Source organism: Erwinia rhapontici (genome assembly GCF_012271765.1).
GTDB classification, from domain to species: Bacteria; Pseudomonadota; Gammaproteobacteria; order Enterobacterales; family Enterobacteriaceae; genus Erwinia; species Erwinia rhapontici.
On the sequence record NZ_VRKO01000013.1, the window covers coordinates 455279 to 511788 of the forward strand.

Genomic DNA, 56510 nt, shown 5'->3' on the forward strand with positions numbered 1-56510 from the left:
CATTGGTGCGGCCTCTGTCGCACTGCTGAAGCAGCTGGATGTCTGGCCTGCGGTACTCGGTATGCGCTGCGTCCCTTATCGTAAGCTGGAGACCTGGGAGTGGCAGACCGCGCATGTCGGATTCGATGCTGAATCGCTCGGCTTACCTGAGCTCGGTTATATGGTTGAAAACAGCGTATTGCAGCGTGCGCTGTGGCAGCGTTTGCAACAACAGGAGGTGGCGCTGTTATGCCCGGCCCGCCTGCGCGATTTACAGCAAGTTAACGGTGGCTGGCAATTGGCGTTGGAGAGCGGTGAGACAGTCACCGCCAGGCTGGTAGTGGGGGCCGATGGTGCTAATTCGCAGGTACGTCAGTTAGCGGGCATTGGTATTCACGGCTGGAACTATGCTCAGTCCTGTATGCTAATCAGCGTTCGCTGTGAGCAGGATGCCGGGGATACCACCTGGCAGCAGTTTACCCCGGAGGGGCCACGTGCTTTCCTGCCGCTGTTTGACCGCTGGGCTTCACTGGTGTGGTACGACAGCCCGGCGCGTATTCGCCAACTGCAAGCAATGACGATGCCACAGCTGCAAAAAGAGATTCAGGCGCATTTCCCGGCACGTCTCGGCCAGGTTACGCCGTTTGCGGCTGGATCATTCCCGTTGGTTCGTCGTCACGCCACGCGTTATGTCCTCCCTGGCCTGGCGCTGGTGGGTGATGCTGCGCACACCATTAATCCGCTGGCCGGACAGGGCGTAAATCTGGGCTATCGTGATGTTGATGCATTAATCAGTGTATTAAGCGAGTCGCGTCTGCGGGCAGAGGATTGGGCGTCGACGGCGGTATTACAGCGTTATCAGCGTAAACGACAGAAAGATAATCTGCTGATGCAAAGTGGTATGGACCTGTTCTATTTCGCCTTCAGTAATCAGTCTGCGCCGCTTAAAGTGGTGCGTAATCTGGGGCTGATAGTGGCGCAGCATTCTGGCGTGTTAAAACGGCAGGCGCTGAAGTACGCACTGGGATTGTGAGATTGCGGGTTGACCGAAACAGAAGGCCAACCCCTGCATGATCGTTAGTTTGGATTTACTACAGACGTAAAAAAGCCCGCTTGCGCAGGCTTTTATACTTTATGGCTGGGGTGCAGGGATTCGAACCCCGGAATGCTGGTATCAGAAACCAGTGCCTTACCGCTTGGCGACACCCCAATTTTTTATGCGACTGGCGAACCAGGCGTCTTCTTCTTTGCGACTCGTACTACCAGCCGTCTTTATATGGCTGGGGTGCAGGGATTCGAACCCCGGAATGCTGGTATCAGAAACCAGAGCCTTACCACTTGGCGACACCCCAATAAAATTGGTGGCTACTACGGGAATCGAACCTGTGACCCCAGCATTATGAGTGCTGTGCTCTAACCAGCTGAGCTAAGTAGCCTAATTTTACTGCTTTACAATACTAACATACTTCTAAAAAAATGGCTGGGGTACCTGGATTCGAACCAGGGAATGCCGGTATCAAAAACCGGTGCCTTACCGCTTGGCGATACCCCATCCGTGCAAAACCGCTTATGGAAATGGTGCGGGAGGCGAGACTTGAACTCGCACACCTTGCGGCGCCAGAACCTAAATCTGGTGCGTCTACCAATTTCGCCACTCCCGCGCAAAAAAGATGGTGGCTACTACGGGAATCGAACCTGTGACCCCAGCATTATGAGTGCTGTGCTCTAACCAGCTGAGCTAAGTAGCCTTCTTTTTTCGCGTAACCTTCTGCGGCGTTGCGGGGCGCATTATGCGGAGTTGGCCTAAAAGCGTCAACAAGTTTTTTCCCGTTTTTTGTCACAATCGTGTTGTTTGACTGCCTTGTGAGCAGGATGACGATAAAATCAACGAATTCTGATGCTAACAGACGTAACGGCTAAATAAAAACGGGCCACAAGGGCCCGTTAGCGGTGATTCATCAGAACATATTAGTAAGCAGACTGGTGCACACCTACGGCGCGACCTGATGGATCGTCCATGTTTTTGAACGCTTCATCCCATTCTATGGCCTTAGCGGACGAACAGGCCACTGACGGGCCGCCAGGGACGCATTCTGCTGCGCTTGGCAGCGGGAACAGCTCTTCAAAGATTTCACGGTACAAATACGCTTCTTTAGACGTTGGCGTGTTGTACGCGAAACGGAAGTGGGCGGTTTGCAACTGCTGGTCGCTGATCTGCTCTGCAGCCACTTCTTTCAGGGTATCAATCCAGCTGTAGCCCACACCATCAGAGAACTGCTCTTTCTGGCGCCATGCGACGCTGGCTGGCAGGTAAGATTCAAAACACTCACGCAGGATGTGTTTTTCCATTTTACCGTTGCTGCCACACATTTTATCCTGTGGGTTGATGCGCATTGCCACATCCAGGAATTTTTTATCCAGGAACGGTACACGCGCTTCCACGCCCCAGGCTGACATCGCCTTGTTAGCGCGAGCACAGTCAAACATATGCAGTGCATGCAATTTACGCACGTTCTCTTCGTGGAATTCACGGGCGTTCGGTGCTTTATGGAAGTAAAGGTAGCCGCCGAACACTTCGTCAGCACCTTCACCGGACAGTACCATCTTAATGCCCATTGCCTTGATTTTACGTGACATCAGGTACATCGGCGTAGACGCGCGGATGGTGGTCACATCATAGGTTTCGATGTGGTAAATCACATCGCGAATCGCATCGAGACCTTCCTGCACGGTGAAATGAATTTCGTGGTGCACGGTACCCAGATGTTCTGCCACGGCTTTCGCCGCGGTCAGGTCCGGCGATCCTTCCAGGCCAACGGCAAAGGAGTGCAGCTGTGGCCACCAGGCTTCGCTTTTATCCTGATCTTCTACGCGCTTCGCCGCAAAACGTTTGGTCACGGCAGAGATAATCGAAGAATCCAGACCACCGGACAGCAGGACACCGTAAGGCACATCTGACATCAGGTGGCTTTTAACGGACTCTTCCAGTGCGTTTTTCAACGCCGCTGCATCAGTGACGTTTTCTTCTACTGCGGCATAGTCAAACCAGTCACGCTGCCAGTAGCGGCGGATCTCGCCATCGGTGCTGGACAGATAGCTTCCCGGTGGGAATTCTTTAATGCTGCGGCATACAGGCACCAGCGCTTTCATTTCGGAAGCGACATACAGGTTACCGTGCTCGTCGTTGCCCATATACAGCGGGATAATCCCGATATGGTCACGGCCGATTAACCAGGTGTTTTTCACACTGTCATACAGAATGAAGGCAAACATGCCTTGCAGGTCATCGAGGAAATCGATGCCTTTTTCCTGATACAGAGCGAGAATCACTTCACAGTCAGACTCGGTCTGGAACTCATAGCGATCGCTCAGTTCAGCGCGCAGCGCCTGATGGTTGTAAATTTCACCGTTCACCGCAAGTACGTGGGTATGCGCTGCGTTGTACAGCGGCTGTGCGCCGTTGTTAACGTCAACGATCGACAGACGCTCATGGACGAGGATCGCTTTGTCATCGGCATACACGCCGGACCAGTCCGGGCCACGGTGACGCATCAGACGTGAAAGCTCCAGGGCTTTCTTGCGCAGTTCAACAGGATCGCTTTTCAGATCGAGTACACCAAAAATAGAACACATAAACAGCTCCCTAACGACTTACCTTGCGGTGATGATATTGGTTTAAAGCGACAGATATCGCGTGATGTATAAGAAAATGCGCTAACCAGTGAGGTGATGCAAGTAATTTAGTCATTAGGTGAAAAATAGCCTGTTGACCAAGGTGAATTCTTAGTGGATATGCAAATTAAATGGAGTTTTATTGACGAATCGATAATGAATGGTGAAAAGTGAACAAGAAGTGCACAGCGTGGGGGCGGTGCCCGGCGGACCGGGCAGAAAACTAGATAATGTCGATATCGGCAACGGAAGGGTAGATCCAGGTAGGACGGAACGGCATCGCGTCAACGTCACTCAGGCTGGAAACTCCCGACAGAACCAGAATGGTTTCCAACCCGGCCTGGAAGCCAGCAAGAATATCGGTGCGCAGGTTATCACCTACGATCACCGTTTCTTCGGAGTGCGCCTGAATCTTATTCAGTGCTGCACGCATAATCCACGGACTGGGTTTACCGACGTAAAAAGGCTGACGGCCGGATATTTTTTCGATACCTGCGCAAAGCGCGCCACAGGCTGGTGAGAAGCCATGTCCACGGCTGTCCGGGTTAGTTGCGATGAATCGTGCACCATTGGCCACGAAGAAAGCGGCTTTATGCATCATGTCCCAGTTAAAGGAACGGGTTTCTCCGACGATAACGAAATCAGGATTGATATCGGTAATCGTAAATCCGGCTTTGTACAGCTCATGGATCAACGCGCCTTCTCCAACCACATAGGCTTTTTTTCCTTCCTGACGCTTCAGGAAGTCCGCAGTGGCCATTGCAGAGGTATAGAACACGCTGTCCGGCAGTTCAATGCCGGCAGAGGCAAAGCGATTAGACAGGTCCATCGCGGTTTGGGAAGGGTAGTTTGTTAACACCACCAGCGGCATATTATTGCCGACGATGCGCTGTAAAAACTCACGCGCGCCGGGGACGGCAGTATTGTCGTGCATCAGCACGCCGTCGATATCACAGATTACGTTCTTTATCGTCATGCGTTCAGAGTCCATCATTCAATTAACCTTCCAGCAGGCGCTGAAGCAGAATTCCGTTGAGCATGGCGCGTTTCACCAGTGCAAAAGCACCAATGGCCGATCGGTGGTCGATCTCCGAGCGTACAACGGGTAAATTTTTACGGAAGGCTTTGAGTGCCTGAGTATTAATGCAGCCTTCAATTGCCGGCAGCAGCACTTTATCTGCTTCCGTAATTTCACCGGCAATGACAATTTTTTGTGGATTGAACAGATTAATGGCAATGGCGATTGCTTTGCCGAGGTGACGGCCAACATGTTCAATCACTTCACTTGATAGCGCATCTCCGCGATTGGCGGCACGGCAGATAAGTTGAATCTGACAATCATCAAGGGTGAGACTACTTGGATAACCCTGCGTGAGTAGATGGCGCACGCGATGTTCAATGGCGCTGTTGGCAGCGATAGTTTCAAGACAGCCAAAGTTGCCGCAGTGGCAACGCTCGCCTAACGGGTCCACCTGGATGTGCCCCAGCTCACCCACGTTGCCGTTGCTGCCGAGGAAAATCTGACCGTTAGCAATAATCCCGGCACCTGTTCCCCGATGAACACGCACCAAAATGGAGTCAGCACAATCGCGCGATGCGCCAAAATAGTGCTCTGCCAGGGCCAGACTACGGATGTCATGGCCGACAAAACTGGTGACATTGAATCGTTTTTCCAGGTTGGCGACCAGCGGCCAGTGGCTGACGCTGATGTGTGGCATATAACGAATAATACCGTTTTTCGGGTCGACCAGACCTGGCAGAATGACGGAGATCGCAATCAGTTCGCGCAGTTTGCGCTGATGCAGTTCGCTAAAGTCAGCAATGGCCTTAAACAGCGCGTTTTCGAGGGTTTCCTGCGTGCGTTCTGGCAGTGGGTAGTGCTCTTCCGCCAGCGATTTTCCGCTTAAATCAAACAGGGTGACGGTGGCATCGTTGCGACCAAGGCGCACGCCAATGGTATTAAATCCGCGGGTTTCCGTAATGATAGAAATCGCCCGGCGCCCCCCGGTAGAAGCCTGTTGGTCAACTTCTTTAATCAGACCACGCTCAATGAGCTGACGCGTGATCTTGGTGACACTGGCGGGGGCGAGCTGACTGTGCTCGGCGATCTGGATTCGTGAGATAGGGCCCTGCTGATCGATGAGCCGGTAGACGGCTGCACCATTAAGTTGTTTAACAAGATCAACATTTCCAATTTGAGCCTGGCCGCCAGTGGTCATTAAATATCTACTCGCTTAAGACCTCGTTACCATTAACGATAGTCCGGGTGATTTTGTAATCGCGGGTGAACACCGTCAGATTAGCCACTTTCCCGGCTTCAATTGACCCTAAATGCGTGTCTACCCCCATTGCGCGGGCCGGATAAAGTGTTGCCATACGCAGCGCCTCGTCAAGGGAAATGCCCACGTGTTCGACGCTGTTTGCTACAGCCTCAATCATAGTTAGCGCAGATCCGCTCAGAGTGCCGTTCTCATCAACACACAGCCCGTTGCGATAGTATATTGTTTTACCAGCAAAAATGAACCGATCAATAGAAGCACCCGCCGGTGCCGTGGCATCGGTAACGAGGATCAGTTTGTCGCCTTTGATTCGTTTAGCATTACGAATGTTAGCGTAATGGACATGTAAACCGTCGGCGATGATACCGCACCAGACATCCGGTGAATCAAACAACGCACCGATTAATCCAGGTTCACGACCGCTGGTGGTCGGCATAGCGTTATATAAATGCGTGGCAAAGGAGACCCCGGCATCAATCCCGGCAAGCGCTTCGTCATAAGTACCGTGGGAATGGCCCGCAGAGATGATAATCCCGGCATCACGCAGTTGACGAACAACCGCGGCGTCTACTTTTTCTGGCGCGAGGGTAATCTTACTGATGACATCGGCGTTGGCACACAGGAAATCGACCAGCGCGCTATCTGGAGCACGGATGAGGTCTGGATTGTGGGTGCCTTTTTTCAACGGATTGAGCCAGGGGCCTTCCAGATGCAGGCCGAGCGCCTGGTTGCTGTTCTGCGCCAGCCAGGCACGCATCACTTCAACGGCACGTTTCATCAGCTCATCGGTGCTGGTGATAAGCGTAGGCAGAAAGCTGGTACAGCCTGACTTCTCATTGGCTTTCTGCATGATTTGCAGGGTTTCTACGCTGATCGCTGAAATATCATCGTTAAACTGCACGCCGCCGCAGCCATTCAGCTGCAGGTCAATAAAGCCAGGGGCAATAATCGCACCGCCAACCTGACGAGTTTCAATGCCAGCGGGCAGATCCTCCAGCGGGCAGATACGATCGATCAGGCCATTGGCAACCACTACCGCATGCCGATCGAGGATTTTATGGCCTGTGTAGATACGGCCCTGGGTTAATGCGTACATAGTTGTTCTCCTGACTTTCCTGATATTTCTTGTCCTGCCGGCAGGGCGCTAACCCTCCGGCAGGCACCGGTCTGAAATGACGACAGCGACCAGGGATGATCACAGATCTTTAATATTTCCAGCTTCCATCTCGCGGAAATACTTCACGGTTTTCATCTTCAGCTCCATCGTGGACGGTTCATCACACACCACGACCGCTTTCGCGTGCAGCTGCAAACAGCTGATGGTCCACATATGATTCACGTTGCCTTCAACTGCGGCTTGCAGCGCCTGAGCTTTCAGATGGCCCGTGACCAGAATCATCACCTCTTCTGCATCCAGTAATGTACCCACACCCACCGTCAGGGCATATTTTGGCACCTGGTCGACGTCGCCACCAAAGAAGCGTGAGTTGGCGATGCGGGTATCGTGAGTCAGCGTTTTAATACGGGTACGAGACGCCAGAGAGGAAGCGGGTTCGTTAAAGGCAATGTGTCCGTCATTTCCTACGCCACCCATGAACAGGTGAATTTTGCCGTAAGAACGGATTTTTTCCTCATATTGGCGACATTCTGCGTCAATATCCGGTGCATTACCATTGAGAAGGTTGATGTTTTCACTTGAAATATCAACATGATCAAAAAAGTTACGGAACATAAAACTGTGGTAACTTTCCGGGTGCTCTTTCGGCAGGCCGACATATTCATCCATATTGAAGGTCACAACATGCTTGAAGCTGACCTGGCCCGCTTTGTGCATATCAATAAGATGTTTATAGGCTTCCAGCGGTGTGCCTCCAGTGGGTAAGCCCAGGACAAACGGACGATCGGCGGTAGGATTGAACGCATTGATGCGATTTACAATATGGCGTGCCGCCCATTTTCCGACCTGGGCTGGTGTTGCCAGAGGAATCAGTCTCATGTTGCACCTCGTATATAAGCAGAGTTAGGTATTAAGTTAAAACGGTGCTCTGTCGTTGTTCTGGTAAGCGTAACGCGATTACCATCATGCAACAGAGGGATTTGTCCGTTTTGATTTTTCGAATCATAAAATAAGTTTGTGCTGTTGACCAGCCATATGCTAAGAATAATGCGTTTTTAGGTGATTTTAATCACATATATGACGGTTTAATTTGCGAAGCGAATTAATTTTTTTTTACACTTCGTTTCGTGGTGTGTAGTGTCGGGCTGACAAAAAAAACCGTGAAAAAAAACAGACGGTTTTTGCCGCCTTAACGGGTCTCATAGGGGGAAATGGTGAATATTTTAGGATTCTTTCAAAGATTAGGGCGGTCGTTACAGCTGCCAATAGCCGTGCTGCCTGTTGCTGCACTGATGCTGCGCTTCGGCCAGCCTGATTTACTCAATATGCCGTTTATTGCACAGGGCGGCGGGGCGATTTTTGACAACCTCGCACTGATTTTTGCTATCGGTGTGGCGTCGACCTGGTCTAAAGACAACGCCGGTGCTGCCGCGCTGGCTGGTGCTGTGGGTTACTTTATTCTGACCAAAGCGATGGTGACCATCAACCCAACGGTCAATATGGGTGTGCTGGCGGGGATTATTACGGGCCTGATAGCCGGTATGACCTACAACCGCTGGGCTGACATCAAACTGCCTGACTTCCTGAGCTTCTTTGGCGGTAAACGCTTCGTACCTATCGCGACGGGCTTTTTCTGTCTGGTGCTGGCGGCGGTGTTTGGTTATGTCTGGCCTCCGGTTCAGGCGGCAATTCATTCCGGCGGTGAGTGGATTGTCTCTGAGGGGGCTTTCGGTGCGGGTATCTTCGGTTTCGTTAACCGTCTGCTGATCCCAACCGGTTTGCATCAGGTGCTGAACACTATTGCCTGGTTCCAGATTGGTGAGTTCACCAATGCGGCCGGTGCTGTGGTCCACGGTGATATCAACCGCTTCTATGCGGGTGACGGCACGGCGGGGATGTTCATGTCCGGGTTCTTCCCGATCATGATGTTTGGTCTGCCGGGTGCTGCACTGGCGATGTATCTGGCTGCGCCGAAAGCGCGCCGTCCAATGGTTGGCGGTATGCTGCTTTCTGTTGCGGTGACCGCATTCCTGACGGGTGTGACCGAGCCGCTGGAATTCCTGTTTATGTTCCTGGCGCCGATGCTGTATCTGATCCACGCCTTGCTGACGGGCATCAGTCTGTTTGTGGCGACAACGCTGGGCATTCATGCCGGGTTCTCTTTCTCTGCGGGCGCCATCGACTATGTATTGATGTATAAATTGCCTGCGGCCAGCCAGAATGTGTGGTTGCTGCTGGTGATGGGGCTGGTGGCCTTTGTAGTCTACTTCGTTCTGTTCAGCGCAGTGATCCGTATGCTCAATCTGAAAACGCCAGGCCGCGAAGATGAAGGCGACCTGCTGGTAAAAGATGAAGCGAACAGCAATACCGAAGAGGGCTTGGCAGACCTGTCCCGCCAGTATATTGGTGCGATTGGTGGCTCGGATAACCTTAATGTTATTGATGCCTGCATCACTCGCCTGCGTCTGTCCGTTAAAGATGCATCGCTGGTGAATGATGCACAGTGTAAACGCCTGGGGGCTTCCGGGGTGGTGAAACTGAACAAGCAGACCATTCAGGTGATTGTGGGTGCGAAAGCAGAATCCATCGCCGAAGAGATGAAAAAGCAGATTGCTAAAGGCCCGGTTGCTGCCGCAGCGGCGAGCTCGAAACCTGTTGCGCCAGTCGCCGCTCCGCAGGCAATACCCAATGCGGCTAAAGGGGTGATCGGTACACTGGTTGCACCGGTTAGCGGTAAGGTTGTTGCCATTGACCAGGTGCCTGATGAAGCCTTCGCCAGCAAAGCCGTGGGCGACGGCCTGGCCATCTTGCCAACCGGTAGCACCGTTGTTGCTCCGGCTTCCGGTACGCTGGTGAAAATCTTTAATACTAACCATGCATTCTGTCTTGAAACCGAAAACGGCGTCGAAATTGTAGTGCACATGGGGCTGGATACGGTTGCACTGGAAGGTAAAGGGTTTACGCGTCTGGCTGAAGAAGGCTCAACGGTAGTGGCGGGTCAGCCAGTACTGGAAATGGACCTTGTCTTCCTGAATGCGAATGCCCGTTCGATGATCAGTCCGGTGGTGATCAGCAACATTGATGATTTCGCGGGATTAACGCTGCTGGCCGGTGAAACCGTGGTAGCGGGTGAGACCCGAATCGTTGAAATTAATGGCTAACACCGTCGACTGATGCGACTGTGACAGGGCGGGAAGCGATTCCCGCCCTTTTTTTATGTGATTCCCGCAACAAACGGTTGTTTCCCCTCTCTGCTTTGTGGATCATACTCCGTTATTTCATAGCTAATTTAAGCCATGCACTATTGAGGAAATTGAGATGAGTGAGGCTGAAGCCCGCCCAACTAACTTTATTCGTCAGATCATCGACGAAGATCTGGCGAACGGCAAGCACAGCTCAGTGCATACCCGCTTCCCGCCTGAGCCGAATGGCTATCTGCATATTGGTCATGCGAAATCGATCTGCCTGAACTTTGGCATCGCACAAGATTATCAGGGGCAGTGCAACCTGCGCTTCGATGACACCAACCCGGTGAAAGAAGATCTGGAGTTTGTTGAGTCGATCAAGCGCGATGTGCAATGGCTGGGTTTCACGTGGAGCGGTGAAGTACGCTACTCATCTGATTATTTTGAACAGCTGCATAACTATGCTGTTGAACTGATCACCAAAGGGCTGGCTTATGTTGACGAACTGTCGCCTGAGCAGATCCGTGAATACCGTGGCAGCCTGACGTCAGCGGGTAAAAACAGTCCCTACCGCGATCGCAGTGTGGAAGAGAACCTGGCGCTGTTTGCCAAAATGCGTGCCGGTGGCTTTGCCGAAGGCACCGCCTGCCTGCGCGCTAAAATCGATATGGCTTCCAACTTTATCGTGCTGCGCGATCCGGTGATTTACCGTATTAAATTTGCTGAACATCATCAGACCGGTAACGCCTGGTGCATCTATCCGATGTACGACTTTACCCACTGCATCTCGGATGCGCTGGAAGGCATTACCCACTCCCTGTGTACGCTGGAGTTCCAGGACAACCGTCGTCTGTACGACTGGGTGCTGGATAACATCACTATTCCCGTTCACCCGCGTCAGTATGAGTTCTCCCGTCTGAATCTCGAATACGCCATTATGTCTAAGCGTAAATTGAGCCAGCTGGTGTCTGAGAATGTGGTGGAAGGCTGGGACGATCCTCGCATGCTGACTGTTTCTGGTCTGCGTCGCCGTGGTTACAGCGCTGAGTCTATCCGTGAGTTTTGCCGCCGTATCGGCGTGACAAAACAGGATAATATCGTTGAGATGGCTGCGCTGGAATCCTGTATTCGTGACGACCTGAACGAAAATGCACCGCGCGCGATGGCGGTGATGGATCCGGTTAAAGTGGTGATTGAAAACCTGCCTGCGCATCATGACGAGATGATTAGCATGCCGAATCATCCGAACAAGCCCGAAATGGGAACACGTGAAGTGCCGTTCAGCCGTGAGATCTATATCGATCGCGCTGATTTCCGAGAAGAAGCGAACAAGCAGTACAAACGTCTGGTGCTGGGCAAAGAAGTCCGCCTGCGTAACGCTTACGTGATCAAAGCCGAGCGTGTGGCGAAAGATGACGAAGGCAACATCACCTGCCTGTTCTGTACCTGCGATGTGGATACTCTGAGCAAAGATCCGGCTGACGGCCGTAAAGTGAAGGGCGTGATCCACTGGGTATCGGCTGTTCATGCGCTGCCAGCGGAGTTCCGTCTTTATGATCGCCTGTTCAGCGTGCCGAACCCGGCAGCGGCAGAAGACTTCCTCGCCAGCATCAACCCGGATTCTTTAGTGATCCGCCAGGGCTTTGTTGAGCCGGGTATGCAGCAGGCGGAAGCCTCTGCGCCGTATCAGTTTGAGCGCGAAGGTTATTTCTGTGCCGATAGCGTGTATTCCAGTGCCAGCAATCTGGTGTTTAACCGCACCGTTGGCCTGCGTGATACCTGGGCAAAAGTGGGCGAGTAAACCGCTATTTGCTGATAAAAGGCCGCCGATGCGGCCTTTTTTTCGTCTGCTACTTATAATTCGGCACACAGATAATCAATAAACATCCGCGTTTTACGCGGCAGAGCGGTGCGGGTGGCAAAGACAGCGCTGACGGGCTGTACCGGTAGCTGCCAGTCATTGAACAGAAGCTGTAATTCTCCGCTGGCCAGATCGTCTGTCACCAGCCATTCAGGCAGCACCGCCACGCCCATTCCGGCCAGTGCCATCTGGCGCATAATCTGCGCAGAATTGGCGCTGTAACGTGCTTCGCTTTTCACTTCACAACGATCCTGCCCGCGCTGGAAATGCCAGCGGCCGGGATGGGAGAGATTACTGTTGTGTATCCATGGCAGGGTGCCCACCTCACTGAGCTGTTGCAGCGAATAGCGCGCCATCAGCAGCGGCGACGCCACCAGCACAATACGGTATTCCCCCAATTTGCGACTCTTTAGCGAGGAGTCGCGCAGTGTGCCGAGGCGGATAGCCACATCCAGTTTGTTGCTCACCAGGTCATCAAGCGAGGCACCGACGTTATAGCTCAGGGTGAGCCCGGGGTGACGCTGGCAAAAACGGGCTACGGGTGGCATCAGGAACTGCTGGCCATACTCCCAGGTGGAGGTGATACGCAGTTCCCCCGATAGCGGCTGGCTGTCATCGGTGATGCGACTTACGGCAAGGTCGATATCGCAGAAGATCCCCTTAAAATCCTGGTAGAGCTGGCTTCCGCTCTCTGTCAGCGCCAGGTTACGGGTATTGCGCGTCAGCAGGGCGACGCCGAGTACCTGTTCCAGTGTCTTAATATGCAGGCTGACCATCGCCTTACTTAAGCCGAGATTATCGGCGGCGCGGGTAAAACTGCCGCTTTCCACGACCGCAAAAAAAGTGTGAATTTTATCCAGTTGAGCATGCATGGGATTGTTTACTTATATCGAACAATCTTTTCACTGTATGCCAGTCGATCTCCGTGGTCAATCGCCGCTATGCTGCGCCCGGAGGTATGACTATGAGCTATCGCTACCGCATAGCAGTAATTTTCCTGCTCGGCTTCTTTATTGATTGTATTAATATTTTTATGTCGGCGATTGCGCTGCCGGAGATGGCGGGAGAACTGCGTATAGCCAGCGGTTCGCTCGGCTGGGTGGCCAACAGCTATATACTCGGCTTGACGGTGATTATCCCAATAAGCAGCTGGCTTGCCGGGCGTTATGGTGCTCGCCGGGTGCTGGTGGCCTCGATGTTGCTGTTCAGCCTGGCGGCACTGGGCTGCGGTCTGGCAGATACGTTTATCACGTTGGTAATGTGGCGTTTTGTACAGGGTATGGCGGGAGGGTTGCTCATCCCGGTGGGGCAGGCTCTGACATTTAATCTGTTTAAGGGCAAGGAACGGGCAACCATATCGACCCTGATTATGAGCGTGGCATTGATTGCGCCAGCACTGTCGCCGCTGCTGGGCGGCATGATTGTCGACAGCCTCTCATGGCGCTGGATTTTCTGGTGCAATATTCCGTTCAGCCTGATGGCCGCTGCGCTGGCCGCGCTGTGGGTGCAGCGTGAAACGCGGGTGGCAGTCCGGCCTGATATCCGTGGCATTCTGCTGGTGTGCCTGGCACTGGCTGCCGTTCTGCTTGGGTTGTCGCAGCTTGCGGAGGCGGGGTCTCTTATTTCTGCATCGTTATGGCTGCTGGCCGCGTTGGGCCTGGCTATCGGCTATTTGCGCCATTACCATCGTCAACCCCAGGCGGTGATTGATTTGAAGCTGTTGCGTAATCCCCGGCTAAAGCTGGCGGTGGTCATTTACTACGCCGTGCCGGGCATCTTCACCGGTGTGAACCTGCTCAACATTTTTTATCTGCAACAGTGCCTGCATTTTTCTGCCGAACGTTGTGGAGCATTTATGCTGCTGTACGGTGGTGGGGCACTGGTGGCGATGCTGGTATGTGGTCGTCTTTACCATTGTCTGGGCGCACTGACCCTGTTCAGCTGTGGGTTGGTCTTACATGCAGGCGGCATCGTGCTGCTGGCGCTGGTACAGAGTCCCGAACAGGTGATGCTATTGAATGCGGCTTATCTGCTGATGGGGATTGGCGGTGGAATCAGTGCCAATACGGCACAAACCAGTGCTCTGACTGATTTTCACGATGAGCAGATGACGCGGGCCAGTGTGATATGGAATATTAATCGTCAGCTTTCATTCAGCCTCGGCGCCGCATTGTTTACACTGCTGTTTACGTTGATGAGCCGCCACTATTCTGCTGCTCAGTCTTATCATCAGGTCTTTGTTGTTGCCGCAGTTACCGGCCTGTTCCCCTTGTGGATGATTTATCGCCACGCCCGTCATAAGGATGTTGTATGTCAGCGTTAACCGAAAAAGCCTGTGAAAGTATCATTGTACTGCATCAGCTTATTGAGAAAGTGTTTCACGGAGATGGGAGCTTTGTCCCTGAGCTGTTGCGACATTTTGAACCCGATTTTATCATGGTCGCGCCCAGCGGAAAAAGTCTGTCGATGGAGGAGGTGACTGCGCTGTTCACTCGTCTGGTCGGCGAACGGCAGGGTGTTGCTATCACGATTGAACACTGCAAAGTGATCTCTCAGTTTGGCCAGGAAGTAGCGATCCAGTATCACGAGCTACAACAGCAGGGTGATAATCATACCCACCGTATTTCACTGGCGGTGATTGATTGTGGTTGTACGCCACCTCGCTGGCGCTATTTGCAGGAAACAATGGTGGTCAGTTAATTACTGTACTAGTTCGTGAGTGTGATTCTGTGTAGACTATGCGGCATTCTTGCCGTTTAGCCAGTGGATTATCCCGGTTTATGGCATGTTATTTATTGCATTCGCTAAGGGATTTCATGGCTACACCTGCTTCTGCTGTTCGTCTGCCGTCAACACTCTGGGGGGCGTTGATTATCAGTGGCACCATTATTGGTGCCGGGATGTTCTCGCTGCCGGTAGTGATGTCCGGTGCCTGGTTTGCCTGGTCCTCCGCGCTGCTGATCGTGACCTGGTTCTGTATGCTGCTGTCCGGATTACTGTATCTGGAAGCCAGCCTGCATTATCCCATCGGGGCGAGTTTTGATACGGTCACACGCGATTTACTTGGGCGTGGCTGGAACCTGATCAACGGTTTGTCCGTGGTCTTTGTGCTGGGGATCCTCACCTATGCGTACATTTCTGCCAGTGGCGCGATTATTCAGCACAGCCTTAATCAATTAAATGTCGGAATATCGGCACGTATGGCTGGGCTGCTCTTTACGCTACTGGTGGCGCTGTTTATCTGGCTGGGAACAGCGGTTGTCAGCCGGATGACGCTGATTTTTCTCGGCGCGAAGATCCTCACCTTTTTGATGATTTTTGGCGGCCTGCTGTGGCATGTTCAGCCGGCTATTCTGCTCGACAGCCAGGGAGCCGATCGCGATTATCTGCGATATCTCTGGATAGTGGTGCCGTTTTGTCTGGCCTCCTTCGGCTACCATGGCAACATTGCCGGGTTGACGACTTACTACCATAAGAATGCAGGCCGCGTGAGCCGTTGCCTGATTTACGGCACGCTGCTGGCTCTGATGATTTACTTTATCTGGATCATCGGCACGATGGGCAATATTCCCCGCAGCGAATTTAAAGCGATTGCCGCGCAAGGCGGTAATATTGACGTACTGGTGGGGGCGTTATCCGGCGTACTGCACAATCGCTCTCTGAATCTGTTACTGGATATCTTCTCTAACTTCGCCGTTGCCTGTTCATTCCTCGGTGTCAGTCTTGGCTTTTTTGATTACCTTGCCGATCTCTTTAAACTGGATAACTCCGCGTCCGGAAGATTAAAAACCACGCTGCTGACGTTTATTCTGCCGCTAACTGCCGCGATGATCTGGCCCAACGGTTTTCTGCTGGCAATCGGTTATGCCGGGCTGGCCGCGACGTTGTGGGCTGTTGTCACGCCAGCGCTACTAGCCTGGCAGTCACGTCGACGTTTTGCCACTGCCACGTGGCGAGTCAGAGGGGGGATGGCACCGATTGTGCTGGTTCTGCTGTTTGGTGCACTGAATGCCGTGGTCTCGTTGCTTTCATATGGTGGCTGGCTGCCGCTCTATACGCGATAACCTTTTGAGACAGATTGGCAGCGTTTTAGTCGGGAGGAATCGCTATAACGCAGGCATAAAAAAACCGGTGGCAAGCCACCGGTTTTTACACTGAACAGTGCAGATTATTTGTCGTGCAGAGTCTCGTCTTCACGACAGTCACCCAGAGAACAATGGCCATAAAGATACAGGCTATGGTTGCTCAGTTTGATACCGTGACGCGTGGCGATTTCACGCTGACGTTCCTCAATGTATTCGTCTCTGAACTCAATAACTTTACCGCAGTCCAGGCAGATCAGGTGATCGTGATGGTGCTGCTGAGTCAGTTCGAAAACGGATTTACCGCCTTCAAAGTTATGGCGGGTAACGATCCCCGCATCATCAAATTGGTTCAGCACGCGGTAAACGGTGGCCAGACCAATTTCTTCGCCCATATCAATCAGGCGTTTGTACAAGTCTTCCGCACTGACATGATGGCCCTCTGGTTCCTGAAGCACTTCCAGAATTTTCAGTCGGGGAAGCGTGACTTTCAGGCCGGCCTTCTTTAATGCGGTGTTATTGTCAGTCATGCGGATATTGTCCTGTTACTTTGCTAGTCACTTAGTGGCTGAAAAGCCCTGAACATCGGTCGACGCTAAAAGATGAGTGCGTCTCAGTATAGAACTGATACTCCGAAATGAAAACCATAAGGGGTGCCTGAAACCGCAATGGATGTAAGGATAAGTGTCATTACATCCAGGGTAGCACGCGCCCGAATTAGGCTGGGTTAACATTTCAATCTGCATCATCTTCACCGCTCTTTGGGCGACTCACATCCTCAAAGAGTGGGGCAGGTGCTGAGTAAGCGGGTAACCGATGGGGTTATTGTACAGTTTTGCAGATGAAAGTTACAAACATGTATCTATTACTTCTATAGGAAAAACCACTTACTTGATGTGAGATAGCTCCCACATCAAGCGGCTATGGTTATGCTTCGATGATATCTTTTAGCTGAAGTTCATCAAAAATTTGTTTTACCCACTTTTCAACGCGTTCGTTGGTGAGCTCTGGCTGGCGATCTTCATCAATGGCCAGGCCAAGGAAATGGTTATCATCTGCCATGCCTTTCGAGGCCTCGAAATGGTAGCCTTCGCTCGGCCAGTGGCCGACAATCACTGCGCCGTTCGGCTCAATGATGTCGCGGATGGTGCCCATTGCATCGCAGAAATACTCGGAATAGTCTTCCTGATCGCCGCAACCAAACAGCGCAACCAGTTTACCGTTGAAGTCGATTTCTTCCAGCGTTGGGAAGAAGTCATCCCAGTCGCACTGGGCTTCACCGTAGTACCAGGTTGGGATGCCAAGCAGCAGAATATCAAAGGCTTCAAGGTCTTCTTTGCTGCTTTTAGCAATATCACGAACTTCTGCAACATCTTTCCCCAGTTGCTTCTGGATCATTTTTGCAATGTTTTCGGTATTGCCTGTATCGCTACCAAAGAAAATGCCGACGAGTGCCATGAGTTTAATAACCTCTTGAATCTTAATGATATGGTGACTGCTGATTTTTTCGCAGATATCGCTAATGATAACAGACCGTCGTGAGCGGATAAATGAGTAATGCTGCCGGTTTTGTCGCTGAGTGCTAAGGCCCTGATACCATCAGGACGGATGACGTTGCAACTGTTCCAGCAGCATTTCTTCGATCAGTTCACTGCGGCTGATATTGCGCTCGAAAGCTAGCTGATTCAGGACATCAACCGCGTCGCTGTTCATTTTCAGTTCGACACGCTTCAGGCCGCGCACTTTATCGCGCTTGAGCTGATTGCGTTTGTTGATACGCAACTGCTCATCACGCGTCAGCGGATTAGTCTTGGGTCGTCCCGGACGTCGTTCATCTGCAAACAGATCGATCGTTGTGCGGTCCGTGTTCTCTTTTGCCATAGGAATCGTAATACTGAAAGGCTGGATTGCTGATGAATAGGGCCGTTATGCCGTCTGATAATCAGCAGCGGCAAAATTTTAGCGCGCCATCATACCCCAGCGAAAATGGTTTTCACAGCGCTAAAAAACGTCGGATTGCACGTAATACCGCATCGGGTTTCTCAGCATGTACCCAATGCCCTGCGCCGGTGATGACATGGGCACGCGCCTGCGGGAACTGGGTTAACAGTGCATCGCGATATGCATCGGCCAAATAGGGAGAACGCTCCCCACGAATGAACAGCACAGGATGTGACCAGGGGGCCAATGGCTCCCAGCCAATGATGTTTTCATAACATGCCAGCAGCGCCGGAACGTTGAAACGCCAAACACCCTCGTGGAACGACTTGAGTAAAAACTGGATAACGCCTTCTTCACTGATACTTTGACGCATCAGGGCAGTAGCTTCGCTGCGCGTGGTGATACCGGCCTCAGTCACCGCATTCAGTGCGGCAAAAATATCGTCATGATGACGCGTGGTGTAGGCCACAGGAGCGATATCAATCACTACGATCTCCTCAACACGATCGGGCGCCAGTGCGGTAATCGCCATGGCGATCTTCCCCCCCATCGAGTGACCGATCACGCTGAAACGATCGACCTGCATCGCGTCAAGCGTGTCCAGGACATCCTGAGCCATTAACGCATAATCCATCTTTTGCGCACGCGGAGACAAACCGTGGTTGCGGACATCGAGTTGAATCAAACGGCGATCGTCTTTTAATCCCCGGGCCAGTACGCCGAGGTTATCCAGGCTACCAAATAAACCGTGGATCAATACCAGTGGAAGCCCGTCAGTGGCGGATTGTTCAGATTGCAGGCGAAAATTCAAATTCATAGAGAAAGTTCTTACAGTTGGCACCAAGGCTTAGGGTATCATGGATCCCACAATTTCTGCCGCTGGCGCGAATGGCGGGTATGATCTTTTTGCGGCATATTCCGACTTTTGCCCTGAAACGGGTCTGGCGCTACACCCTGGCGGGATTTAACTTTATAATCCTGATGTTAGAACTGGATCGGCTCAACGTCATGATGGTTGCGTGGATTGTTGTCCCCGAACAACCGGTTCTGATACTAGCAACAACCGTACTGGATAAAGATGAAAACGATAGAAGTCGACGAAGAGCTATACCGTTATATTGCCAGCCACACTCAGCATATTGGTGAAAGCGCATCCGATATTTTGCGCCGTATGCTGAAGTTCACTGCGGGTCAAACTGCTCCTGTGGCGGCGAATGCTGCAGCGGCAGCCAAAGAACCTGCCGCTGCAGGTATTAAATCTGAATCCCGACCGCAGGATCGTGTTCGTGCGGTACGTGAGCTGTTGCTTTCGGATGAGTACGCGGAGCAGAAGCGTGCAGTGAATCGCTTTATGCTGATTCTATCGACTTTATACAGTCTGGATGCCAAAACGTTTGGCGCAGCGACTGAGTCTCTGCAAGGTCGTACGCGTGTTTACTTCGCGGGCAACCAGCAAACGTTGGTAGAGAATGGCACCCATACCAAGCCGCAGCACGTTCCGGGCACACCGTATTGGGTGATCACCAACACAAATACTGACCGTAAGCGCAGCATGGTGGAACACATTATGTTGTCGATGCAGTTCCCGGTGGAGCTGACAGAGAAAGTTTGCGGTACCCTCTAACTGAAGCGTCAGGGAGAAGCGCCAATGGCCAATCACCCCCGTGCCGGGCAACCCGCCCAGCAGAGCGATTTGATTAACGTTGCACAATTAACATCTCAATATTATGTCCTGCAGCCTGAACTGGGTAACGCAGAGCATGCGGTGAAATTTGGCACTTCCGGCCATCGCGGTAGCGCGGGCCGTCATAGCTTCAACGAGACGCACATTCTGGCCATCGCGCAGGCGATTGCGGAAGAACGCAAAAAGAACGGTGTAACCGGTCCTTGTTTTGTGGGTAAAGATACGCACGCGTTGTCTGAACCGGCCATCATCTCGGTATTGGAAGTGCTTACCGCTAACGGTGTTGATGTGATCGTTCAGCAGGATAACGGCTATACGCCGACCCCTGCGATCTCCAATGCGATCCTTGAACACAACAAAACCGGTGGTGCTCAGGCTGATGGTATCGTCATCACGCCTTCACACAATCCACCTGAAGATGGCGGTATTAAATACAATCCACCAAACGGTGGCCCGGCCGATACGAACGTCACGAAAGTGGTGGAAGATCGCGCTAACGCTCTGATCAAAGACAGCCTGAAAGAAGTGAAACGCATAACGCTGGATCAGGCCTGGGCCAGCGGTCACTTGACGGAAAAAGATCTGATCCAGCCTTATATTGAAGGTCTGGCTCAGATCGTTGATATTCCGGCGATCCAGAAAGCCGGTCTGAAGATTGGCGTTGATCCGCTGGGCGGTTCAGGGATTGCCTACTGGCAGCGTATTGCGGAGTTCTACAATCTTGATTTGACCATCGTTAACGATGCTGTCGATCAGACTTTCCGCTTTATGCACCTTGACCACGATGGTGTGATCCGCATGGACTGCTCGTCTGAGTCGGCGATGGCGGGTTTGCTGGCGTTGCGTGACAAGTTCGACCTGGCCTTTGCCAACGATCCTGATTATGACCGTCACGGTATCGTCACGCCTGCGGGACTGATGAATCCAAACCACTATCTGGCAGTAGCGATTCAGTATCTGTTCCAGCATCGTCCACAGTGGGGCAAAGATGTCGCGGTGGGTAAAACGCTGGTGTCCAGCGCGATGATTGACCGCGTAGTCGACGATCTGGGCCGCAAGCTGGTAGAAGTGCCGGTTGGCTTCAAATGGTTTGTTGATGGTCTGTTCGATGGCAGTTTCGGTTTTGGTGGCGAAGAGAGTGCGGGTGCTTCGTTCCTGCGCTTCGACGGCACGCCTTGGTCAACCGATAAAGACGGCATCATCATGTGTCTGTTGGCTGCAGAGATTACTGCGGTAACGGGTAAGAACCCGCAGCAGCACTACGACGAACTGGCACAGCGCTTTGGCGCACCAAGCTACAACCGTATCCAGGCTCCGGCCACTTCCGCGCAGAAAGCTGCGTTGTCAAAACTGTCCCCGGAAATGGTCAGTGCTGACACGCTGGCGGGTGATCCTATCACGGCACGTCTGACGGCAGCACCGGGTAACGGTGCCTCTATCGGCGGCTTGAAAGTGATGACCAAAAACGGCTGGTTCGCTGCGCGTCCATCCGGTACGGAAGATGCTTATAAAATCTATTGCGAAAGCTTCCTGGGTGCTGAACACCGCGAGAAGATTGAGAAAGAAGCGGTAGAGATTGTGAGTGCGGTACTGAAAAACGCCTGAGATATCAGGCAGTGAAGAGAAGGGCTCACGCAGTGAGCCCTTTTTTTATGGCATAAAGCGATAGCCCACACCGGTTTCGGTCAGCAGATGTTGGGGTCTGGCGGGGTCGCGTTCAATTTTGTGACGCAGATGCCCCATATAAATACGCAGATAGTGGCTGTGCTCAACCGCATTCGGCCCCCAGACTTGAGTCAGCAGCTGTCGCTGAGTCATCACCTTACCCGGGTGGTTAATCAGGCTGACCAGCAGACGAAATTCAATCGGCGTCAGGTGCAGGTCCGCACCGTCGCGCATCACCCGGCGGGCGGCAATATCCACCGTGACGCTACCAATATTAATTGGCGCATCCACGCTGTCGTTACCCTGCTGTGGGCGATGACGTAAGGCGACACGCACTCTTGCCATCAGCTCACCGACACCAAAGGGTTTCGTCAGGAAGTCGTCAGCGCCAGCATCCAGCGCGGTGATTTTATCCTGCTCATCACTGCGTGCCGAGAGCACAATCACCGGGATATTGCTCCACTGGCGCATATCACGAATAAATTCTGTCCCATCACCATCTGGCAGACCGAGGTCAAGTATCACCAGTTCCGGTTTGCGCGTGGCGGCTTCGATTAAACCCCGGCTCAGGGTTTCGGCATCAACCACGCGAAAACCTTCCCCTTCCAGCGCCATGCGCAGGAAACGGCGGATCTCTTTTTCATCTTCAACAATCAGAATTGTGGACACAGAACCTCAGTAGCTAAGCGGCGTGACGACGGGAAAAATGATAACAGGGCTAATTTAGCAAAAAGAACGAAGGGCGTCTGTGATTGTTGCGCTCACCCCTGATGTTAAAGAAAGGATATATTTTTCACATTCTAAGGTTAATATTTAACGAATATGTAACCTTCTTTCATTTTTTAGGCGGTTGGTGGTTTTTATTTCGACAAAAGTGGTCGGATCAGTAGTAAAATTACATCTGAAGGCGTATATTTTGTTCAGATTACACACAACCCTTTTAATCATCTCAGGAGGACGTATGAGTCTTTATCATAACTATTCATCTGCTCGGATTTTCATGCGTCGCACTGCGGTGCTGGTTATCGGCATCGCTGCGCTGCCATTTATGCTGTTTCGCGCCGATCGTGCCCGCTTTTACAGTTACCTGCATCGCGTCTGGGTGAAAACCAGCGATCAGCCCGTCTGGCTGGCACAGGCAGAAGCTGCCGGGTGTGATTTCTATTAACTGACCTCGCATTCATAAAAATCCCGCCGTCTGGCGGGATTTTTTTTGCCTGTTACACCGTGTTTTGCGCTACACTCAAATCTGTACAAGATATCTGAGGTTGTATAATTATGGGCGATAAAATTCCAGTGGGTATTAGTGCCTGTTTGTTAGGTCAGAAGGTGCGTTTTGATGGCGGCCACAAACGCAATGAATTCGCAGCTGAACATCTGGCGCCCTTTTTACACTTCGAGCCCGTGTGCCCGGAAATGGCTATCGGTTTACCTACTCCCAGGCCCGCACTGCGCCTCACTGAAGCCGGGGAAGGGGAGGTGTCACTCTGTTTCAGCAACGGACAGGATGCCCCTGTTACAGAAAAAATGGCATCTTTCTCGCAGGAGAAAATCAGCCATCTACATCATCTCTGTGGCTACATTGTCTGCGCAAAATCCCCTAGCTGTGGCATGGAGCGGGTACGTATTTACCAGCCAGATAATAACAATAACCGCAAAGCCGGAACCGGGGTCTTTACCCGGGAACTGATGGAACAGATGCCCTGGCTGCCCGTAGAAGAGGATGGCCGCCTGCACGATCCGCTGTTGCGCGAAAATTTCGTTGCGCGAGTCTATGCCCTGCATGAATTTAACCAGCTTTGGCAAAGCGGGCTGACCCGCGCCAAACTGATGGCATTTCATACGCGTTACAAGCTGCTGCTACTGGCACACTCTCAGCCCGACTACCGTGAAATCGGGCCCTTTGTCGCGAAAATGGATCAATGGGAATCGCTGGAGGATTTTGCAGTAGAGTATCGGCAGCGGCTGATGGACCTGATGAAGCAGGTGGCCTCCCGCAGCAATCACACCAACGTACTGATGCATGTTCAGGGCTATTTCCGTCGTGATCTGACATCGTCTCAGCGTCAGGAGCTGGCCGGGCTGATTGACCATTATCGTCAGGGGATCCAGCCGCTGCTGGCACCCATTACCTTACTGAAACACTATATGGCGGAATTCCCGCATCCGTGGCTGGCCGGACAGCGTTATTTTGCGCCTTATCCGGAAGCTCTGCGTCTGCGCTACGGGCATTAATCTCAGGGAGCACTATGACAACTCATCTGGTCTGGCTGCGCAATGACCTGCGTATCAACGATAACTACGCACTCCATGCCGCCTGCCGTTCAGCGAATGCCCGGGTGATAGCGTTGTTTATCGCCACTCCCGGGCAATGGGCGCAGCACCATATGGCGCCGAAACAGGCGGAGTTTATCTGGCAGAGCTTGCTTGACGTCCAGCGCTCACTGGCCAAAAAAGGCATTCCTCTTCATATCGCTGAGTGTGACGATTTCACTGCCTCTGTGGCTTTGTTACAGGACTTTTGTCGGGATCAACGTGTCGACCGTTTGTTCTATAACTATCAGTATGAAGTGAACGAGCGTCAGCGTGATGCAATGGTAGAACAGACGCTGTTTGATCAGGATGTCATGGTACAGGGACTCGACGACAGCCTGCTGCTGCCACCCGGCAGCGTGCTGACCGGCAACCGTGAGATGTACAAAGTGTTTACGCCGTTCAGCCGGGCGTTTGTGAAGCGATTGAAAGAGGGATTACCTGAGTGTCTGCCTGCTCCTGATGTCAGGAAAGGCGGGGCGATCGAAACCGATGATCGTCCCTTAAAGGCATTTGATTACCCGCGCGAAGCGGTGGACGCCCGCCTTTTCCCGGCAGGAGAGCAGGCGGCGATTGCGCGATTGCGCGAGTTTTGTCAGCAGCCTGTGACGGAGTACCCCGAGCAGCGTGACTTACCCGCCCGCGATGGCACCAGCCGCCTGTCGGTCTATCTGGCGACCGGTGTACTGTCTCCGCGTCAGTGTCTGCACCGGTTACTGAAACAGCACCCACGTGGGCTGGAAGATCAGCAGGTGTTTGTCTGGTTGAATGAATTAATCTGGCGTGAGTTTTATCGTCATCTTCTGGTGGCCTGGCCGTCATTGTGCCGGCATCAGCCTTTTACACGCTGGACCCGAGGCGTGAAATGGCGGGACGATAAACAGGGGCTGCTGGCGTGGCAACAGGGGAAAACCGGCTATCCGATTGTCGATGCAGCGATGCGTCAGCTCAACAGCCTTGGCTGGATGCATAACCGTTTGCGCATGATTACAGCCAGCTTTCTGGTGAAAGACCTGCTGATCGACTGGCGCGAAGGCGAGCGTTATTTTATGTCGCAGTTGCTGGATGGTGATTTGGCGGCGAATAACGGGGGCTGGCAGTGGGCAGCCTCCACAGGGACCGATGCCGCCCCCTATTTTCGCATTTTTAACCCTACCACCCAGGGTGAGCGCTTTGATAAAAGTGGGGAGTTTATCCGCCACTGGTTGCCAGAGTTGCGCGCGGTGCCGGAAAAATATATCCATCAGCCGCATGAGTGGGCAAAGAAAAATCAGCAAAGTCTCGATTATCCGCTGCCGATCGTGGAACATAAACAGGCGCGCCAGCAAACGCTGGATGCCTTTGAAGCAGCACGAAAACAGACGGACTGATTATGCTAAATACTGAACTCGAACAGCTGGTTAACCAGTTACTCAACAGCGCGGATTACAAAGACTATGCCCCGAACGGGTTGCAGGTTGAGGGACGCCGCGAGATTAAAAAAGTGATTACCGGTGTCACCGCCTGTCAGGCGCTGCTCGATGAAGCCGTGCGTCTGGAGGCCGATGCTGTGCTGGTGCATCACGGTTATTTCTGGAAAAGCGAAGCGCCAGCTATCAGGGGCATGAAACGTCAGCGCCTGAAAACGCTGCTGGCTAACGATATCAACCTGTTTGGCTGGCATCTGCCACTGGACGGACACCCTTCAATCGGCAACAACGCTCAGCTTGCCAGGCTGTTTGGCATTGATGTAAAAGGTGAAATTGCATTGCTGCTGCCCTGGGGTGAACTGGTTGAGCCGGTCAGTGGGGAACAGTTTGCCCAACGTATCACGACGGTACTGGGCCGCGAGCCACTGCACTGTGGCGACAATGCACCCGCGCTTATTCGTCGCGTGGCCTGGTGCAGCGGTGGCGGTCAGGGCTATATCGATCAGGCCGCTGCTTTCGGTGTTGATGCTTTTATCAGTGGTGAAGCGTCTGAGCAGACAATCCATAGCGCACGTGAGCAGGGCCTGCATTTCTTTGCTGCGGGCCACCATGCGACCGAACGTGACGGCATTAAAGCGCTGGGGGAGTGGCTGGCAAACGAGCACGGCCTGGACGTGACATTTATCGACATTCATAACCCTGTCTGAGCCTTTCCAATCGTTCAGCGCGTTCTGATGGAATGCGCTGAAGGTTGACTCCGTTACAACAATTCCGCATAACTGTCTGTCATATCTGCAATTAACCAGACTCACCTTCTTACTGGCCATTCTGTTTTGCCATTGGAGTGAGTGGTTTTTTCCCTTTTCTTATTTTCAGGAGGCGCCTTTTGCAACGAGCACGTTGTTATCTGTTAGGCGAACGCGCAGTCGTACTGGAGCTGGACCCGCCAATATCGCTCGCCAGCCAGCAACGTATCTGGGGCCTGACGCAGCGATTGCAGGATCGCCCGGAAGTGATCGAAGTGGTGCCGGGCATGAACAACATCACCGTGATGCTCAGCGATCCACAGCAGACCGCGCTGGATGCGATTGAGTGGTTACAGCAATGGTGGGAAGCCAGTGAATCACTGACGCTGGAATCCCGGTTGATAGAAATCCCGGTGGTCTATGGCGGTGATTCAGGCCCGGATCTTAATGAGGTTGCCCGCCACAGTGGCATGAGTACGTCTGAGGTAGTGGCCTGCCATGCCTCGGTGGACTACGTGGTCTATTTTATCGGTTTTCAACCCGGATTTCCGTACCTCGGTGGGTTAGATGAGCGGTTGCATACGCCACGGCGCGCCGAGCCACGTGTACAGGTTCCCGCCGGTTCGGTCGGGATCGGTGGCAGCCAGACCGGTGTTTATCCGCTGGCAGCACCGGGTGGATGGCAGCTGATTGGCCACACTAAAACGGCACTTTTTACCCCGGATACGCACCCTCCGGTGTTGCTGCGTCCCGGCGACCGCGTGCGCTTTGTGCCGCAAAAGGAGGGGGTATGTTAAAGATTATTCGTGCCGGTATGAGCACCAGCATTCAGGATGGCGGCCGTGTTGGCTGGCGAAAATACGGTATCAGCCTGGGCGGCGTGCTGGACCATCCGGCGATGCAAACCGCCAATATGCTGGTGGGCAATCCCCGCGACAGTGCGGTGCTGGAAATCACCCTGGGCCAGTTTTGTGCTGAATTCCAGCGCGATGGCTGGATAGCGCTGGCGGGGGCAGGCTGTCACGCCGAACTGGATGGTAAAGCCGTCTGGACCGGCTGGCGCACCGAGGTGAAAAAAGGCCAGCGTTTAACGTTGAGTTTGCCATTACGTGGGATGCGCAGCTATCTGGCTGTCAGCGGCGGTTACCGTGTTGATGAGCGGCTGGGATCGGACAGTACCGATTTGAAAGCCGGTTTCGGTGGTTTTGCCGGACGTAAGCTGGAAGACGGTGATATTTTGCCGCTGGGCGAACCGACACGCCAGTTCCACCAGCCGGCGGGGGTGCGTCAGTTGCTGTGGGGCAATCGGGTGCGTGCCATGCCAGGCCCGGAATATCATGAGTTCAGTGAAGACAGTCAGGAAGCGTTCTGGCGCACTGCCTGGCGGCTTAACCCACAGAGTAATCGTATGGGATATCGTTTACAGGGGCGGAAATTACAGCGTGATGCTACCCGTGACCTGCTCTCACACGGTCTGGTGCCTGGCGTGGTGCAAGTGCCACCTAATGGGCAACCTATTGTGCTGATGGCCGATGCCCAAACCACCGGGGGATATCCGCGTATTGCCTGCGTGATCGAAGCGGATCTTTATCATCTGGCGCAGTTGCGTCTGGGAGAACCGATCCATTTTGTGCACTGTACGCTGTCCGATGCCCTGCATGCCAAGAATGAGCAGCAGCGCTCACTGGATCAAATGGCCTGGGGGTTAGCAGATGAACGTCGATCTTAATGCCGATCTCGGGGAAGGAGCGGCATGTGACCGCGAGCTGTTGCAACTGGTCTCTTCAGCCAATATTGCCTGCGGTTTCCATGCGGGTGATGCGCAGACGATGTTGCAGTCCGTTCGCTGGGCACGGGAGTTCGGTGTCGCCATTGGTGCCCATCCCAGTTTTCCTGACCGTGAAAATTTCGGCCGTACGGCCATGCAACTTCCTGCAGAAACCGTGTATGCGCAGGTGGTGTACCAGGTTGGCGCGCTGAAAGCACTGACCGAAAGTGAAGGGGGCAGGCTGGTTCATGTTAAACCTCACGGGATGCTTTACAACCAGGCGGCCTGCGACCCGCAGCTGGCGGATGCGATTGCCGCAGCGGTTAACGCCGTTGATCCCGGACTGATGCTGGTCGGCCTGGCCAACAGCGAGCTGATTCGCGCAGGCGTGCGGCACGGATTAATCACCCGGCAGGAAGTGTTTGCCGACCGCGGTTATCAAACCGATGGCTCACTGGTTCCTCGTGGCCAGCCCGGTGCGCTGGTGGACAGCAACCAGCAGGCGATTACCCAAACGCTGGCGATGATTCAACAAGGGCAGGTTCAAAGCCTGAGTGGAGAATGGGTGAAGGTGCAGGCCGACACAGTGTGCCTGCACGGTGATGGCGCACACGCACTGGATTTTGCCCGACAGCTCCGGCAGGCATTCAGCCAGCAGCAGATTGTGGTGACCAGCTGCTAATACCGATTACTTATTATACGCCCTGACCATGGTTGGGGCGTTTTTTTCTGTTTCAGTAGTCAATATGGACGCTGCTGTTAATCTCTGGCCCCTTGCGGGGATCGCCGCCATCGTGGTGGGTTTTCTCTTACGGTTCAACCCGGTCATTGTGGTGGTGGTTGCCGGGCTGATCACGGGTCTGGCGGCACAGATGCCGATCGCCGATATTCTGGAAAAACTGGGTGCCGGGTTCCTTAATACCCGTAATTTACCGTTTATTCTGTTACTTCCTCTGGCAATCATCGGGTTGTTGGAGCGCAACGGTTTGAAAGAGCGTGCCCAGGCATGGATTGCGCGCATTCGAAGCGCCACGGCGGGCAGATTGATGATTGTGTATCTGTTTGCACGTGAAATTACCGCAGCGCTGGGGCTGACCAGCCTCGGCGGACATCCCCAAATGGTGCGTCCACTGCTGGCACCGATGGCGGAAGGTGCCGCTGAGAGCCGTTATGGCGAACTGCCTCCGGCGGTGCGCTACCGGCTTCGTGCTATGGCCGCCGCCACCGATAATGTCGGGCTGTTCTTTGGTGAGGATATTTTTGTCGCCTTTGGCGCGATTATCTTTATGCATAACTTTATGCAGGAGTCCGCGGGGATCCAGACCGAACCGCTGCATATTGCCCTGTGGGGGATCCCTACCGCGCTTTGTGCGTTTTTAATTCATGCAGTACGGTTGCATCGCCTCGATAAAACGCTGGCGAACGAGTTGAGTAAGCTGAATGCCAGTGCGCTGCAACAGAAGGGGGGACGCTAATGTTCCAGCAAAATTATCTGTACTGGCTGGCGGGCAGCATCCTGCTGGTGGTGGCGCTGATGTCGTGGCGTGATAAAACCAATCCCCGCCGACTGACGACCGGGTTGTTTTGGGCGTTGTATGGCCTGGTGTTCTTTGTGGGGGAATGGGCCACGGATCTGGTGGGGGCGCGTGCTCTGCATATCAGTATTGGCGTGGGGGTTGTCGTGATGGCGCTGATTGCCGGTCTGGGGGGCGTTAAGCTCGGCAGTTACTCGCAGCGTACCCCGGAACAGCGTATTGAACGGGCAGAGCGCCTGGGGAACCGCCTGTTTATGCCTGCACTGATCATCCCGGTGGTCACCGTGATTGGGGTCCTGATGTTCAACAATATTCCTGGTCTGCAACAGACGGTCTTCGGGGCCGGGAATCATGCCACGCTGGTTACGTTGTTCTCGATGTCGGTTGGCTGTCTGCTGGCATGGTTGCTGGCACTGAGGATGACGCGGGAATCCCCGGCACAGTCCTTACAGGAGGCCCGGCGTCTGCTGGACTCGATTGGCTGGGCATTTATCTTGCCGCAGATCCTGGCGACGTTAGGGCTGCTGTTCACCAGTGCGGGCGTGGGAACGGCAATTTCCCATCTGACCGAAAGTTACCTCGCCGTGGATAATCGCTTTATTGCGGTGGTGCTGTATGCGGGCGGGATGGCGTTGCTGACCATAGTGATGGGCAATGCCTTTGCGGCTTTCCCGATTGTGACGGCGGGCATCGGTATTCCCATTCTGGTGCTGCAACATCATGGTAATCCGGCCGTCATGGCGGCAATTGGGATGTTCTGTGGTTACTGCGGCACGCTGATGACACCGATGGCAGCAAACTTCAATATTGTGCCCGCCAGACTACTGGAGTTGCCTGACCGTAACGCAGTGATCAAGGCACAGATTCCAACGGGCGTGCTACTGTTAATAGCCAATATCTTCCTGTTGTATTTCCTGATGTTTTTGTGAGGAAAAAATGAAAACGGTACTGATTACAGGTTTTGAGCCTTTTGAAGGCGCGCGTATCAACCCCTCCTGGGAAGCGGCCAGCCAGTTAAATGAACGGATGATCGGTGGTGTGAAAGTGGTTGCCAGACAGCTGCCCTGTGTTTTTGGCCATTCGCTGGAAGTACTGGAGCAGGCGATTGACGAGCTGGATCCTGTTCTGGTGATTGCTGTGGCGCTGGCAGGGGGGCGTACGGATATCAGCGTTGAACGGGTAGCAATAAATATTGATGATGCGCGCATAGCGGATAATGCGGGTAACCAACCGATTGATAAACCCATTATCGTCGCGGGTCCGGCGGCTTATTTTTCAACCTTGCCGATTAAAGCAATTGTCTCCGGCATTCGTGAGGCCGGTATCCCTGCATCGGTTTCCCAAACCGCGGGGACTTTTGTCTGTAATCATGTCATGTATGGTCTGTTGCATCGCCTGCGGCGGCGTAAAGCACGGGCTGGGCTGATTCATGTGCCCTGTTCGCCCGAGCAGGCGATTGAGCGCCCGGGAACACCCAGCATGTCGCAGGCCTCGGTGGTGCTGGCGCTGGAAATGGCGATCAGTATTGCCTTGACGGTTGAAGACGATATCCGCCTCGAAGGCGGCGCAACCCATTAATTCAGAGTGAGGATCTATGCCTGAGGGCCCGGAAATCCGCCGAGCGGCGGATCAACTGGAAAAGGCAATACAAGGTAAGGTGTTAACCGATGTCTGGTTCGCATATCCGGCATTGCAAACGTATCAGCAGGCGCTGATCGGCGAACGTGTTGTCTCAATAGAAACCCGTGGGAAAGCCTTGTTGACCCATTTTTCAAATGGCCTGACGTTGTACAGCCATAATCAGTTGTACGGCGTCTGGCGGGTGGTGAAAACCGGCAGTCTACCGGAAGGAAAACGCATTCTGCGTGTTCGTCTGGCCGCGGCAGACAAGACGCTGCTGCTGTTCAGCGCATCGGAGATTGCGCTGCTGGATGCTGACGGGGTGGCCAGTCATCCCTTCCTGTTAAAGATCGGACCGGATGTCCTTGATATGTCGCTGACTGAAGAGACGGTGCGTGAGCGGCTGTTATCGCCGCGTTTTCGCCGCCGTCAGTTTAGCGGCCTGCTGCTGGATCAGGCTTTCCTGGCCGGGCTGGGTAATTATCTGCGCGTGGAGATACTCTGGCAGGCGCAGTTGGCCGCACACCATAAAGCAGAATCGTTAAACAAAGCCCAGCTTGATGCGCTGGTCGCCGCATTACTGGCAGTACCGCGTCTCTCTTATCAGACTCGCGGACAGGTGGATGAGAACCATCATCATGGTGCATTGTTTCGTTTTAAGGTATTTCACCGGGCAGGGCAGGCGTGTGAGCGCTGTGGCGGGATGATTGAGCGTACGATGCTGTCATCGCGGCCGTTTTACTGGTGTGCGGGATGCCAGAAATAAATCAGGGCGAGGCATGCCTCGCCCCAACGGGTCATATCTGCAGGAGTCGGGCATGCCCGACCCGGAAGATTATTTCTTGATGTTTGACGAGAAATCACGCTGATCGTAGCCAGTGTACAACTGGCGTGGACGGGCGATTTTTACACCATCGTCATGCATTTCTTTCCAGTGTGCAATCCAGCCCACGGTACGTGCCATCGCAAAGATAACCGTAAACATGGAAGACGGAATGCCCATTGCTTTCAGAATGATGCCTGAATAGAAGTCGACGTTTGGATAGAGTTTACGCTCAATGAAGTACGGGTCGTTCAGCGCAATGTGTTCCAGCTCCATCGCCACTTCCAGCAGGTCATCTTTCATGCCCAGCTCTTTCAACACTTCATGGCAGGTTTCACGCATCACGGTGGCACGCGGATCGTAGTTCTTGTAAACGCGGTGGCCGAAGCCCATCAGACGGAACGAATCGTTTTTGTCTTTCGCGCGGCGCAGGAACTCAGGAATGTGCTCAACGGTGCTGATCTCTTCCAGCATGCGCAGACAGGCTTCGTTGGCACCACCGTGCGCCGGTCCCCAAAGGGAGGCGATACCTGCAGCGATACAGGCAAACGGGTTGGCGCCAGACGAACCGGCGGTACGCACGGTAGAGGTTGATGCGTTCTGCTCATGATCGGCGTGCAGGATCAGAATGCGGTCCATGGCGCGTTCCAGCACCGGGTTCACCACATATTCTTCACACGGCGTAGAAAACATCATGTGCAGGAAGTTGCCGGCATAGGACAAGTCGTTGCGCGGATAGGCAAACGGCTGACCGATGGAATATTTGTAACACATTGCCGCCATAGTTGGCATTTTAGACAGCAGACGGAACGCAGCGATTTCACGATGGCGCTCAATGTTGACGTCCATAGCATCATGATAAAATGCCGCCAGCGCACCGGTAACACCACACATGACTGCCATCGGATGTGAGTCACGGCGGAAGCCACGGAACAGATGGTGAATCTGCTCATGCAGCATTGTATGGCGCGTCACAGTGAGTTTGAATTCTTCAAACTCTTTCTCGGTTGGTGGTTCACCATTCAGCAGGATGTAACACACTTCCAGGTAGTTTGAGTGCAGCGCTAACTGGTCAATCGGGAAACCACGGTGCAGCAGAATGCCTTCATCACCGTCGATATAGGTAATTTTAGATTCGCAGGATGCAGTAGAAGTAAAGCCGGGGTCAAAGGTGAAATACCCTTTGGAACCCAGATTCCGGACATCGATTTCTTCCTGACCCAACGTACCTTTCAGTACATCGAGCACGATAGGATCTTCGCCATCCAGGGTTAGTGTTGCTTTTTTATCAGCCATTTACAGTCTCCTTAGCGCCGTATTTTAGGGATCTTTATCACCAGGAAAGTCATATTCCCCAGCCTTGTGTCTGGCGCAGAAGGTCATCATCTCTGTGGCATCTTTTTGCGTGCAGGGTACAGAGTGACGGGCGCGTGCTGGCCGGGATGACATATTACTGATGCGTAGCATGGTTGTATAAAGACCCGGTTTGGTAATGACTTACGTTGTCGTCAAAACCTGATGCTTTATGGGTAATCCCAACCAATGTTACATAACTTGTGCTTAGGGGAAAGTGTATCCCCATAACTTTTGTGCATCATAGAACTTTTATTCGTCCGTTTGTAACAAGAATGTTGAACTTTTGTCAAATCAGATAATTAAAATTGTATCAATTATGAAAACCGTGAGAGTGATCACTGTTCCGCTGAAATGTTCCCAAAGAGTTTGTAGGGGAATTGTAATGAGAATGTGATCCACCTATACTGCCGCCAGGTCTCCGGATTTCCCCTGCAGTAGGAGCCACCCAGCGTTTCATACGCGTCGTTTTTGACACTGGACGTTGTAGTTTTGGTGCCTGGCGCGAATGGTCAACTTAGATAACGCTGTCTGACCCCCCTTCAGGACCGGAGGAAGCAAAATAAGAAAAGCTGTGTGGGCAAAACCGTGAAAAAACAAAGACCTGTCAACTTGGATCTCACTACGATCCGGTTTCCCTTAACCGCAATTGCGTCCATTCTCCACCGCGTGTCCGGCGTGATCACCTTTGTGTCGATCGGGATTCTGCTCTGGTTACTGGGTCTGTCTCTCTCTTCTCCCGAAGGCTTCCTTCAGGCTTCTGCCGTCATGGATAGCTTTATTGCCAAATTCATCATGTGGGGCATCTTAACCGCACTGGCGTACCATATCGCTGGCGGCATTCGCCATATGATGATGGACTTTGGTTTCCTCGGTGAAACCTTAGAAACGGGTAAGTTTTCCGCGCAAATTGCATTCGGTATCACTGTCGTGCTCTCAATCCTGGCTGGAGTCCTCGTATGGTAAGCAATGCTTCTGCACTGGGTCGCAACGGCATTCATGACTGGTTGCTGCTGCGTGCTGCCGCCATGGTTATGACCCTCTATGTGCTGTATATCCTCGGCTTTATCGTGATGTCAGGGACCCTGACCTATGACATCTGGCGTGGTTTTTTTGCCTCAAACTTCACGAAAGTCTTCACCCTTCTGACGCTGTTCTCCATTCTGGTGCATGGCTGGATTGGGATGTGGCAGGTACTGACTGACTACATTAAACCACTGGCGCTGCGCATGATGCTGCAACTGGTGATTGTGGTAGCCCTGTTGGTGTATGCAATTTATGGAACCGTTGTTGTGTGGGGTGCGTGATGAGTTTGCCAGTCAGAGAATTTGATGCCGTGGTTATCGGCGCAGGCGGTGCAGGTATGCGCGCCGCCTTACAGATTTCCCAATCGGGCCAGACTTGTGCCCTGTTGTCCAAAGTTTTCCCAACCCGTTCTCATACCGTTTCTGCGCAAGGCGGTATTACCGTTGCGCTGGGTAATACCCATGAAGACAACTGGGAATGGCACATGTATGACACGGTCAAAGGTTCCGACTATATCGGTGACCAGGACGCGATTGAATATATGTGTAAAACCGGTCCGGAAGCGATTCTTGAGCTGGAACATATGGGCCTGCCATTCTCCCGTCTGGATGATGGTCGTATTTATCAGCGTCCGTTTGGTGGCCAGTCGAAAAACTTCGGCGGTGAGCAGGCGGCACGAACGGCTGCAGCCGCTGACCGTACCGGCCACGCATTGTTGCATACGCTGTATCAGCAGAACCTAAAAAACCACACCACTATCTTTTCCGAATGGTATGCGTTGGATCTGGTGAAAAACGCCGATGGCGCGATTGTCGGCTGTACTGCGCTGAACATTGAAGATGGTGAAGTGGTGTACTTCAAAGCGCGTGCCACCGTGCTGGCGACCGGCGGTGCCGGACGTATTTACCAGTCTACAACCAATGCGCATATCAACACCGGTGACGGCGTCGGTATGGCATTGCGTGCCGGTGTACCAGTGCAGGATATGGAAATGTGGCAGTTCCACCCGACCGGTATTGCGGGTGCGGGCGTGCTGGTGACCGAAGGTTGCCGTGGTGAAGGCGGATATCTGCTGAATAAACACGGCGAACGCTTTATGGAGCGTTACGCGCCAAATGCGAAAGACCTGGCGGGTCGTGACGTGGTAGCACGTTCTATCATGATCGAAATCCGTGAAGGTCGTGGCTGTGACGGTCCGTGGGGTCCACACGCTAAGCTGAAGCTGGACCACCTGGGTAAAGAGGTGCTGGAAGCGCGTTTGCCGGGCATCCTTGAGCTGTCGCGGACCTTTGCGCACGTTGATCCGGTGAAAGAACCGATCCCGGTCATCCCAACCTGCCACTATATGATGGGGGGGATTCCAACGCGTGTGAGCGGTCAGGCACTGACGGTGAACGAGAAAGGTGAAGATGTTCTGGTTCCGGGCCTGTTTGCGGTGGGTGAAATTGCCTGCGTATCCGTCCACGGGGCTAACCGTCTTGGCGGCAACTCGCTGCTCGATCTGGTGGTGTTTGGCCGTGCTGCTGGTGTGCATCTGCAGGAATCCATTGCCGAGCAAGGTGAGCTGCGCGAAGCCACGGAAGAAGAGATTGACGCTTCTCTGGCCCGACTGAACCGCTGGAATAACAACGTCACGGGTGAAGATCCGGCAGATCTGCGTAAAGCGTTGCAGGCCTGTATGCAGAATAACTTCTCGGTCTTCCGTGAAGGTGATGCGATGGCGCGGGGTCTGGAAGAGTTGAAAGTGTTGCGCGAGCGTCTGAAGAATGCCCGTCTGGATGACCGTTCCAGCGATTTCAACACCCAGCGTGTTGAGTGCCTGGAGCTGGATAACCTGATGGAGACGGCCTACGCCACAGCGGTGTCAGCCAACTATCGTACGGAAAGCCGTGGGGCACATAGCCGCTTCGACTATCCTGAACGTGACGATGCAAACTGGTTATGTCACAGCGTGTATCTGCCGCTGACTGAAAGCATGACGCGCCGTGAAGTGAACATGCAGCCGAAACTGCGTGCGGCCTTCCCGCCGAAAGCACGTACATACTAGTTTGCGGAGATAACACCATGAGACTCGAATTTTCCATCTATCGTTACAATCCGGATGTCGATGATGCTCCGCGTATGCAGGAATACACGCTGGAGTCAGAAGACGGCCGTGACATGATGTTGCTGGACGCGCTGATGCGTCTGAAAGAGAAAGACCCGACGTTAGCGTTTCGCCGCTCGTGCCGTGAAGGGGTGTGTGGCTCTGACGGTCTCAATATGAACGGTAAAAATGGCCTTGCCTGCATTACCCCCGTTTCTGCGCTGGGTAATGGTAAACAGAAAATTGTGATCCGCCCGCTGCCCGGTTTACCGGTGATCCGCGATTTGGTGGTGGACATGGGGCAATTCTATGCTCAGTATGAGAAGATTAAGCCTTACCTGTTGAATAATGGGCAAAAACCACCAGCAAGGGAACATCTTCAGGAGCCGGAACAGCGTGAAAAACTGGATGGTCTGTACGAATGTATTCTTTGCGCCTGTTGCTCGACCTCATGCCCGTCATTCTGGTGGAACCCGGACAAATTTATCGGTCCGGCAGGTTTGCTGGCGGCATACCGTTTCCTGATTGATAGCCGTGACACCGAAACCGATGCGCGTCTTGATAATCTGAACGATGCTTTCAGTGTATTCCGCTGTCACAGTATCATGAACTGTGTGAGCGTATGTCCTAAAGGGCTAAACCCAACGCGTGCCATCGGCCATATTAAGTCGATGCTGTTGCAGCGGGGCGCTTAACACTGACGTACCGGGAGCCTGCGGGTTCCCGGTGTTTTACCAGGTCATCTTTGTAAGGTGTTTTCGGCAGAGTGAAGTTGCCGGAAACCCTTTGCAAAGGTTCCCTTACGGGCCGGTCGCTCGTATCGAAGAACCGTACCACGGTAAGCCGTTAACGCGGCGCGGGACTTGCAAAGGTTCCATTAACCAACCACGGCGAAAAAAAAAGCACAAATATGCTTAAGGGATCACAATGCAGAACAGCGCGATGAAACCCTGGCTGGACTCCTCCTGGCTGGCCGGCGCGAACCAGTCCTACATAGAGCAGCTCTATGAGGACTTTTTAACCGATCCTGACTCTGTCGATGTGGCCTGGAAGTCTCTTTTCCAGCAGCTTCCTGGAACTGGGGTTAGACCTGAGCAATTTCACTCCACCACCCGCGAGTATTTCCGCCGTCTGGCGAAAGATGCTTCGCGCTATACCGCCTCCGTCAGCGATCCTGAAACCAATGCTAAACAGGTTAAGGTACTGCAACTGATCAACGCCTTCCGTTTCCGCGGACATCAGCAAGCAAACCTCGACCCGTTAGGCCTGTGGAAGCAGGAAGCTGTACCGGATCTCGACCCAGCCTACCATGGTCTGAGCGAAGCCGATTTCCAGGAAAGTTTCAATGTCGGTTCCTTTGCCATTGGTAAAGAGACACTGAAGCTGGCGGATCTGTTTGCGGCGCTGCAGCAAACCTATTGCGGTTCGATCGGTGCGGAATATATGCACATGACCAACACCGAAGAAAAACGCTGGATCCAACAGCGTCTGGAATCGGTGGTGGGGCAGGCATCTTACTCTGTTGAAGAGAAAAAGGGCTTCCTCAAGCAGCTGACTGCAGCAGAAGGTCTGGAGCGCTATCTGGGCGCGAAATTCCCGGGTGCTAAACGCTTCTCACTGGAAGGCGGTGACGCGCTGGTGCCGATGCTGAATGAGATGATTCGTCATGCCGGTAAGAGCGGTACGCGCGAAGTGGTGCTGGGTATGGCACACCGCGGCCGTCTGAACGTGCTGATCAACGTGCTGGGCAAAAAGCCACAGGACCTGTTCGACGAATTCTCTGGTAAGCATAAAGAGCATCTTGGCACGGGTGACGTGAAGTACCATATGGGCTTCTCATCGGATGTGGAAACTGAAGGCGGCATGGTTCACCTGGCGCTGGCGTTTAACCCATCACATCTCGAGATTGTCAGCCCGGTGGTCATGGGATCTGTCCGCGCCCGTCTTGACCGTCTTGATGAACCTGCCAGCAACAAAGTCTTACCTATCACTATTCACGGTGATGCTGCCGTTATCGGGCAGGGCGTGGTGCAGGAAACCCTGAACATGTCGCAGGCCCGGGGTTACGAAGTGGGCGGTACAGTACGTATCGTGATCAACAACCAGATTGGTTTCACCACCTCAAACCCTAAAGATGCACGTTCAACTCAGTACTGTACCGATATTGGTAAAATGGTGCTGGCCCCGATCTTCCACGTCAACGCGGATGACCCGGAAGCGGTTGCCTTTGTCACCCGTCTGGCGTTGGATTTCCGTAACACCTTTAAACGCGACGTGTTTATTGATCTGGTCTGTTATCGCCGTCATGGCCATAACGAAGCTGATGAGCCAAGCGCCACGCAGCCTGTGATGTACCAGAAAATCAAGAAACACCCGACGCCGCGTAAACTCTATGCTGACAAGTTGGAAGCCGAAAAGGTCGCCAGCCTGGAAGATGCCACGGAAATGGTCAACCTGTACCGTGATGCACTGGATGCAGGTGAGTGCGTGGTACCGGAATGGCGCCCAATGAGCCTCCACTCTTTCACCTGGTCGCCGTATCTGAACCATGACTGGGATGAAGGCTACCCGGAATCTATCGAACTGAAGCGTTTGCAGGCACTGGCGAAACGCATCAGCACGGTACCGGAATCTGTCGAAATGCAGTCCCGTGTGGCGAAGATTTACAACGATCGCGCTGAAATGGCGGCCGGAAATAAGCCGTTCGACTGGGGCGCAGCAGAAAACCTCGCGTACGCCACGCTGGTGGATGAAGGCATTCCATGCCGTCTTTCCGGCGAGGATATGGGGCGCGGTACGTTCTTCCATCGTCATGCGGTTATCCATAACCAGGCGAATGGGTCGACCTACACTCCGTTACAGCATGTGCATAACGGGCAGGGCATCTTCAAAGTATGGGACTCCGTGCTGTCAGAAGAAGCCGTGCTGGCGTTTGAATATGGCTACGCCACCGCAGAACCGCGGACCCTGACCATCTGGGAAGCACAGTTCGGTGACTTCGCTAACGGGGCGCAGGTCGTGATTGACCAGTTCATCAGCTCCGGCGAGCAGAAGTGGGGCCGTATGTGTGGCCTGGTGATGCTTCTGCCACATGGCTATGAAGGTCAGGGCCCTGAGCACTCCTCTGCGCGCCTGGAGCGTTACCTGCAACTTTGTGCAGAGCAGAACATGCAGGTTTGCGTGCCGTCTACACCTGCGCAGGTTTACCACATGCTGCGTCGTCAGGCGCTGCGCGGTATGCGCCGTCCGCTGGTGGTGATGTCACCGAAGTCATTGTTACGTCATCCGCAGGCGGTATCTTCACTGGAAGAGTTGGCCAGCGGTGCGTTCCTGCCTGCCATTGGTGAAATCGACGATCTCGACCCTAAAGGCGTCAAACGTGTCGTGCTGTGTTCCGGTAAGGTGTATTACGACCTGCTGGATAAACGTCGTAAGAATGAGCAAACCGACGTTGCTATCGTGCGTATTGAGCAGCTTTATCCGTTCCCGCACAAAGCGGTGCAGGATGTGTTGCAGCAGTATTCTCATGTGCATGATTTTGTCTGGTGTCAGGAAGAACCACTGAACCAGGGTGCCTGGTATTGCAGCCAGCATCACTTCCGCGAAGTCGTGCCGTTTGGGGCTTCATTACGTTATGCCGGTCGCCCTGCATCTGCATCTCCGGCAGTTGGTTATATGTCCGTTCACCAGCAGCAGCAGCAAGATCTGGTTAATGACGCGCTGAACGTTGAATAATTAAGGAAATAGAATGAGTAGCGTAGATATCGTTGTTCCTGACCTGCCTGAATCCGTGGCAGATGCCACCGTGGCAACCTGGCACAAAAAACCGGGCGACAGCGTCAAACGTGACGAAGTGCTGGTAGAAATTGAAACAGACAAAGTGATTCTGGAAGTGCCTGCCTCGGCGGATGGCGTACTGGAAGCTATCCTCGAAGATGAAGGCGCCACCGTGGTGTCTCGTCAGGCGCTGGGTCGCTTGAAAGAAGGTAATAGCGGCGGCAAAGAAACCTCTGCCAAAGCCGAAGCCAAAGAGGCGACCCCTGCGCAGCGCGCAACGGCCTCACTTGAAGAAGAGAGCAACGATGCGCTCAGCCCGGCGATTCGCCGTCTGATTGCCGAGCACAGCCTTGACGCTGCAGCAATCAAAGGCAGCGGCGTGGGTGGTCGTATCACCCGTGAAGATGTGGAAAAACATCTGGCAAATGCTCCGGCGAAAGCTGCTGAAGCGAAAGCGGCACCTGCTGCTACCGCACCGGCTGCTTCTCTGGGCAACCGCAGCGAGAAGCGTGTGCCAATGACGCGCCTGCGCAAGCGTGTGGCTGAACGCCTGCTGGAAGCGAAAAACAGCACGGCAATGCTGACCACGTTCAACGAAGTCAACATGCAGCCCATCATGGCACTGCGTAAGCAGTATGGTGATGCCTTCGAAAAACGTCACGGTGTGCGTCTGGGCTTTATGTCCTTCTACATTAAAGCCGTTGTTGAAGCCTTGAAACGCTACCCGGAAGTGAATGCGTCCATCGATGGTGAAGAAGTGGTGTATCACAACTACTTCGACGTCAGCATTGCGGTTTCCACACCGCGCGGCCTGGTGACTCCGGTGCTGAAAGATGTTGATGCTTTGAGCATGGCTGACATTGAGAAGAAAATTAAAGAGCTGGCAGTGAAAGGACGCGACGGTAAGTTGACTGTTGACGAACTGACTGGCGGTAACTTCACCATTACTAACGGTGGTGTTTTCGGTTCCCTGATGTCTACCCCGATTATCAACCCGCCGCAGAGCGCGATCCTGGGTATGCATGCCATTAAAGATCGCCCAATGGCGGTGAATGGCCAGGTCGTTATCCAGCCAATGATGTATCTGGCACTCTCTTACGATCACCGTCTGATCGATGGCCGCGAATCAGTGGGCTATCTGGTGGCGATCAAAGAGCTGCTGGAAGATCCGGCGCGTCTGCTGCTGGATGTCTAAACCCCTGGGGTACGGCAGTATATTGTCGTACCCAACCCTATGTGTAGCCGCTTCTGGCGGCTAAGTCTTTTCAGACCTGAATGGATAGAACATCATGAACTTACACGAATATCAGGCAAAACAGTTGTTTGCACGGTATGGTTTACCGGCACCAACCGGTTATGCCTGCACCACGCCACGCGAAGCAGAAGAAGCCGCCTCTAAGATTGGTGCCGGCCCGTGGGTAGTGAAATGTCAGGTTCATGCCGGTGGCCGCGGTAAAGCGGGCGGTGTGAAAGTGGTTAACAGTAAAGAAGAGATCCGCGCTTTCGCTGAAAACTGGCTGGGTAAACGTCTGGTGACCTACCAGACTGACGCACATGGCCAGCCGGTTAACCAGATTCTGGTGGAATCCGCGACCGATATCGACCAGGAACTGTACCTGGGCGCAGTCGTTGACCGTGGCACCCGTCGCGTGGTGTTTATGGCGTCAACCGAAGGCGGCGTGGAAATTGAGAAAGTGGCGGAAGAAACCCCGCACCTGATTCACAAAATGGCGCTGGATCCCCTCACCGGGCCACAGCCTTACCAGGGTCGTGAGCTGGCGTTTAAACTAGGTCTGACTGGTAAGCAGGTTGGTCAGTTCACCAAGATCTTTATGGGTCTGGCAACGCTGTTCCTGGAGCGTGATCTGGCGCTGGTTGAGATCAACCCGTTAGTGATCACCAAGCAGGGCGACCTGGTTTGCCTGGACGGCAAGCTGACGGCTGACGGCAATGCTTTGTTCCGCCAGCCAGAGCTGCGCGAAATGCGCGACCCAAGCCAGGAAGACTCCCGCGAAGCACATGCAGCGCAGTGGGAACTGAACTACGTGGCGCTGGAAGGTAACATCGGTTGTATGGTCAACGGTGCGGGTCTGGCGATGGGTACGATGGACATCGTGAAACTGAGCGGTGGCCAGCCTGCTAACTTCCTTGATGTTGGAGGCGGTGCGACCAAAGAGCGCGTGACCGAAGCCTTTAAAATCATCCTGTCAGATGACGCGGTGAAAGCGGTCTTTGTTAACATCTTCGGCGGTATCGTTCGCTGCGACCTGATTGCTGACGGCATTATCGGTGCGGTGGAAGAAGTGGGTGTAAACGTGCCGGTGGTGGTGCGTCTGGAAGGGAACAATGCCGAGCTGGGTGCCAAAAAACTGGCAGACAGCGGCCTGAATATTATTGCAGCAACCAGCCTGAGCGATGCGGCGCACCGTGTTGTTGCCGCAGCGGAGGGTAAATAATGTCTATTCTGATTGATAAAAACACCAAAGTTATCTGCCAGGGCTTCACCGGTGGTCAGGGGACTTTCCACTCCGAACAGGCGCTAGCCTATGGTACTCAGCTGGTCGGCGGTGTAACGCCAGGTAAAGGCGGCACTGAGCATCTGGGTCTGCCGGTATTTAACACCGTGCGCGAAGCGGTAGAAGCAACAGGTGCGACAGCATCCGTGATTTACGTACCGGCTCCGTTCTGCAAAGACGGTATCCTGGAAGCGATTGAAGCGGGCATTAAGCTGATCATCACCATCACTGAAGGCATCCCAACGCTGGATATGCTGACCGTGAAAGTGAAGCTGGATGAAGCCGGTGTGCGTATGATCGGTCCAAACTGCCCGGGTGTTATTACCCCGGGAGCCTGTAAGATCGGCATCATGCCTGGCCATATTCACCAGCCAGGCCGCATTGGCATCGTGTCCCGTTCCGGTACGCTGACCTATGAAGCCGTGAAGCAGACGACAGATATTGGTTACGGCCAGTCTACCTGCGTCGGTATCGGTGGTGACCCGATCCCAGGCTCTAACTTCATCGATATCCTGAAGCTGTTCCAGGATGACCCACAGACCGAAGCCATCGTCATGATTGGTGAAATCGGCGGTAGCGCAGAAGAAGAAGCTGCTGCGTTTATCAAAGAGTACGTGACTAAACCGGTAGTGGGTTACATCGCCGGTGTGACGGCGCCTAAGGGCAAACGTATGGGGCACGCAGGGGCTATCATCGCAGGCGGTAAAGGCACAGCAGACGAGAAGTTTGCAGCGCTGGAAGCAGCAGGCGTGAAAACCGTGCGTAGCTTGGCTGATATCGGCGAGGCCGTAAAAGCGGTACTGCCACAGTAATACGCTTGTTTACTGCAATACAGGCCACCTGAGGGTGGCCTTTTTTATGGTTGTCTGCCACACTTTTTACTGTTAGTGATTAACGTTAAATTATTATTAAAGCTCTCAGATGTAATTTAACGTTAAATTGCCACTCCATTGTTTTTATATTTTAACCTTCCCCCTGTAATCGCATACAAACCTTTAACAAACAAACCTTGCTACCACAATATATGAGATCTCAATCTTAATTTAGATCAAGAAAAGCAGACTTATTTATTGGGTATATTACTGGAGTCTTTGTGCGTTTTTGGTTTAAATTGCGCTACATCAAATTCAGGTTGTTTCCGCTATCTCATTAAAAGTTGATACAGCCTGCTAAAAATAATACTGTCGTCACAAAACCACTTTAAACCTGTGTGTATAAAGGCGTATTATGGAAGCCGGGATGTCTTTCTGGATCTTCTAAGGTTGTTACTAACCCTTTTAGCCCTATGGCTGGGATGATTCCCTGTGTCAGGAGACACTTTACGGGATTACGTTTTCTTTTTTATTTATTGGGATGTCTCCAGGTAATTCTGAGTAATTTACTCGGGTATTCTTCTGTCGGAACCCACTTGCGGAGCAAGGAGTCAGAATGTTTGATATTGTCGAACTGTCGCGATTACAGTTTGCTTTGACTGCTATGTACCATTTTCTGTTTGTGCCTCTAACGCTAGGTATGGCGTTTTTACTGGCCATTATGGAAACGGTATATGTGTTGTCGGGTAAACAAATCTACAAAGATATGACCAAGTTTTGGGGCAAGTTATTTGGTATTAACTTTGCCCTGGGTGTTGCAACCGGGCTTACGATGGAGTTTCAGTTCGGCACTAACTGGTCTTATTACTCGCACTATGTGGGTGATATCTTCGGTGCCCCGCTGGCCATTGAAGGCCTGATGGCATTCTTCCTTGAGTCGACATTTGTCGGGCTGTTCTTCTTCGGCTGGGATCGCCTGGGCAAAGTACAGCACATGGCCGTGACCTGGCTGGTGGCTCTCGGTTCCAACCTCTCCGCATTGTGGATTCTGGTGGCAAACGGCTGGATGCAGAATCCAGTGGCCTCTGAGTTTAACTTCGAAACGATGCGTATGGAGATGGTCAGCTTCTCCGAACTGGTATTAAACCCGGTAGCACAGGTGAAATTCGTGCACACCGTGGCAGCCGGTTATACCTGTGGTGCGATGTTTATTCTGGGTATCAGTGCTTACTACTTGCTGCGCGGCCGTGATATCGCTTTTGCCAAACGTTCATTCGCGATTGCTGCCAGCTTTGGTATGGCCGCTATCCTGTCTGTTATCGTACTGGGTGATGAATCGGGCTATGAAATTGGTGATGTGCAGAAAACCAAGCTTGCCGCGATAGAAGCCGAGTGGGAAACGCAGCCAGCGCCGGCCGCCTTTACACTGTTCGGTATCCCCGATCAGGAAGCACAGAAGAATAACTATGCTATTCAGATCCCCTGGGCGCTCGGCCTGATCGCGACCCGTTCCGTCGACAAACAGGTCACCGGTTTGAAAGAGTTGATGGAGCAGCATGAAGTGCGCATCCGTAACGGGATGAAGGCTTACCAGCTGTTGCAGGAACTACGTACCGGCAACCAGGACCCAGCCGTGCGTACTGCATTCAATGCGGCCAAACAGGATCTGGGCTATGGCTTGCTGTTAAAACGCTATACAGCGAACGTTGCGGATGCCAGCGAAGCTCAGATCCAGCAGGCAACGAAAGATTCGATTCCCAGCGTTGCTCCACTCTACTTCTCCTTCCGCATCATGGTGGCCTGTGGCGTGTTGATGTTACTGATTATCGGGCTGTCATTCTGGACCGTTATTCGTAATCGCATTGGTAAATGCCCACTCCTGCTGAAATGCGCGCTGTACGGCATTCCGCTGCCGTGGATTGCGATTGAATCTGGCTGGTTTGTTGCGGAATATGGCCGTCAACCCTGGGCGATTGGTGAAGTGCTGCCCACCGCTGTAGCGAACTCATCACTGACTGTAGGCGATCTACTGTTCTCGATGGGGCTGATTTGTGGTCTGTATACGCTGTTCCTGGTGGCTGAAATGTACCTGATGTTCAAGTTTGCCCGCCTGGGTCCTAGCAGCCTGAAAACCGGACGCTATCACTATGAGCAGTCCAGCATCGCCTCGCAGCCGGCACGCTAAGACAGGAGTCCATACATGTTAACTTATGAAGAATTGCGCTTTCTCTGGTGGTTGCTGATTGGTATTTTGCTGATCGGTTTTGCAGTCGCTGACGGTTTTGATATGGGCGTTGGCATGCTGACCCGCATCCTGGGGCGTTCTGATACTGAACGCCGTATTATGATCAACAGTATCGCCCCACACTGGGACGGTAACCAGGTCTGGTTGATCACGGCTGGTGGTGCATTGTTTGCTGCCTGGCCGATGGTTTATGCCGCTGCGTTTTCCGGTTTTTATGTGGCGATGATCCTGGTGCTGGCCTCATTATTCTTCCGTCCGGTCGGGTTTGACTACCGCTCCAAGATTGAAGATATGCGCTGGCGCGGGATGTGGGACTGGGGGATTTTCATCGGCAGCTTTGTCCCGCCGCTGGTCATTGGTGTCGCCTTTGGTAACCTCTTACAAGGTGTACCTTTCCACATCGACAACGATTTGCGCCTGTTCTATACCGGCAACTTCTTCCAACTGCTGAATCCGTTTGGTCTGCTGGCGGGGATTGTCAGTCTGACGATGATCCTGACCCAGGGTGCAACGTATTTGCAGATGCGCACCGTCGGTGAACTGCATCTGCGTACCCGTAAAGCCGCGCAGATTTCTGCTGCCGTGATGATGGTCTGCTTCGCGCTGGCGGGTGTCTGGGTGGTGTACGGCATTGATGGTTATGTGGTGACCTCGGCACTCGATCATAACGGTGCGTCTAATCCACTGGTGAAAGAAGTCAGCCGTCAGGCGGGTGCCTGGATGGTGAACTTCAATAATGCGCCGATTCTCTGGGCCATTCCGGTGCTGGGCGTGGTACTGCCGTTACTGACTATCCTCTTCTCGCGTATTGAGAAAGGGGCCTGGGCGTTCCTGTTTTCTTCACTGACGCTGGCCTGTGTCATTCTGACGGCCGGTATTGCGATGTTCCCGTTCGTTATGCCATCCAGTACCGTACCGAATGTGAGCCTGACCATGTGGGATGCTACGTCGACGGTATTGACACTCAACGTCATGACCGTGGTAGCGGCTATCTTTGTGCCAATTATCCTGGCTTACACAACCTGGTGTTACTACAAAATGTTCGGCCGTGTGACCAAAGAACAGATTGAAAATAACAGTAATTCTCTCTACTAAAGAAGGAGCGACATCATGTGGTATTTTGCCTGGATTCTTGGCACGCTGCTGGCCTGTGCCTTCGGTATCATTACCGCTCTGGCGCTGGAACAAGCTGAAGCGTCAGCCGCGAGTAAAGAGGAACTGTGATGGGGGAGGGCATCGCTCGTCTCTATCAACTGATGGACAAGGGCCCGCTGAGGGCGCTTTCCCTGGTGGCCGCGTTACTGCTGGCGGGGTGTATGTTCTGGAACCCATCGCGCTTTGCCGCGAACAGCAGTGAGCTGGCTATCTGGCAGGGGCTGTTGCTGATGTGGGCGGTCTGCACGGGCGTAATTCACGGTGTGGGGTTCCGCCCGCATCGTCTACGCTGGCGCGGATTTTTCTCTCCACTTCCTGCCTTGTTAGTTGCCATGAGTGGCGTTGTTTTTTTCTTCCTCTGATCGTGCAGAGGGACAGATTCATCTGTCCCTCTGTTTTCCTCTTTGTCCCTCGCCATAATAAATGTCGCTGAAGCTATTTTTAGCTGCGTTTATGTCAATATTTGTCTAACAAATGTCCTGAAATTAGTGAAGTTGTTACGCAGGGATAATTATTTTCGTCAGCCTCTGGCAACCCATTCCCAACAGGTTAGCTCTTGCGTATAGTAGCAACGTTTTCCTGTACCAACGTTAGCATTACCGGGATGTAGAGTGAGTACAACGCTGTTTCGATGGCCGGTGCGTGTCTATTACGAAGATACCGATGCCGGTGGTGTGGTTTACCACGCCAGCTATGTCGCTTTTTATGAACGGGCACGGACTGAAATGCTGCGCCAGCGCCATTTCAATCAACAGGTTCTGCTGGAACAGCAGGTGGCCTTTGTCGTGCGTCGTATCACGGTTGATTACCTTGCAGCTGCACGCCTCGACGATATGCTCGATGTGCAAAGCGAGGTTATTGGCATGACCAGAACGACCATGACATTCGCACAACGCATCGTTAATGCAGAAGGCCGTGTGCTCAATGAAGCAGAGGTCCTGATCGCCTGCATCAATCCACATCTAATGAAGCCGATAGCGCTTCCCAAGTCTATTGTCGCGGAGTTCAAGCAGTGACTGACATGAACATTCTTGATTTGTTCCTGAAGGCGAGCCTTCTGGTCAAACTTATCATGTTGATATTGATCGGATTTTCTATCGCCTCCTGGGCTGTAATCATTCAGCGTACCCGTATTTTGAATGCGGCCACGCGTGATGCAGATGCCTTCGAAGATAAGTTTTGGTCCGGTATCGAACTGTCTCGTCTCTATCAGGAAAGCCAGGCCCGTCGCGATGAGCTGGGCGGTTCTGAGCAGATTTTCTATGCGGGTTTTAAAGAGTTTGCCCGTCTGCATCGTGCTAACAACCATGCGCCGGAAGCGGTCGTGGAGGGGGCGACGCGTGCCATGCGTATTTCCATGAACCGTGAACTGGAAGCGCTGGAAAACCATATACCTTTCCTGGGTACCGTAGGTTCCATCAGCCCTTATATTGGTCTGTTTGGTACGGTATGGGGGATTATGCATGCCTTCATCGCGCTGGGCGCGGTGAAACAGGCCACCTTACAGATGGTGGCACCGGGTATTGCTGAAGCACTGATTGCAACTGCAATTGGTCTGTTTGCGGCCATCCCTGCGGTCATGGCTTACAACCGCCTGACGCAGCGTGTGAACAAACTTGAGCAGAACTACGACAACTTTATGGAAGAGTTCACGGCTATCCTGCATCGTCAGGCGTTCTCTAGCGACGTAAGCAAGTAAGTCGGAGGTTAGCATGGCCAGAAGGCGTGGTCGCGGTCGCCGCGACGTCAAGTCCGAGATCAATATTGTTCCGTTGCTGGACGTGCTGCTGGTGCTGTTGCTGATTTTCATGGCAACGGCGCCGATCATCACTCAAAGTGTGGAAGTTGACCTCCCGGACGCTACAGATTCTAAAACCGTCTCCAGCGATGATAATCCTCCTGTGATTGTTGAAGTCGCGGGTGTCGGGCAGTACAGCCTGGTGGTCGATCACGATCGGATGGAGCAGTTGCCAGCGGAACAAGTGGTGGCCGAAGCGCAGCGTCGCATTACGGCTAACCCGAAAACGGTGTTCCTGATTGGCGGGGCCAAAGAGGTTCCTTACGAGGAAATCATCAAGGCGCTGAACTTGCTGCATCAGGCAGGCGTGAAGTCTGTCGGATTAATGACGCAGCCGATTTAATTCATTCGAACCGTTTTTGGGAACCGAGAGTGTCGAAGGCAACCGAGCAAGACGAAAAGTTAAAACGAGCGATAACAATATCAGTCATCTTCCACATTATTCTGGTGGCCGTGCTGGTATGGAGTTCGTTTGACGAAAACATCGACGCCAGCGGCGGTGGTGGCGGTAGCGATATTGATGCAGTCATGGTCGATCCTGGCGCGGTGGTAGAACAGTACAATCGTCAGCAAAATCAGCAGAGCGACAGCAAGCGTGCCGAGCAACAACGTCAGAAGCAGGCTAAACAGCAGGCGGAAGAGTTGCAGCAGAAACAGGCCGCAGAACAGCAAAGGCTGAAACAGATCGAGAAAGAACGTCTGCAGGCGCAGGAAGATGCCAAACAGCAGGCGGCAGAACAGGCCGCCGAGCAGAAGCAAGCCGCGGATGCGGCGAAGCAGGCACAGCAGGAGCAGAAACAGGCTGAAGCCGCCGCGGCAAAAGCCAAAGCCGATGCGAAAGCCCAGGCGGATGCCCAGGCGAAGTCTGCTGCTGATGCACAGAAAAAAGCTGCAGAAGAAGCGAAAAAAGCGGCTGCTGATGCGAAGAAAGAAGCCGAAGCAGAAGCGAAACAGGCCGCTGCGGAAGCCGCTAAAGTGAAAGCGGCAGCGGATGCAAAAGCCAAAGCGACTGCTGAGGCAAAAGCGGCGGCGGATGCGAAGGCTGCTGCTCAGGAAGCCAAAGCACAGGCGGCGGCTGAGGCGAAAGAAAAAGCAGCGGAAGAAGCCAAAGAGAAAGCGGCGACTGCTGCCAAAGAAAAAGCGGAAGCGGCTGCAAAAGCGAAAGCTGATGCCGCAGCGAAAGCCAAATCCGATGCCGCAGCCAAGAAGAAAGCAGCAGCTGAAGCCGCGAAAGAGTCGGGTGATGTCGGTGACTTACTGGGTGACCTGACCTCAGGTAAAAATGCGCCGAAGTCGGGTAACGCTGCTGGCGGCGGTGGTGCTGCGGGGCAGGGTACGCAGAAAAAATCGGGTGCATCCGGTGCTGCTATCGACAGTTACCTCGGACAGGTTAAAGGCGCGATTCAAAGTAAATTGTATAATGCGGATACTTTCGCCGGGCAAACCTGCGATATCCGCATCAAACTGGCTCCGGACGGGCTGCTGATTTCAGCGACGACGGCCGGTGGTGATGCTGCGCTCTGTCAGGCCGCGTTAAGTGCTGCTCGTACTGCTAAAATTCCAAAACCGCCTACCCAGGATGTCTGGCAGGCGGTGAAAGAAGCGACAGTCGAGTTTAAACTGTAAGAATTCGGTCATCAGCGGCATGTTGAACTATGTTTTGCATGCCGTACTCTTAGGTTTCTTGATACAAGGCTAATTATCGTGGGTGCTATGCCCGGATAAGGGAGAAAGAATGAAGCAGGCATTTCGTGTAGCGCTGAGTTTTTTAATGCTGTTTGTCGCGGTCGCGCATGCAGAAGTTCGCATTGAAATTACTCAGGGTGTGAATTCCGCACGTCCTATCGGCGTTGTGCCGTTTAAATGGGATGGTCCAGGTGCCGCACCGGAAGATATTGGTGGCATTGTTGCTGCCGACTTGCGTAACAGCGGTAAATTCAATCCAATCGATCGTTCACGTTTACCACAGCAGCCAACCTCTGCTGCCGAAGTGCAGCCCGCTGCATGGAGCGCGCTGGGCATTGATGCCGTCGTGGTAGGCCAGGTTCAGCCAGGTGCTGACGGCAGCTATACAGTTTCCTACCAGTTGGTCGATACCTCGGCTAACCCTGGCGCTGTGCTGGCGCAGAATCAGTTCAAAGTGACAAAACAGTGGTTACGTTATGCGGCGCATACAGCCAGTGATGAAAGCTTTGAAAAACTGACCAGCATCAAAGGGGCATTCCGTACCCGTATTGCTTACGTAGTGCAGACCAACGGCGGTCAATTCCCGTATGAACTGCGCGTATCTGATTACGATGGTTACAACCAGTTTGTTGTGCATCGTTCACCAGAACCACTGATGTCACCAGCCTGGTCTCCAGATGGTAGCAAAGTGGCTTACGTGACCTTTGAAAGCGGTAAGTCTGCACTGGTTATCCAGACGCTGGCGAATGGCGCGATCAGGCAGGTTGCTTCGTTCCCACGTCACAACGGTGCGCCAGCCTTCTCTCCAGATGGCAGCAAACTGGCGTTTGCGTTATCAAAAACGGGTAGCCTGAATCTGTATGTGATGGACATTGGTTCTGGTCAGATTCGTCAGATCACTGATGGTCGTTATAACAGCACCGAACCAACCTGGTTCCCGGACAGCCAGAGTCTGGCTTACACCTCCGATCAGGCAGGTCGTCCACAAATTTATAAAATCAGCGCAAGCGGCGGTACAGCTCAACGTATTACCTGGGAAGGTTCTCAGAACCAGGACTCAGACGTCAGCTCTGATGGCAAATCAATGGTGATGGTCAGCACCAATGGCGGTGCTCAACACATCGCCCGACAAGATCTGGTAACGGGAGCCGTTCAACAATTAACGGACACGTTCCTGGATGAGACGCCAAGTCTCGCACCTAACGGCACAATGGTAATCTATAGCTCTACTCAGGGTATGGGTTCCGTATTGCAGTTGGTTTCGACGGATGGGCGTTTCAAAGCGCGTCTTCCGGCAACTGATGGACAGGTCAAATTTCCTGCCTGGTCGCCGTATCTGTGATGCATGTGTAAATATGTATGGCAAACTATAATAGGAATTAAATAATGCAACTGAACAAAGTGCTGAAAGGCTTAATGCTGGCACTGCCAGTAATCGCAGTGGCTGCATGTAGCTCTCATAAGAACAACAACAACGACCAGACTAACGGTCTTGGTGACGGTTCTAACAGCGGCATGAACAGCGGTAACATGTCTTCTGACGAGCAGGCACGTCTGCAGATGCAAGAACTGCAGAAAAACAACATCGTATACTTCGGTCTGGACAAGTATGACATCGCTTCTGACTTCGCTCAGATGCTGGATGCGCACGCTAACTTCCTGCGTAGCAACCCATCATACAAAGTGACCGTAGAAGGTCATGCGGATGAGCGCGGTACACCTGAATACAACATCGCCCTGGGCGAACGTCGTGCTTCAGCTGTTAAAATGTACCTGCAGGGTAAAGGCGTTTCTGCTGACCAGATCTCTATCGTTTCTTACGGTAAAGAAAAACCTGCAGTACTGGGTCACGACGAATCAGCTTATGCTAAAAACCGTCGTGCAGTACTGGTTTACTAAGAGAATCACATGATTAGTAGCTTCAGAACTCACCTGTTGAGTCTGTCGTTACTGGTTGGCGTAGCGGCCCCCTGGGCCGCTAATGCCCAGGCAACAATCAGTAACGTTGGCTCCGGCTCGGTTGAAGACCGTGTCACTACACTTGAGCGTATTTCTAATGCTCAGGCGCAACTCCTCCAGCAACTTCAGCAGCAACTTTCCGAAACTCAAAATGATATTGACTCACTACGTGGTCAAATTCAGGAAAACAGCTATCAGCTGAATCAGGTTGTGGAGCGTCAGAAAGGACTTTACCAGCAGATTGACAGTCTCAGCAGCGGTGGTGCAAACGCCGGTGCAGCGGCCGCGTCAGGTGCGGGTGCGGCAGCCGCCGATACGTCCTCTGACGGCAGCAATGCAGCGGCAGCAGCTCCTGCTGCCGCTGCTGCCCCGACCCAAAGTGGGGATGCGAATACCGATTACAATGCGGCAGTGGCGCTGGTACTGGAGAAAAAACAGTACGATCAGGCTATCGCAGCATTTCAGTCCTTTGTGAAGAAATACCCGGATTCGACTTTTCAGCCTAACGCGAACTATTGGCTTGGTCAGTTGAATTACAACAAAGGCAAAAAAGACGATGCCGCGTTTTATTTCGCGACTGTTGTCAAAAATTACCCAAAATCACCGAAGAGTGCAGATGCGCTGCTGAAGGTGGGGGTGATCATGCAGGAAAAAGGCGACAAGGCGAAAGCCAAAGCGGTCTATCAGCAGGTGGTCAAACTGTACCCTAACAGTGAAGCCGCAAAACAGGCACAAAAGCGCTCAGCGGCACTCTGATTGGCGTGATTGAGCTCATTTTAGCCTGAAATATGGTCTTACCGCGTGAAAGCTAAGCAGTTGAACAACTTATCCTGAAATAGTGGTTGCGCTGGAAATTCAAATCAGTAATATATGCCGCCGTTGCCGGGGGATATGTTAAGAGACGCCAGCAGCACAAAAGTGGGTCGTTAGCTCAGTTGGTAGAGCAGTTGACTTTTAATCAATTGGTCGCAGGTTCGAATCCTGCACGACCCACCACTATTAAGTTTTAAACGGTGTAAACCGTGAAGGATGAGAACCGTAAAGGTTCGAGTCGAGCGAAAGCGAGACAACGTTGCTTCAGCAACGGCCCGTAGGGCGAAGTCATCCTGCACCACCCACCAGTATTAAGTTTTAAAACGGTGTAAACCGTGCTTTGAAGTTTCGATATGGGTGATTAGCTCAGTTGGTAGAGCATCTCCTTTACACGGAGGGGGTCGGCGGTTCGAGCCCGTCATCACCCACCATATCGGGTCGTTAGCTCAGTTGGTAGAGCAGTTGACTTTTAATCAATTGGTCGCAGGTTCGAATCCTGCACGACCCACCATCTCTTAAGAGATAAACATGCGTAGCAGTTCTGATATGGGTGATTAGCTCAGTTGGTAGAGCATCTCCTTTACACGGAGGGGGTCGGCGGTTCGAGCCCGTCATCACCCACCATATCGGGTCGTTAGCTCAGTTGGTAGAGCAGTTGACTTTTAATCAATTGGTCGCAGGTTCGAATCCTGCACGACCCACCACTTCAAAGTCGTAAGCGGTGTAAACCGTGAAGGATGAGAACCGTAAAAGGTTCGAGTCGAGCGAAAGCGAGACAACGTTGCTTCAGCAACGGCCCGAAGGGCGAAGTCATCCTGCACGACCCACCACTTCAAAGTAGTCAGTTATAGCGTAGTCCAGTTTTACCGCATTGCGGGTCGTTAGCTCAGTTGGTAGAGCAGTTGACTTTTAATCAATTGGTCGCAGGTTCGAATCCTGCACGACCCACCATCTCTTAAGAGATAAACATGCGTAGCAGTTCTGATATGGGTGATTAGCTCAGTTGGTAGAGCATCTCCTTTACACGGAGGGGGTCGGCGGTTCGAGCCCGTCATCACCCACCATATCGGGTCGTTAGCTCAGTTGGTAGAGCAGTTGACTTTTAATCAATTGGTCGCAGGTTCGAATCCTGCACGACCCACCAGTGTAAGAAGGCGCCCTAAAGGCGCCTTTTTGCTGTCTGCGATTCGTGTAGGGTGAGAACCTGCAGCAGGTTCGAGTCGAACGCAGTGAGACAGCGTTGCCAAAGGCAACGACCCGGAGGGCGAGGCGAAGCCGAGTCATCCTGCACGACCCACCAATGTAAGAAGGCGCCCTAAAGGCGCCTTTTTGCTGTCTGCGATTCGGGCAGTATGAGAACCTGCAGCAGGTTCGAGTCGAACGTAGTGAGACAGCGTTGCCGAAGGCAACGACCCGGAGGGCGAGGCAAAGCCGAGTCATCCTGCACGACCCACCAATGTAAGAAGGCGCCCTAAAGGCGCCTTTTTGCTGTCTGCGATTCGGGCAGTATGAGAACCTGCAGCAGGTTCGAGTCGAACGCAGTGAGACAGCGTTGCCAAAGGCAACGACCCGGAGGGCGAGGCGAAGCCGAGTCATCCTGCACGACCCACCAGTGTAAGAAGGCGCCCTAAAGGCGCCTTTTTGCTGTCTGCGATTTGAGTGTCCGGTCGCCCCGTTCCTTTATACCAATTTTCCACTGTGCCAGATATGCATCACCGCATAGCTGCGCCACGGACGCCACGCCTGTGAACACTCCTCCGCCTGTTTAACGCTAAGACCACCGAGATTATTGCGTACCACAATATCTCCCGCCGGAAACGCGTCAGGCCAGCGTAATGCGCGCATAGCGAGGTATTTCGCCGTCCAGTCACCAATGCCAGGCAAGGCTAACAGTTGTGCAATCGTATCGTCAGGATTGCTGACGATATCCAGTTGCAGTTTCTCCAGAGCACACTGTTCCGCCAACGCCAGGATACAGCGGGTGCGGGCACTGACAATCCCCAGGCGGGCAATCTCATCCACACTGCATTGCGCCACCCGGGCTGGCAGGGGAGAAAGATGTGTCAGTTCGGCAAAGGGCGTGGCGATCTCTTCTCCCAGTGCGGTGGCGAAGCGTCCACCCAATGTGGCAGCGGCTTTCACTGTGATCTGCTGGCCGAGAATCGCACGCACGGCCATCTCAAAACCGTCGAACGCACCGGGAACCCGTAATCCGGGATGCGCCAGCACCGAGGCGTGCAACAACGGGTCCTGTCCCAGGTGCTCTGCAATCAGGTCAGGGCGGGCATTCAGGTCAAACAGATTTCTCAGTCGGCGCAGCAGCACAGGCAAAACGGCATTCAGTGAATGTGTGAACTCAACCTGCAGCATATTTTTCTCTGCCTGCTGCGTCACTCTTATCCATCCATAATGCGGCCCCAGACGCACGGTACGGGCATAACTGACATCATCTACACTCTCTACGCCCAGCAGCGCACGACGGCGCAGGAAGGCCAGCATCGCCTCCCAGTCATAAGGAGGGCGATAGCTGAGCTGCAATGTTGACGTGTCGTTGCTGTCGATGCCTCCTTCTCTGATCTTCATGTTCTTACGCAAATGCGAAGGGGGCATACGATACTGGCTGCTGAACGCAGCGTTAAAACGACGCAGGCTGGAAAACCCACTGGCAAACGCAATTTGCGTGACGGGCAAATGGGTTTCGCTCAATAACTGTTTAGCCAGCAGCAATCGCCGGGTTTGGCGTAACTCCTGTGGCGAAACGCCCAGCTCTTTATGAACAATGCGGCGAAGTTGACGCAGACTGAGATGAAAACTGGCAGCAATCTCTTCCAGGCTGTCGACCTGCTCAATCATCCCTTCATCAATACGCTGCATCAACCGTTCGGCAATACGCTGACTGTGATCGACAGGCGCATGGCCGGGAGCCAGCTCGGGTCTGCAACGGAGGCAGGGCCGAAAGGTGGCTTTTTCTGCCGCTTCAGCGCTGTCGAAAAACAGGCAGTTCTCCGCACGTGGTGCCTTCACCGGGCAAACGGGACGACAATAAATGCCGGTTGAGGTCACACCCACGTAGAATATGCCGTCAAAACGCGCATCGCGTGAGGTGAGGGCGCGGTAAGCTGAGACTGGGTCAATCATCGTTATGTCCTGTCGCACAGAATTCACTTCAGATTAGGTGTTTAGCGCATCCAGTACTCGCCGTTTGCGGACACAACATTATTCTGTACTGATGTCCGAAAACGGCCAGTGATATGCCATCCCCAGGGCATAATAGCGCGTACCCCAGACAGAGAAGGAGAGGGAAGATGGCTTTCTACTATAAAATGATGCAATCCCCGGTTGGTGAGTTGAAACTGGTGGCAAGCGAACAGGGTCTCGCCGCTATTCTGTGGGAAAATGATGATCCCAAACGTGTGCGCTTCAGGCCACAGCTGGAAGACACCCACAACGCAACCTTGCTCGAAGCCGAACGGCAGCTGCGCGAATATTTTGCCGGCCATCGCCAGCAGTTCAGCTTGCCGCTGGATTTCATCGGCACGACGTTCCAGAAGCAGGTCTGGGCGGCGTTGATCACCATCCCCTTTGGTGAAACGCGCAGCTACGGG

At 53.2% G+C, this 56510-nt stretch carries 52 protein-coding genes, 14 tRNA genes and 5 other RNA genes (2 of these 71 running past the window's edge); 52 read left to right on the forward strand and 19 right to left on the reverse strand.

Going from position 1 to position 56510, the window contains the following annotated elements:
• A protein-coding gene (gene ubiF, locus FVB43_RS13205) for a 3-demethoxyubiquinol 3-hydroxylase (protein ID WP_167864131.1) crosses the window boundary here: on the forward strand, nucleotides 1-1012 show its 3' portion. Its footprint begins 167 nt before the window's first position; 1012 of the gene's 1179 nt are visible here — the last part of the coding sequence; its start codon lies beyond the left edge, outside the window; its stop codon occupies nucleotides 1010-1012.
• A gap of 102 nt (nucleotides 1013-1114) precedes the next feature.
• Here ubiF and FVB43_RS13210 read toward each other — a convergent pair.
• The 11 genes from FVB43_RS13210 to nagB form a co-directional block, all read right to left on the reverse strand.
• Nucleotides 1115-1189: transfer RNA gene (locus tag FVB43_RS13210), tRNA-Gln, on the reverse strand.
• A 67-nt stretch (nucleotides 1190-1256) separates the two neighbouring features.
• Nucleotides 1257-1331, reverse strand: a tRNA-Gln gene (locus tag FVB43_RS13215).
• Nucleotides 1332-1338: 7 nt separating this feature from the next.
• Nucleotides 1339-1415 (reverse strand) — tRNA-Met (locus FVB43_RS13220).
• Nucleotides 1416-1456: 41 nt separating this feature from the next.
• Nucleotides 1457-1531, reverse strand: a tRNA-Gln gene (locus FVB43_RS13225).
• 24 nt (nucleotides 1532-1555) lie between these two features.
• A tRNA-Leu gene (locus FVB43_RS13230) sits at nucleotides 1556-1640 on the reverse strand.
• A gap of 10 nt (nucleotides 1641-1650) precedes the next feature.
• Nucleotides 1651-1727: transfer RNA gene (locus FVB43_RS13235), tRNA-Met, on the reverse strand.
• 220 nt (nucleotides 1728-1947) lie between these two features.
• Complete coding sequence (gene asnB, locus FVB43_RS13240) at nucleotides 1948-3612, reverse strand: asparagine synthase B (protein ID WP_133845568.1); 1665 nt, start codon at nucleotides 3610-3612, stop codon at nucleotides 1948-1950.
• 262 nt (nucleotides 3613-3874) lie between these two features.
• Nucleotides 3875-4627, reverse strand: coding sequence for an HAD-IIA family hydrolase (locus tag FVB43_RS13245; protein WP_133845775.1), 753 nt, complete (start codon nucleotides 4625-4627; stop codon nucleotides 3875-3877).
• Nucleotides 4628-4649: 22 nt separating this feature from the next.
• Nucleotides 4650-5870 (reverse strand): DNA-binding transcriptional regulator NagC, encoded by a 1221-nt coding sequence (nagC, locus tag FVB43_RS13250; protein WP_133845566.1) that lies wholly within the window; start codon nucleotides 5868-5870, stop codon nucleotides 4650-4652.
• Between the two features lie 7 nt (nucleotides 5871-5877).
• A complete protein-coding gene (gene nagA / locus FVB43_RS13255; protein ID WP_133845564.1) occupies nucleotides 5878-7026 on the reverse strand; it encodes an N-acetylglucosamine-6-phosphate deacetylase in 1149 nt (382 codons plus the stop codon).
• A gap of 99 nt (nucleotides 7027-7125) precedes the next feature.
• Nucleotides 7126-7926, reverse strand: coding sequence for a glucosamine-6-phosphate deaminase (nagB, locus tag FVB43_RS13260; RefSeq protein WP_133845562.1), 801 nt, complete (start codon nucleotides 7924-7926; stop codon nucleotides 7126-7128).
• Between the two features lie 335 nt (nucleotides 7927-8261).
• Between nagB and nagE the strand changes: the two genes are divergently transcribed.
• Both nagE and glnS read left to right on the forward strand, forming a co-directional pair.
• Nucleotides 8262-10208, forward strand: a complete 1947-nt coding sequence (gene nagE / locus FVB43_RS13265) for a PTS N-acetyl glucosamine transporter subunit IIABC (protein ID WP_133845774.1) — start codon at nucleotides 8262-8264, stop codon at nucleotides 10206-10208.
• Between the two features lie 157 nt (nucleotides 10209-10365).
• Nucleotides 10366-12033 carry a glutamine--tRNA ligase gene (gene glnS, locus FVB43_RS13270; protein WP_133845560.1) on the forward strand — a complete coding sequence of 556 codons (1668 nt, stop codon included), beginning with the start codon at nucleotides 10366-10368 and terminating at the stop codon, nucleotides 12031-12033.
• Between the two features lie 53 nt (nucleotides 12034-12086).
• On the opposite strand, the gene FVB43_RS13275 is transcribed toward glnS, so the two are convergent.
• Nucleotides 12087-12965, reverse strand: a complete 879-nt coding sequence (locus FVB43_RS13275; RefSeq protein WP_133845558.1) for a LysR family transcriptional regulator — start codon at nucleotides 12963-12965, stop codon at nucleotides 12087-12089.
• Nucleotides 12966-13057: 92 nt separating this feature from the next.
• On the opposite strand from FVB43_RS13275, the gene FVB43_RS13280 reads away from it, so the two are divergent.
• The 3 genes from FVB43_RS13280 (at nucleotide 13058) to mtr (ending at nucleotide 16157) form a co-directional block, all read left to right on the forward strand.
• The gene (locus tag FVB43_RS13280) at nucleotides 13058-14416 is read left to right on the forward strand and encodes an MFS transporter (RefSeq protein WP_159337436.1); all 1359 of its coding nucleotides are present in this window, start codon (nucleotides 13058-13060) and stop codon (nucleotides 14414-14416) included.
• Nucleotides 14404-14793, forward strand: coding sequence for a hypothetical protein (locus tag FVB43_RS13285; protein ID WP_159337435.1), 390 nt, complete (start codon nucleotides 14404-14406; stop codon nucleotides 14791-14793). The genes FVB43_RS13280 and FVB43_RS13285 overlap by 13 nt, the downstream gene beginning before the upstream one ends.
• A gap of 116 nt (nucleotides 14794-14909) precedes the next feature.
• A complete protein-coding gene (gene mtr / locus FVB43_RS13290) occupies nucleotides 14910-16157 on the forward strand; it encodes a tryptophan permease (protein WP_133845552.1) in 1248 nt (415 codons plus the stop codon).
• A 104-nt stretch (nucleotides 16158-16261) separates the two neighbouring features.
• Here the strand turns inward: mtr and fur are convergent, their stop codons facing one another.
• The 4 genes from fur to ybfF form a co-directional block, all read right to left on the reverse strand.
• Nucleotides 16262-16705 (reverse strand): ferric iron uptake transcriptional regulator, encoded by a 444-nt coding sequence (gene fur / locus FVB43_RS13295; RefSeq protein WP_062748415.1) that lies wholly within the window; start codon nucleotides 16703-16705, stop codon nucleotides 16262-16264.
• A gap of 397 nt (nucleotides 16706-17102) precedes the next feature.
• Nucleotides 17103-17633, reverse strand: a complete 531-nt coding sequence (gene fldA / locus FVB43_RS13300) for a flavodoxin FldA (protein WP_133845550.1) — start codon at nucleotides 17631-17633, stop codon at nucleotides 17103-17105.
• 141 nt (nucleotides 17634-17774) lie between these two features.
• Nucleotides 17775-18056 (reverse strand): LexA regulated protein, encoded by a 282-nt coding sequence (gene ybfE / locus FVB43_RS13305; protein WP_133845548.1) that lies wholly within the window; start codon nucleotides 18054-18056, stop codon nucleotides 17775-17777.
• A gap of 112 nt (nucleotides 18057-18168) precedes the next feature.
• On the reverse strand, nucleotides 18169-18933 hold the full coding sequence (ybfF, locus tag FVB43_RS13310) for an esterase (RefSeq protein WP_133845546.1): 765 nt from the start codon (nucleotides 18931-18933) through the stop codon (nucleotides 18169-18171).
• Nucleotides 18934-19194: 261 nt separating this feature from the next.
• On the opposite strand from ybfF, the gene seqA reads away from it, so the two are divergent.
• Both seqA and pgm read left to right on the forward strand, forming a co-directional pair.
• Entirely contained in the window at nucleotides 19195-19740 is a 546-nt protein-coding gene (gene seqA / locus FVB43_RS13315) for a replication initiation negative regulator SeqA (RefSeq protein WP_133845544.1), read from the forward strand.
• Nucleotides 19741-19764: 24 nt separating this feature from the next.
• Nucleotides 19765-21405, forward strand: a complete 1641-nt coding sequence (pgm, locus tag FVB43_RS13320) for a phosphoglucomutase (alpha-D-glucose-1,6-bisphosphate-dependent) (RefSeq protein ID WP_133845542.1) — start codon at nucleotides 19765-19767, stop codon at nucleotides 21403-21405.
• 45 nt (nucleotides 21406-21450) lie between these two features.
• Here pgm and kdpE read toward each other — a convergent pair whose 3' ends face one another.
• Nucleotides 21451-22134 (reverse strand): two-component system response regulator KdpE, encoded by a 684-nt coding sequence (gene kdpE, locus FVB43_RS13325; protein WP_133845540.1) that lies wholly within the window; start codon nucleotides 22132-22134, stop codon nucleotides 21451-21453.
• A 292-nt stretch (nucleotides 22135-22426) separates the two neighbouring features.
• On the opposite strand from kdpE, the gene FVB43_RS13330 reads away from it, so the two are divergent.
• The 11 genes from FVB43_RS13330 (at nucleotide 22427) to nei (ending at nucleotide 31622) form a co-directional block, all read left to right on the forward strand.
• Nucleotides 22427-22633: a YbfA family protein gene (locus FVB43_RS13330; protein WP_133845539.1), complete on the forward strand. Its 207-nt coding sequence runs from the start codon at nucleotides 22427-22429 to the stop codon at nucleotides 22631-22633.
• A 110-nt stretch (nucleotides 22634-22743) separates the two neighbouring features.
• The gene (locus FVB43_RS13335) at nucleotides 22744-23700 is read left to right on the forward strand and encodes a YbgA family protein (RefSeq protein WP_133845537.1); all 957 of its coding nucleotides are present in this window, start codon (nucleotides 22744-22746) and stop codon (nucleotides 23698-23700) included.
• Nucleotides 23701-23714: 14 nt separating this feature from the next.
• Nucleotides 23715-25148, forward strand: coding sequence for a deoxyribodipyrimidine photo-lyase (gene phrB / locus FVB43_RS13340; RefSeq protein ID WP_167864132.1), 1434 nt, complete (start codon nucleotides 23715-23717; stop codon nucleotides 25146-25148).
• Between the two features lie 2 nt (nucleotides 25149-25150).
• Nucleotides 25151-25894, forward strand: a complete 744-nt coding sequence (locus FVB43_RS13345) for a type 2 GTP cyclohydrolase I (RefSeq protein ID WP_167864133.1) — start codon at nucleotides 25151-25153, stop codon at nucleotides 25892-25894.
• A gap of 179 nt (nucleotides 25895-26073) precedes the next feature.
• A complete protein-coding gene (gene pxpB / locus FVB43_RS13350) occupies nucleotides 26074-26730 on the forward strand; it encodes a 5-oxoprolinase subunit PxpB (protein WP_133845532.1) in 657 nt (218 codons plus the stop codon).
• Nucleotides 26724-27662 (forward strand): 5-oxoprolinase subunit PxpC, encoded by a 939-nt coding sequence (gene pxpC / locus FVB43_RS13355; RefSeq protein ID WP_133845530.1) that lies wholly within the window; start codon nucleotides 26724-26726, stop codon nucleotides 27660-27662. Before pxpB ends, pxpC begins: the two co-directional genes overlap by 7 nt.
• Nucleotides 27646-28383: a 5-oxoprolinase subunit PxpA gene (gene pxpA, locus FVB43_RS13360; protein WP_133845528.1), complete on the forward strand. Its 738-nt coding sequence runs from the start codon at nucleotides 27646-27648 to the stop codon at nucleotides 28381-28383. The genes pxpC and pxpA overlap by 17 nt, the downstream gene beginning before the upstream one ends.
• A 64-nt stretch (nucleotides 28384-28447) precedes the next feature.
• Nucleotides 28448-29176 carry a DUF969 domain-containing protein gene (locus tag FVB43_RS13365; protein WP_133845526.1) on the forward strand — a complete coding sequence of 243 codons (729 nt, stop codon included), beginning with the start codon at nucleotides 28448-28450 and terminating at the stop codon, nucleotides 29174-29176.
• Nucleotides 29176-30165: a DUF979 domain-containing protein gene (locus FVB43_RS13370; protein WP_167864134.1), complete on the forward strand. Its 990-nt coding sequence runs from the start codon at nucleotides 29176-29178 to the stop codon at nucleotides 30163-30165. The genes FVB43_RS13365 and FVB43_RS13370 overlap by 1 nt, the downstream gene beginning before the upstream one ends.
• A 7-nt stretch (nucleotides 30166-30172) precedes the next feature.
• The gene (gene pcp, locus FVB43_RS13375; RefSeq protein WP_167864135.1) at nucleotides 30173-30814 is read left to right on the forward strand and encodes a pyroglutamyl-peptidase I; all 642 of its coding nucleotides are present in this window, start codon (nucleotides 30173-30175) and stop codon (nucleotides 30812-30814) included.
• A gap of 16 nt (nucleotides 30815-30830) precedes the next feature.
• Nucleotides 30831-31622: an endonuclease VIII gene (gene nei, locus FVB43_RS13380; protein ID WP_133845520.1), complete on the forward strand. Its 792-nt coding sequence runs from the start codon at nucleotides 30831-30833 to the stop codon at nucleotides 31620-31622.
• Between the two features lie 69 nt (nucleotides 31623-31691).
• Here the strand turns inward: nei and FVB43_RS13385 are convergent, their stop codons facing one another.
• Nucleotides 31692-32975, reverse strand: a complete 1284-nt coding sequence (locus FVB43_RS13385) for a citrate synthase (protein ID WP_133845518.1) — start codon at nucleotides 32973-32975, stop codon at nucleotides 31692-31694.
• Nucleotides 32976-33608: 633 nt separating this feature from the next.
• Between FVB43_RS13385 and sdhC the strand changes: the two genes are divergently transcribed.
• The 32 genes from sdhC to FVB43_RS13545 all read left to right on the forward strand — a co-directional run bounded on the left by sdhC (nucleotide 33609) and on the right by FVB43_RS13545 (nucleotide 54517).
• Nucleotides 33609-33998 (forward strand): succinate dehydrogenase cytochrome b556 subunit, encoded by a 390-nt coding sequence (gene sdhC, locus FVB43_RS13390; RefSeq protein ID WP_133845516.1) that lies wholly within the window; start codon nucleotides 33609-33611, stop codon nucleotides 33996-33998.
• On the forward strand, nucleotides 33992-34339 hold the full coding sequence (gene sdhD, locus FVB43_RS13395) for a succinate dehydrogenase membrane anchor subunit (protein WP_133845514.1): 348 nt from the start codon (nucleotides 33992-33994) through the stop codon (nucleotides 34337-34339). The genes sdhC and sdhD overlap by 7 nt, the downstream gene beginning before the upstream one ends.
• Nucleotides 34339-36105, forward strand: a complete 1767-nt coding sequence (gene sdhA / locus FVB43_RS13400; RefSeq protein WP_133845512.1) for a succinate dehydrogenase flavoprotein subunit — start codon at nucleotides 34339-34341, stop codon at nucleotides 36103-36105. The genes sdhD and sdhA overlap by 1 nt, the downstream gene beginning before the upstream one ends.
• A 17-nt stretch (nucleotides 36106-36122) precedes the next feature.
• A complete protein-coding gene (locus FVB43_RS13405) occupies nucleotides 36123-36839 on the forward strand; it encodes a succinate dehydrogenase iron-sulfur subunit (RefSeq protein ID WP_133845510.1) in 717 nt (238 codons plus the stop codon).
• Between the two features lie 232 nt (nucleotides 36840-37071).
• On the forward strand, nucleotides 37072-39879 hold the full coding sequence (gene sucA, locus FVB43_RS13410) for a 2-oxoglutarate dehydrogenase E1 component (protein ID WP_133845508.1): 2808 nt from the start codon (nucleotides 37072-37074) through the stop codon (nucleotides 39877-39879).
• Between the two features lie 13 nt (nucleotides 39880-39892).
• Nucleotides 39893-41116, forward strand: coding sequence for a 2-oxoglutarate dehydrogenase complex dihydrolipoyllysine-residue succinyltransferase (gene odhB / locus FVB43_RS13415; RefSeq protein WP_133845506.1), 1224 nt, complete (start codon nucleotides 39893-39895; stop codon nucleotides 41114-41116).
• A 94-nt stretch (nucleotides 41117-41210) separates the two neighbouring features.
• On the forward strand, nucleotides 41211-42377 hold the full coding sequence (gene sucC, locus FVB43_RS13420; protein ID WP_062748462.1) for an ADP-forming succinate--CoA ligase subunit beta: 1167 nt from the start codon (nucleotides 41211-41213) through the stop codon (nucleotides 42375-42377).
• A complete protein-coding gene (gene sucD / locus FVB43_RS13425; protein ID WP_062748464.1) occupies nucleotides 42377-43249 on the forward strand; it encodes a succinate--CoA ligase subunit alpha in 873 nt (290 codons plus the stop codon). Before sucC ends, sucD begins: the two co-directional genes overlap by 1 nt.
• 616 nt (nucleotides 43250-43865) lie before the next feature.
• Nucleotides 43866-45434 carry a cytochrome ubiquinol oxidase subunit I gene (gene cydA / locus FVB43_RS13430; protein ID WP_133845504.1) on the forward strand — a complete coding sequence of 523 codons (1569 nt, stop codon included), beginning with the start codon at nucleotides 43866-43868 and terminating at the stop codon, nucleotides 45432-45434.
• A 15-nt stretch (nucleotides 45435-45449) separates the two neighbouring features.
• Nucleotides 45450-46589 (forward strand): cytochrome d ubiquinol oxidase subunit II, encoded by a 1140-nt coding sequence (gene cydB, locus FVB43_RS13435; protein ID WP_133845502.1) that lies wholly within the window; start codon nucleotides 45450-45452, stop codon nucleotides 46587-46589.
• Nucleotides 46590-46604: 15 nt separating this feature from the next.
• Nucleotides 46605-46718 (forward strand): cytochrome bd-I oxidase subunit CydX, encoded by a 114-nt coding sequence (gene cydX, locus FVB43_RS13440; RefSeq protein ID WP_133845500.1) that lies wholly within the window; start codon nucleotides 46605-46607, stop codon nucleotides 46716-46718.
• Nucleotides 46718-47011 carry a cyd operon protein YbgE gene (gene ybgE, locus FVB43_RS13445; protein WP_133845498.1) on the forward strand — a complete coding sequence of 98 codons (294 nt, stop codon included), beginning with the start codon at nucleotides 46718-46720 and terminating at the stop codon, nucleotides 47009-47011. The genes cydX and ybgE overlap by 1 nt, the downstream gene beginning before the upstream one ends.
• Nucleotides 47012-47260: 249 nt before the next feature.
• Nucleotides 47261-47665, forward strand: coding sequence for a tol-pal system-associated acyl-CoA thioesterase (gene ybgC / locus FVB43_RS13450; RefSeq protein WP_133845496.1), 405 nt, complete (start codon nucleotides 47261-47263; stop codon nucleotides 47663-47665).
• A 5-nt stretch (nucleotides 47666-47670) separates the two neighbouring features.
• Nucleotides 47671-48348 (forward strand): Tol-Pal system protein TolQ, encoded by a 678-nt coding sequence (tolQ, locus tag FVB43_RS13455; protein ID WP_171148735.1) that lies wholly within the window; start codon nucleotides 47671-47673, stop codon nucleotides 48346-48348.
• A gap of 13 nt (nucleotides 48349-48361) precedes the next feature.
• Nucleotides 48362-48790: a colicin uptake protein TolR gene (gene tolR, locus FVB43_RS13460; RefSeq protein WP_062748479.1), complete on the forward strand. Its 429-nt coding sequence runs from the start codon at nucleotides 48362-48364 to the stop codon at nucleotides 48788-48790.
• Nucleotides 48791-48819: 29 nt separating this feature from the next.
• Entirely contained in the window at nucleotides 48820-50073 is a 1254-nt protein-coding gene (tolA, locus tag FVB43_RS13465; protein WP_167864136.1) for a cell envelope integrity protein TolA, read from the forward strand.
• 109 nt (nucleotides 50074-50182) lie between these two features.
• Complete coding sequence (gene tolB / locus FVB43_RS13470) at nucleotides 50183-51475, forward strand: Tol-Pal system beta propeller repeat protein TolB (RefSeq protein ID WP_159337429.1); 1293 nt, start codon at nucleotides 50183-50185, stop codon at nucleotides 51473-51475.
• 44 nt (nucleotides 51476-51519) lie between these two features.
• Entirely contained in the window at nucleotides 51520-52032 is a 513-nt protein-coding gene (gene pal / locus FVB43_RS13475) for a peptidoglycan-associated lipoprotein Pal (protein ID WP_133845490.1), read from the forward strand.
• 9 nt (nucleotides 52033-52041) lie between these two features.
• Entirely contained in the window at nucleotides 52042-52848 is an 807-nt protein-coding gene (cpoB, locus tag FVB43_RS13480) for a cell division protein CpoB (protein ID WP_159337428.1), read from the forward strand.
• 164 nt (nucleotides 52849-53012) lie between these two features.
• Nucleotides 53013-53088: transfer RNA gene (locus FVB43_RS13485), tRNA-Lys, on the forward strand.
• Nucleotides 53089-53100: 12 nt separating this feature from the next.
• A non-coding RNA gene (locus FVB43_RS13490) (RtT sRNA) lies at nucleotides 53101-53213 on the forward strand.
• A 47-nt stretch (nucleotides 53214-53260) separates the two neighbouring features.
• Nucleotides 53261-53336, forward strand: a tRNA-Val gene (locus FVB43_RS13495).
• A 4-nt stretch (nucleotides 53337-53340) separates the two neighbouring features.
• Nucleotides 53341-53416, forward strand: a tRNA-Lys gene (locus FVB43_RS13500).
• A 37-nt stretch (nucleotides 53417-53453) separates the two neighbouring features.
• A tRNA-Val gene (locus FVB43_RS13505) sits at nucleotides 53454-53529 on the forward strand.
• Between the two features lie 4 nt (nucleotides 53530-53533).
• Nucleotides 53534-53609: transfer RNA gene (locus tag FVB43_RS13510), tRNA-Lys, on the forward strand.
• Between the two features lie 12 nt (nucleotides 53610-53621).
• Nucleotides 53622-53735: non-coding RNA, RtT sRNA (locus FVB43_RS13515), on the forward strand.
• Nucleotides 53736-53780: 45 nt separating this feature from the next.
• Nucleotides 53781-53856 (forward strand) — tRNA-Lys (locus FVB43_RS13520).
• A gap of 37 nt (nucleotides 53857-53893) precedes the next feature.
• Nucleotides 53894-53969 (forward strand) — tRNA-Val (locus FVB43_RS13525).
• Nucleotides 53970-53973: 4 nt separating this feature from the next.
• Nucleotides 53974-54049: transfer RNA gene (locus FVB43_RS13530), tRNA-Lys, on the forward strand.
• A gap of 31 nt (nucleotides 54050-54080) precedes the next feature.
• Nucleotides 54081-54205: non-coding RNA, RtT sRNA (locus FVB43_RS13535), on the forward strand.
• 31 nt (nucleotides 54206-54236) lie between these two features.
• A non-coding RNA gene (locus tag FVB43_RS13540) (RtT sRNA) lies at nucleotides 54237-54361 on the forward strand.
• A gap of 31 nt (nucleotides 54362-54392) precedes the next feature.
• A non-coding RNA gene (locus tag FVB43_RS13545) (RtT sRNA) lies at nucleotides 54393-54517 on the forward strand.
• A gap of 68 nt (nucleotides 54518-54585) precedes the next feature.
• Here the strand turns inward: FVB43_RS13545 and FVB43_RS13550 are convergent.
• Nucleotides 54586-56043, reverse strand: a complete 1458-nt coding sequence (locus tag FVB43_RS13550; protein ID WP_167864137.1) for a DNA-3-methyladenine glycosylase 2 — start codon at nucleotides 56041-56043, stop codon at nucleotides 54586-54588.
• Nucleotides 56044-56210: 167 nt separating this feature from the next.
• On the opposite strand from FVB43_RS13550, the gene FVB43_RS13555 reads away from it, so the two are divergent.
• Nucleotides 56211-56510: the 5' portion of a methylated-DNA--[protein]-cysteine S-methyltransferase gene (locus FVB43_RS13555; protein WP_133841215.1), read on the forward strand. It continues 204 nt past the right edge of the window; 300 of the gene's 504 nt are visible here — the first part of the coding sequence; its start codon is at nucleotides 56211-56213; its stop codon lies off the right edge, out of view.

What these genes read in the sequence shown, in the direction of transcription:
- FVB43_RS13550 (WP_167864137.1), bottom strand. Translation starts at nt 56,043, where the DNA reads ATGATTGACCCAGTCTCAGCTTACCGCGCCCTCACCTCACGCGATGCG.
- FVB43_RS13385 (WP_133845518.1), bottom strand. Translation starts at nt 32,975, where the DNA reads ATGGCTGATAAAAAAGCAACACTAACCCTGGATGGCGAAGATCCTATC.
- FVB43_RS13345 (WP_167864133.1), top strand. Translation starts at nt 25,151, where the DNA reads ATGCTAAATACTGAACTCGAACAGCTGGTTAACCAGTTACTCAACAGC.
- FVB43_RS13275 (WP_133845558.1), bottom strand. Translation starts at nt 12,965, where the DNA reads ATGCATGCTCAACTGGATAAAATTCACACTTTTTTTGCGGTCGTGGAA.
- nagB (WP_133845562.1), bottom strand. Translation starts at nt 7,926, where the DNA reads ATGAGACTGATTCCTCTGGCAACACCAGCCCAGGTCGGAAAATGGGCG.
- FVB43_RS13405 (WP_133845510.1), top strand. Translation starts at nt 36,123, where the DNA reads ATGAGACTCGAATTTTCCATCTATCGTTACAATCCGGATGTCGATGAT.
- pxpC (WP_133845530.1), top strand. Translation starts at nt 26,724, where the DNA reads ATGTTAAAGATTATTCGTGCCGGTATGAGCACCAGCATTCAGGATGGC.
- cydB (WP_133845502.1), top strand. Translation starts at nt 45,450, where the DNA reads ATGTTAACTTATGAAGAATTGCGCTTTCTCTGGTGGTTGCTGATTGGT.
- sucC (WP_062748462.1), top strand. Translation starts at nt 41,211, where the DNA reads ATGAACTTACACGAATATCAGGCAAAACAGTTGTTTGCACGGTATGGT.
- phrB (WP_167864132.1), top strand. Translation starts at nt 23,715, where the DNA reads ATGACAACTCATCTGGTCTGGCTGCGCAATGACCTGCGTATCAACGAT.
- pcp (WP_167864135.1), top strand. Translation starts at nt 30,173, where the DNA reads ATGAAAACGGTACTGATTACAGGTTTTGAGCCTTTTGAAGGCGCGCGT.
- pal (WP_133845490.1), top strand. Translation starts at nt 51,520, where the DNA reads ATGCAACTGAACAAAGTGCTGAAAGGCTTAATGCTGGCACTGCCAGTA.
- nei (WP_133845520.1), top strand. Translation starts at nt 30,831, where the DNA reads ATGCCTGAGGGCCCGGAAATCCGCCGAGCGGCGGATCAACTGGAAAAG.
- ybfF (WP_133845546.1), bottom strand. Translation starts at nt 18,933, where the DNA reads ATGAATTTGAATTTTCGCCTGCAATCTGAACAATCCGCCACTGACGGG.
- pgm (WP_133845542.1), top strand. Translation starts at nt 19,765, where the DNA reads ATGGCCAATCACCCCCGTGCCGGGCAACCCGCCCAGCAGAGCGATTTG.
- mtr (WP_133845552.1), top strand. Translation starts at nt 14,910, where the DNA reads ATGGCTACACCTGCTTCTGCTGTTCGTCTGCCGTCAACACTCTGGGGG.
- glnS (WP_133845560.1), top strand. Translation starts at nt 10,366, where the DNA reads ATGAGTGAGGCTGAAGCCCGCCCAACTAACTTTATTCGTCAGATCATC.
- asnB (WP_133845568.1), bottom strand. Translation starts at nt 3,612, where the DNA reads ATGTGTTCTATTTTTGGTGTACTCGATCTGAAAAGCGATCCTGTTGAA.
- fldA (WP_133845550.1), bottom strand. Translation starts at nt 17,633, where the DNA reads ATGGCACTCGTCGGCATTTTCTTTGGTAGCGATACAGGCAATACCGAA.
- tolB (WP_159337429.1), top strand. Translation starts at nt 50,183, where the DNA reads ATGAAGCAGGCATTTCGTGTAGCGCTGAGTTTTTTAATGCTGTTTGTC.
- FVB43_RS13330 (WP_133845539.1), top strand. Translation starts at nt 22,427, where the DNA reads ATGAGTCTTTATCATAACTATTCATCTGCTCGGATTTTCATGCGTCGC.
- FVB43_RS13365 (WP_133845526.1), top strand. Translation starts at nt 28,448, where the DNA reads ATGGACGCTGCTGTTAATCTCTGGCCCCTTGCGGGGATCGCCGCCATC.
- FVB43_RS13335 (WP_133845537.1), top strand. Translation starts at nt 22,744, where the DNA reads ATGGGCGATAAAATTCCAGTGGGTATTAGTGCCTGTTTGTTAGGTCAG.
- FVB43_RS13280 (WP_159337436.1), top strand. Translation starts at nt 13,058, where the DNA reads ATGAGCTATCGCTACCGCATAGCAGTAATTTTCCTGCTCGGCTTCTTT.
- nagC (WP_133845566.1), bottom strand. Translation starts at nt 5,870, where the DNA reads ATGACCACTGGCGGCCAGGCTCAAATTGGAAATGTTGATCTTGTTAAA.
- FVB43_RS13285 (WP_159337435.1), top strand. Translation starts at nt 14,404, where the DNA reads ATGTCAGCGTTAACCGAAAAAGCCTGTGAAAGTATCATTGTACTGCAT.
- FVB43_RS13370 (WP_167864134.1), top strand. Translation starts at nt 29,176, where the DNA reads ATGTTCCAGCAAAATTATCTGTACTGGCTGGCGGGCAGCATCCTGCTG.
- ybfE (WP_133845548.1), bottom strand. Translation starts at nt 18,056, where the DNA reads ATGGCAAAAGAGAACACGGACCGCACAACGATCGATCTGTTTGCAGAT.
- sucD (WP_062748464.1), top strand. Translation starts at nt 42,377, where the DNA reads ATGTCTATTCTGATTGATAAAAACACCAAAGTTATCTGCCAGGGCTTC.
- cydX (WP_133845500.1), top strand. Translation starts at nt 46,605, where the DNA reads ATGTGGTATTTTGCCTGGATTCTTGGCACGCTGCTGGCCTGTGCCTTC.
- seqA (WP_133845544.1), top strand. Translation starts at nt 19,195, where the DNA reads ATGAAAACGATAGAAGTCGACGAAGAGCTATACCGTTATATTGCCAGC.
- cydA (WP_133845504.1), top strand. Translation starts at nt 43,866, where the DNA reads ATGTTTGATATTGTCGAACTGTCGCGATTACAGTTTGCTTTGACTGCT.
- odhB (WP_133845506.1), top strand. Translation starts at nt 39,893, where the DNA reads ATGAGTAGCGTAGATATCGTTGTTCCTGACCTGCCTGAATCCGTGGCA.
- sdhA (WP_133845512.1), top strand. Translation starts at nt 34,339, where the DNA reads ATGAGTTTGCCAGTCAGAGAATTTGATGCCGTGGTTATCGGCGCAGGC.
- fur (WP_062748415.1), bottom strand. Translation starts at nt 16,705, where the DNA reads ATGACTGACAATAACACCGCATTAAAGAAGGCCGGCCTGAAAGTCACG.
- FVB43_RS13245 (WP_133845775.1), bottom strand. Translation starts at nt 4,627, where the DNA reads ATGACGATAAAGAACGTAATCTGTGATATCGACGGCGTGCTGATGCAC.
- sucA (WP_133845508.1), top strand. Translation starts at nt 37,072, where the DNA reads ATGCAGAACAGCGCGATGAAACCCTGGCTGGACTCCTCCTGGCTGGCC.
- ybgE (WP_133845498.1), top strand. Translation starts at nt 46,718, where the DNA reads ATGGGGGAGGGCATCGCTCGTCTCTATCAACTGATGGACAAGGGCCCG.
- pxpA (WP_133845528.1), top strand. Translation starts at nt 27,646, where the DNA reads ATGAACGTCGATCTTAATGCCGATCTCGGGGAAGGAGCGGCATGTGAC.
- nagA (WP_133845564.1), bottom strand. Translation starts at nt 7,026, where the DNA reads ATGTACGCATTAACCCAGGGCCGTATCTACACAGGCCATAAAATCCTC.
- sdhD (WP_133845514.1), top strand. Translation starts at nt 33,992, where the DNA reads ATGGTAAGCAATGCTTCTGCACTGGGTCGCAACGGCATTCATGACTGG.
- tolR (WP_062748479.1), top strand. Translation starts at nt 48,362, where the DNA reads ATGGCCAGAAGGCGTGGTCGCGGTCGCCGCGACGTCAAGTCCGAGATC.
- cpoB (WP_159337428.1), top strand. Translation starts at nt 52,042, where the DNA reads ATGATTAGTAGCTTCAGAACTCACCTGTTGAGTCTGTCGTTACTGGTT.
- tolQ (WP_171148735.1), top strand. Translation starts at nt 47,671, where the DNA reads ATGAACATTCTTGATTTGTTCCTGAAGGCGAGCCTTCTGGTCAAACTT.